Genomic DNA, 57,671 nt, shown 5'->3' on the forward strand with positions numbered 1-57,671 from the left:
CGTTTGCTTGCCGATCTGCGAAAAAATCTTGGCGCGTGTGTACTTCGTGATGTCGTGCGTGACGGTGAATGTGCCGAACGCGCCCGAGCCCTTGGCGTGCATGCGGCGCTCGGGAATCACTTCGCGATCGAAGTGGGCGAGCTTTTCCAGGAACCAGACGTCCTGCAACAGCATCGGACCGCGCGGACCCGCAGTTTGAACGTTCTGATTGTCGACGATCGGTGCGCCGAACGCGGTTGTCAATTTCGTCATGCCTATCCTCAATGGGTGGGGAGTGTCTTTGCCGTGCATCGACTTTCAGATGCGCCGTCAGTGCATTGAAGATATCAACGAATTGGATGTCGCGTGTTTGTGCTTTTTCACTGCCACAATAGGGATTCACTATCAGAAAGCACAGCAGGATAGCGCGGCTGCGGCAATGATACCGCGGTGGAGTACAGTTGCTTCTACGTCAGGCCGGTTTGTCAGCGAGAGATCTGCTTCGCGGCCATTACCACCCGTAGAAACGATCCCACACCGCAACATCGCCCGAAGCCAGCACGACGTGATACTCGGGGAATTGAGCGCTGGTAGCGCAGGCGTGATTGGGCAGGATCCTGAGTCGCGTTCCGATCGGCAGGCGAGTTTCGATATCGCTCGAAGCAGTGTTCTCTGATGGATCGAGCTTCACGGCGCAGAGGATGCCGTGCTCCTGATTCGCGCCTGTCATCCGATAGCCCGGCAGCGGTGTTCCGTCCAGCAGGCAGGGTAGGCCGTATCCAAAATCCATCGTCTGCGCGGATGTACCGCGGTCCCGGCTCATGGCCATCCAGCCCGCGTCGACAATGGCCCAGCCTTTTTCAGGCTGATGTCCGATGACTGTCGTCAGCACGCTGAGCGCGATATCGTCCAGCGTGCATACACCTACGTTGTACATCACGAGATCGAAGAACACATAGACACCCGCGCGTACTTCCGTGACGCCGTCGAGCTTGCGTGCGGACAGTGCGGTCGGCGTCGAGCCGACGCTTACCACGTCGCAGGGAATGCCTGCCCCACGCAGCCGTTCAGCCGCGCGAACACAGCCGGCCCGCTCCTGCTCGGCGCATGCGGCGAGGCTGTCCGGCGTATGGAGTTCATAGCTGGCACCTGCATGTGTCATGACCCCGCCGACCCGCACGCCGTTCTCGTGCAGAACGCGGCCGACTTCGAGCAGCGCGTCCTGTTCAGGCGCTAGGCCTGACCGGTGACCGTCGGTATCCACTTCGATGTACACCTCGAACGTCTCGCCGTGCTCCTGGCCGAACCGCGCCAGAGCTGCCGCCGTCGTCGTGTTGTCGACCAGCAGTTTCAGATCGCATCCCTTCTTGCGGAGCGCCAGGGCTCTCGGCAGTTTCGAGGGGGCGATGCCAACGGCATAGAGGATATCCCTCACGCCGGCATCGAAGAACGCTTCGGCCTCTTTCAGCGTGGAAACCGTGACGCCTTGTGCGCCGGCGGCAATCTGTGCCCTCACCACGTCGATGGACTTGGATGTCTTGACGTGCGGCCTGAACCTGACGCCCAGTGCATTCATGCGTTCCTGCATGAGCGCGATGTTGCGCTCCATGCGAGGGAGGTCGATCAGGGCTGCGGGGGTATCGAGCGTATCGAGTGTCATAGCTTGCGGTGCGACGTGGGTGTTGAAGAACGTGAAACGGCACGCGGACGACGTCGCTATCGCGCGGCATGCGATTTCCAAGGGATAGTACTCGCCGAGCTGGACGGATTGATCGTCCGCGACGAAAAACCGGCTGTGGATATAGCGGTGGTTCGCACGATTTCAGAGGGCAGTGCGCAAAGTCCAGGACGAATTGGACATGTATAATCGCCGACTCTCCGATTGGCGGTTGAAGGCCGGTCGGGGGCAGCAAGCGGGGCGGTTCGCGATGTGAATGTCTTGGTGCTTCGTGGCAAAAATTTCTTGCAGAAGCCGGCCATATCATGGATAGTGTACCCCGCCGCGCAGCCAGCGTTTTTTTGTAAGCGCTGAGAGCGTTGCCTGGCGCGGGTTTCCAGGGTTTTGAGGGCGCACCGGCAGAAGGTTCGAGCTCAAGACGCGTCGCTTTTCAGGGCCGGCGGTAGTGGGGCGCAAGCGAAGTGTTCGATCGCTCGCAAAGCCGCCACGAATAAGGCGCTGAAGAAAAAAAGCTTCCCAGGCAGATACGAGTCAGATATACTCCTCGCTTCTGTTGCTGCGGTGAAAGACGCAGCAAGACAGCAGAAAAAAGTAGTGAAAACGCGGTAAAACTTGATTTGATCAAGATTATGTCCCCTTCGTCTAGAGGCCTAGGACATCACCCTTTCACGGTGAGTACAGGGGTTCGAATCCCCTAGGGGACGCCAGATTCCGGGCGTCATCGTAGTAGTGGCGATGTGTGCCAGTTTCGCGAACGCTTTGGTGTGACGCGAAATGAAGTGAGCGTAGTTTGGAGTGGTAGTTCAGTTGGTTAGAATACCGGCCTGTCACGCCGGGGGTCGCGGGTTCGAGTCCCGTCCACTCCGCCAATCAAGAAAAGCCGCTCAGCGCACTGGGCGGCTTTTTTATTCAGTGTAGTCAGGTCCCCTTCGTCTAGAGGCCTAGGACATCACCCTTTCACGGTGAGTACAGGGGTTCGAATCCCCTAGGGGACGCCAGATTTCGGGCGTCATCGTAGTAGTAGCGATGTGTGCCAGTTTCGCGAACGCTTTGGTGTGACGCGAAATGAAGTGAGCGTAGTTTGGAGTGGTAGTTCAGTTGGTTAGAATACCGGCCTGTCACGCCGGGGGTCGCGGGTTCGAGTCCCGTCCACTCCGCCAGTCAAGGAAAGCCGCTCAGTGCACTGAGCGGCTTTTTTCTTGACAAGCCGTAAGCCCTTCGACACACTCGATCCCATGCAAGCACTCGCCTTCATCGCCATCGCGATTAAAAACCCAATGAACGTCCATACGGCGTCATTGGGGAGGTGCGTGCGTTAGACATCTGTGTCAGTGACGCAAGTACAAAGCCCCACCGGAATCGGCGGGGCTTTTTTATTGGCACCTCCGTCCACCGGTTCAACGACGGAGAAGATGATGGATCAAGCCAGCCAGCAGTCTGCCTGTTCCGGATTATCGAGCGACCAGACAAGTGAGTCTGCTCGAAGTCCGAGGATCACGATTCACTTTTCAGTGGCGCCGATGGAGACGGTCGAGTGGCGCGTGCGCGTCGCTTCGGAATTGCAGGTGAACGGTGCGCGCATCTGGCTCACGCGCGCCTCGTCGGAATACGACTACTGGCTGCAGCCGGGCGATTCGCTTCGCCTGAAGCGCGGCGAGCGTATCTGGCTGAGCGTCGACGGCGACATGAGCGCGGATGTTTCGCTGACCAGCCGCTATGCCTGGTTTCGCCCGAGCATGAGCCGCTGGTTCGGACTGCTCGCCTCACTGCGATGAGGATGCGCAAGCCCGGCGAATTGACGCTAGTGACGAGTGACCAACTCGCCGGGACTTCACAAACTCAGGTGCGCGGTCCGAACAGGCCGCCGAGTGCACCCATGATGCTGCCGGCGTTGAGCGTGCCGTCCTGCGGCACTTCGCCGTTCGGTGTTGCCTTGTCGACTAGATGAGGCAGGACCTGGCTCAGCACGGTCGAGATCTGATCGGGCGAAACACCCGCTTTCTGTGCGATCGAACCCATCGCACCGTCACCCAGTGCACTCTGAACCTGATCGGGCGAGATCGGCTGATTGGCACCCGTGCCGACCCACGAAGAGATGACGCCACCGAGGCCGTGTTGCTGGAATTGCTGGATCAAGCCGGAGATGCCGCCCGGTTGCTCGTTCACATATTCGAGCGCCGCGGCGAGTACGGATGTCTGCGTACCGCCGCCTTCTTTGCCTGCGCCCGAGGAACCCAACATCGATGTAACGGAATCGAGTAAGCCCATGATGCCTCCACAACGAGAGTGAGGCGGATCGGAACCCGATCCGCGATGTCTATTTTGTCTTGGATAAGGATGAGGCGGCCGCTGCCGCGCTGGCCGCGCTTGCTGCTGCCTTCTCTTTCTTGGAGGCTTTTGTCGACTTCTTGCCTTGCGCCGATGACGCCATATCGCCCGTATCCGCCGCGCTAGCCGTCGTGGTCGCGGGGGTGCTCTTCACGTTGGTACCGGGGGCTTTGGCGGGGGCCGCTGCCTTTGCGGTGCTGCCCGTTGGCGGGGCGGCCGAACCATTGATCGTGAGCCCTTGCGCTTCGAGATTGACGACCGTCTTGTCACCGACCCCTTTCACGCGCTTCGCGAAATCGTCGGCATTCTTGAACGGACCGTTCTTCGTACGTTCGTCGATGATCGCCTTGGACTTGACCGGACCGATGCCCTTGAGCGCATCGAGTTCGGCCTGCGAAGCCGAATTGAGTTCGAGCGCGGATACGCTTGCCGCGATCAACAACCATCCCAGGACCACCATAAGCAGCTTCTTAATCATTTGTTGGCTCCGTGTTCAGGTTGTTCGCGGACACTGAGAATCGAATGGCTGCCCGATAAGAATAGGATAAATTGGGCGATAGTCGAGCGCGCACGGCAGCGCACACTACTGTGAACGTGTCATTGTCATATGTGTTTGCGTGGCTCGTGATCGGCGAAGCGGATACGAGGTACCCTCAGGAGTACGTCAAGTTCCGCATTCGTGCGCGGGATCGATGATGTGAAAGGGCGGCTGAGGCGCTCCGTAGTCGGCGGCGGGTACCGATACAAACACGAACGGATCGTACGCTCGTGATTTGAAGCCAATCTCTGCAGGAGATGATTCCGCGAGATCGCGCAGCACCGCGATAGAACGGCTGTGACAGGCGAATTCAGTGGCCGATCACGCTCACAGAACCGGAACAATGTCCGGATCGCAAATCTATCATGCTCAACTCGCCGGCACTTGAAGGCTGCTTTGCGGGCGGCTGATCCGCAGCCAATAGATCAGCAAGGCACCGCCCGCGATCACGAGACTGGCCAGATTGGCGAGCCAGAAGCCGCGCGCGCCCGTGAACATGTCCGGCAGATTGCCCGGCACATTGAACCCCGCGATATAACCGCCGCCCAGGCCCACGCCCCAAAGTGCAACCGCGTAGATCACGGTTGGCACGACCGTGATCTTGTAGGCCCGCAGGACAAAGGCCGTCGAGCACTGGATCGCGTCGAACAAGTGATAGACCGCGACGATCGTCACGAGCGGCAGCGCAGCGGTGACGACCTGTGGGTTCGGCGTGTAGGCGGCGATGATCGGATGGCGCAGGCAGAGCACGAGCGTGGTCCAGACGACCGCCATGCAGCCGGCCAGCATGATGCCGTGCAGTGCGAGCGTGCGGGCTTCGGCGCGCTGCTGGGCGCCGAGTGCCTGGGACACGAGCGTCGAGGTCGCGATGCCGATCGATAGCGGCGTCATATAGAGCACTGCGCCGAGGTTGGCCGTGATCTGGTGGCCCGCGAGAATCGTCGTGCCGAAATGCGTGATGAAGATCGCCATGAAGGTATAGCTCGTGACCTCGATCAGGTACGAGAGCCCCATTGGCAAACCGAGCTTGAGCAGTGCGACCTGATGTTTCCACTGCGGCCAGCAGAACGTCGAGAACACGCCGAGCTGCCGATACGCCGGATGGCGTGCCATGAAGACCAGCCCGATCGCGGCCGAGCCGAAGTTGATCAGCGTGGTCGCGAGCGCGCTGCCGGGGCCGCCGTGCGCCGCCAGTCCGAAGCCGCCGAAGATGAACCAGGCATTCAGCGGCACCTTGAGCACGAGATCGAAGATCTGCAGGGCCATGACCATGCGGGGCCGCGAGATCGCCGTCGACAGGGAGTTGAACACGCGAAAGACCAGCCCGGCCGGTATGCCCACCGCGAGGATCTGCAGATAGGCCGTGGTCCGCGCCGCGAGTTCGGGCGGCGCGTCGGCGAGTGCCAGCAGCGGAGCGGGGAAGCCCAGCACGATGACGCCGATCACCGAGAGCCCCACTGAGAGCCAGAGCGCCTGGCGGACTTCGTTACCAATCTCGCCGATTCGCTTCGCTCCGTATAGATGACCCGCAATCGGCATCAAGGCGACCAGGATGCCGGTCAGTGTCACATAGACGGAAATGTAGATCGACGCGCCGAGCCCGAGCGAGGCGAGATCGAGCGCCGAGTACCGGCCGACCATCGCGGTATCGAGCACACCGAACGCAATGATCGCAAGTTGCCCGATCAGCACGGGCCAGGCGAGGGCGGCAATGCGTTTGACGTGTTTGAACATGGGCGGCAGGACGGCGCGCGGCAAGTGGCGCCGAATCAGAATGGGGAGCGATGCGTGGGATCAGTAAGAGGCATCGATGGCGAGACCAAGGAGCGTGATCCATCGCGCGCTCAGCGCGGCGGATTGCGCTTGATGGCCGGTGTCGGACGCTTCGGGCGCTCGACCCGCACATAAAGCCGGAAACGTTCGTCGCGGTCGGCCGCACGCCGGCCTTCCCAGACGAGCTTCCATGTATAGCTGCTCAGCGAGGCGGGCGGATTGTAGTCCTGCGTGTCCTGGCGCAGCAGGACGTCGCAGTCGGAGTCGTCGAACGCGAAGTGCATATTGCCGAAATAGGCGAACGACGCGAGCTGCGCGTCACCGAGGCGGACCGGAGAAATGCAGACGTAGTCGGACGGCAGATGCGTGGCGATCTGTGTTGCGACATCGCGGTAGGTCCGGCTGAAGTTGACGAGCGGCAGCCACAGCGTCATCAGCAAGACCCACATCAGCGTGGTGCCGGCGCTCGACAGCACGACGCTGCGCCACAGTACCTTCGGGTGGCGCGTCAGCCGCCAGCGTACGAGCGCAATCCAGCACGCCGTGACGACCAGTGCCAGGATCAGCGAGACGACGTTGAACTCCGGCCGGAAACCCGGCACGAGACGGCTCAGATTGCGCGCGATCGGCGCGGGCTGGCCCGTTTGCGAAGCGATCCAGACGACCCAGACAAAACCGCCGACGATCGTGAAGCTCAGCACCGCAAACCAGTCGAAGGCGTTGATCGCTTCGCGCTTGAGCGTCGGTAGCCCGAAGCTCGCCATGATGGCGAGGGCAGGCAGCAGCAGCAGGAACAGCAGATTGGTCTCGCGCTGCTGAAGCAGGATCAACAGCAGGACCGTCATCACGACCGACAGCGGAATCGCGATATGCGGCGCACGCCGCAGGTCGGGCCAACTGACCCAGGTCCAGATCGCGAGCGGCCAGGCGGGCCATGTGAACAAGGGCAGGTTCTTGGCCGCATAGAACAGGGCGCCCTTTGGAGAGCCGCGGAAGTTCGCGAAATTGTTCGCGACCCAGTCGTGCAGGAACGATGCGGCATCCGCGGGATAGCTCAGATACGCGGCGAGCGGCCAGCTCGCACCGATCACGAGGCCGAGCGGAATCGCGACGAGTAGCAGCTTGCGGCTGTCGATCTGCCGGACAACGAGTGTCACGGCGATCAGCGCGATAAACAAGGCGAGCAACAGCGGAGGATTCGCGCACAGCACGAAAAAGCCGAGCGCGGCGCCGGTCCAGCATGCGCCTTGCCAGGGTTTGTCGAGGGCGCGCACGAGGCCGTAGATGAACATCGCCGCGCATGCGAGCTGCGCGATCTGCGGCGTCGATTCGTGACCGCGCTCGGCGAGGCCGAACGAAGCGAGCAAGATCAGCAGCGCGCCGTCGGCTAGCGTGCGGCCATAGTCGCGCGGCGACGGTTCACCGCCGAAGGCGTATTTAAAGGGCTGCACTTCGGGGCGCCGGCCGAGCAGATACGTGCCATACCAGACGAACGCGCAGGTGCCGGAGAACATGAAGCCGGTCAGCGCGTGGGCCGCGTCGTTGGGCGCGAGATAGGGGCCGAGGGCGCGGATGAAGATCGCGCCGAGCCAGAACGGCAGTGGACCCGTCGCGGTGATCACCTTGCCGACGAGATTGGGCAGCAGCCAGTCGTGCCAGCCGCCGTTGGCCATCGTCCACATTACACCGAATGCGGCCGCATCCTCGTTCTTCCATGGGTCGCGGCCGAACAGGCCCGATACCGCATAAACGATGCAGATCGCGAACAGCAACCAGCGCGGCAGGGCGCTGGTTGCGGAGGCAGTGAGACGGACGGTGGTTCGCATGCGTGAGTCGGTTCGGGTGTGCGTGACGGCACCGAAAAGAATCCGGCATTTTAGCCGGGCTGGCGATATTTAACCTCCTGGTATCGCGATCGGACGACAGTGAATGTGCAGAAACATGAGTGAATGTAAAAGCTGTTTTGCGATCCAGTGCGATGCGATGTAGGCCTCGGGGATTGTGATTCGGGGTTGCCCTAGTAAGCCAGGAATCCCCACCGCTGGCGGTGATCCATTTGTTATAATTCTTTCAAATAAACGAAAGAATCTTAACTCAAGAGTCTTAAGTCCCAGCTCCCTTTACGGCGCTTCGTTACGGGCGCCTTCTTGACAGCGGAACCCATGATGCAGAAGTCAGACCGCGTGCGCGCGCTGGCGAAGGTGCTCGACGACCAGGGCGTGATCCATCTTCGCGAGGCCGTATCGCTGCTCGGCGTGTCGGAGATGACGGTGCGCCGCGACGTGGCCGCGAACCCAGACCTGTTTACCTACCTGGGTGGCCATATCGTCAATGCGGCGAAGCTGCCGGCGAGTGGCGGGAGCGCCTATGTCCTGGAGACCGAGGAAGAGCATTTTGCGCAGGCCAAGGCGCAGGCCTGCGCTATCGCGGCACGCCTGATCGCGGCGAACGACACGGTGTTCGTCGATTGCGGTACGACGCTTGCGACCATTGGGCGCTACATCCCGAGAGAGCTCAACGTGACGGTGATCTGCTACTCGCTGAACGTCGCGGAGGCCGTCAGGCGTATGGACAACATCCGGCTGATCCTGCTCGGGGGCGTTTATGTCCCGTCGTCCGATTCATTTACGGGCAACGAAAGCCTCGAGACCCTGCGCCATATCGGCATCAACAAGGCGCTGATTTCCGCAGGCGGAGTCGATGTCGCGCGTGGGGTGAGCTGCTGGAATTTCCATGAAGTGCCGATCAAGCAGGCGGCGATGGTCAGTGCGGTCGAGCGTCATCTGGTCGTCGACTCGAGCAAGTTCGGACTGGTCCGCGCCGTGCGCTTTGCGCAGATCGGCGACTTCGACTCGGTCATTTCGGAGCAGGGACAACAGCTGCGCGGCGCACACTAGTTACCCGGCGTACTGGATATCACGGCTCCAGCGGCTGGGATTTCCGCCGCCGGCACCGAAACGAGTATGACTCCGATGCCCGGCTACGCTCGCCAGTCCTCGCGCGTCTATCGCCGCCGCGCGAACGCGAACAGCGTACCCGCGACCAGGATGAAAACGCCGACGATCACCTTCTGCAAGGTGCTCGGCACGCCAATGAGGATCAGCACCTGGTTGATCAGGGTGACGAGCATCACCCCGAGCAGGGTGCCCCACACCGTGCCGGTTCCCCCCGTAATGCGCGCACCGCCAAGAATCACGGCCGCGATCACATCGAGTTCGGTGCCGACGAGATCGAACGGATTCGCGAGCCGGTTGTTCGAGACGTGAAGGATGCCGGCCACGCCCGCAAGCAGCCCCGCATAGCCGAACACGAACAGATGGATCGCGCGCACGTTGTAGCCGAGCCGCTCGGCAATCGCGAGGCTGCCGCCCATCGCATAGACGCCGCGGCCCATCATGGTCCGCTTGAGCAGCCACCACGTTAGCGCCGCGCCGATCACGAGCGCGATGACCGAGGCGGGCAATACCGCGCGCAGGCCGTCGAGCGTCTGATAGTGGAGCAGCGCGATCCGCCCGAAATGATCCATGCTGTGCGGGATGTTCATGAAGAACGACGTGCCGACGAAGGTCAGCAAGATCCCGCGATACAGATACTGCGTGCCGATCGTCACGATCAGCGAGGGCGCGCGCAGCCGGTGGACGACGGTGCCGTTGATCAGGCCGAGCAGCGTGCCGCCGATGGCGCCGAGCACGAGGATCAGCGCGAACGGCATATCGGGCCACCACGCGAACACGGCCTTCGTGATCGAATACATGACGAGCGCGGCGACGGCGGTGAACGACACATCGATGCCGCCCGAGGCGAGCACGACGAGTGCGCCGCATGCGAACAGGCCGGTGATCGTCGCGCTATGCAGGAGGTCGAAGAGCGTCGCGAGCTGGAAGAAGCGGGGGTTGATCAGCCCGACGCCGATGCAGGTCAGCACCAGCAGGGCGAGCGTGAACAATTCGGGGTGCCGCATCAGACGGTCCAGCACGCGCGGGGCGGGTCGCGCGGGCGTCAGTACGACGGCAGTCGTCGGGGTGGTCGCAGTCGGGTTCATGCTGCCTCGGACAGAAGTGCGTGGTACAGGACGGGCTCGGTGAGCTGCCGGGCATCGAATTGCTCGGCGAGCCGGCCCTTCTTCATCATCAGGATACGATCGCAGTTCTGCAGCAGTTCGGGCAGGTCGTCGCTGATCAGCAGGATGCCGATGCCCTGTTGGGACAGATGCTGCATGATCTTGTAGATGGTGTCCTTCGAGCCGACATCGACACCGACAGTCGGCCCATGCAGGATCAGGATCGCGGGATCGATCGTCAGCCAGCGGCCGATCAGCACGCGCTGCTGATTGCCGCCGGACAGCGACTGCACGGGCTTGTCGATATCGGGCGTCGCGATCTGGAGATCCCTGACGGTCTTATCGGCGAGCGCACGCACCTTAGCGCGATCGATCTGGCCCGCGCGGCCGCGCAGCCGGTCAATGACGGCGGTGATCACGTTGTCGCGAATCGGCTTGTCGAGAAACAGGCCCTCGTTCAGGCGGTCTTCCGGCACATAGCCGATCCGGTGCCGGATCGCGTCCGATGGCGTACGCAGGCGGATCGGTTTGCCGCGCAGTCGTATCTCGCCGGTGCTCGCATGCGCGACACCCGCGAGCGCGCGGGCGAGTTCGTTGCGACCCGAGTCGAGCAGGCCCGTGATGCCGAGAATCTCGCCGCCGCGCAGGCTGAAACTTACGTCCTGGAACTGTTCGCCGCGGCCGAGGTGTTGGACCTCGAAGATCGCCTCGCCAGTCGGCTCGGTATCGCGATAGCGTTCGCTCGACAACTGCCGTCCGGTCATCAGTTCGCTGATCCGCGCCTTGGTGTAGTGCTCGATGGGACCTTGCGACATCTTCTGGCCGTCGCGCATGATGATCACCTGGCCGCCGATCGCATAACATTCGTCGAGCTTGTGGCTGACGAAGAGGACGGTCACGCCTCGCGCGCGCAGGCCGTTCAGCACGCGAATCAGGTTGTCGACTTCCTTCTGGGTCAGCGATGCCGTCGGTTCGTCCATGATCACGAATTTGGCTTCGCTCGCGATACCCCGTGCAATCGCGACAAGCTGGCGTGTCGCGAGCGGCAACTGCTCGATCAGGGTTGCCTGGAAGTCGGCGTCCGAGGGCAGGCCGACTTCGTGGAGCGCGCGCGCGGCAGTCCGGGCTAGCGCCTTGCGATCGAACGTGCGGGTGAGCCGACCGTTATGCTCGGCGAGCTCGGGCGTCAGGCCGATGTTTTCCGCGACGTTCATGTTCGGCAGCAGCGACAGGTCCTGATAGACCGTTTCGATACCCGCCGAAAGCGCCTGCAGGGCGGTGAGCCCGTCGTAGCGCGTGCCGTCGACGACCAGATGACCTTCGTCCGGCGGCTGGGCGCCTGCGATGATCTTGATCAGCGTGCTCTTGCCGCAGCCGTTCTCGCCGAGCAGGTGATAGATTTGCCCGCGCTCGAACTGCAGGCTCACGCCGCGCAGGGCATGCACGCCGGTAAAGCGTTTGTGCACGCCAACGACTTCGAGGAACAGCTTCGCATCCGCATCTGCAACAGGTGTCATGGCTGGCTTCTTCAAATCGGTCGTCACTACGGGTTCACTGAGTAACCGGAGCGTCGCGCAATCCGCACGCGCGCCGGTTACTTTTCGGCCTTCGCAGGCCGAGGCCGTGATCAGAACGGGTATTGCTTGTAGTTCGACTTGTCCACGTCGACCCATCCCTGGCCGCGCACGATGATGCCCTTGCCCGGGCCCTTCGTGACGGTGACCTTCGTATAGCCCGGCAAGCCAAGATCCATACCATTGGTCACGGTCTTGCCGTCGATCAGCATCTTCGCGATCTTGTTCATCGCGAGGCCCGCGAGCTTCGGATCCCAGAACGCGATGCCGTTGATCGCGCCCGATTCGAGGAACTTGCCAGCTTCGGTCGGCAGGCCCGTGCCATAGACGCAGATCTTGCCCTGCATGCCCGCTTCCTCGATGGCACGGCCGATGCCGATCACGTCGAGCGACGACGAGCCCTGGAAGCCCTTGAGGTCCGGATGCTTGCGCAGCACCTCCTTCGCGACTTCATAGGCGCGTTCGGCGTCGTTGTTTGTCTCGAGTTTCGGCTCGACGAGGTTCATCTTCGGGTACTTCTTCTTGGCATTGTCGATCCCGCCGTCGGCCCACTGGACCTGCGAGCGGCTGCCGAGCGAACCGACCAGCGCGACCCATTTGCCGTCCTGGTGCATGCAGCCCGCCAAGCTCTCGTTGAGCGAGGCGCCGTAGGCCGAGTTGTCGAACGCCTCAATATCGATATCGGTGTTCTTCTCGTTGTCGGCCTCATGCGTGACGACCTTGATGCCGCGGTCCATCGCCTTCTTGAGCGCGGGCTCGAGCGTAGGCGGATCGAACGGGACGACGGCGAGCGCCGTGACCTTCTTCGCGATCAGGTCTTCGATGATCTTCAGCTGCTGCGCGGCATCCGCGCGGCCGGGTCCGGTCTGGTAGGCATTGATGCCGGGATTGTCCTTCGCGAACTCCTTCACGCCGTCGTCCATCCGGTTGAACCAGTTGATGCCGGTCACCTTGACGACGGTCACGATGGTCTGGTCGGTCGCCGCGTCGGCGAAAGCGATGGCGCCGAGGGCGAGTGCGGCGCCGGCGAGGACGACGGTCAGTCGGGTCAGTTTCATGTCATGTCTCCTGAGGTTTTTTTGATTTCCCCCTGGGTGGCACATGCGGACTCCCCGGGGGGGCTGGCTTCCGCGAACACATCGATGGACCGGCAGTTCTAGCTTGTCCTCGGCGGCGTGGGCGGCGGCGCAGGCGGCTTGGGTGTAGGGCTGCCGAGGCGCAGCGGCATGCGCACATTGCCCGCAAAGGCAAGCGAGGCGAGCAGCAGGAAGCCCCATGCGCAATCACCGAAGAACTGCGAAACACCGATCAGGTTGAAGAGGCTCGAGAGCAGCTGCAGCGCGGTGGCGGAGAACAGCACGCAAAGCACGCGGCCATAGCCGCCGGCCGGGTTCACACCCCCCATGACCGCGATCAGGATCGCGATCAGCAGATAGGAGTTGCCGTAGTCCCATTTCGCGCTCAAGGTATGCGAGGTCGAGATCAGGCCTGCGAGGGAGGCCATCAGTCCGCAGAGCACGTAGGTGCCGATCAGCATTTTCGCTTGTGGAATACCCGCGTAGACGGCGGCCTTCGGGTTGGTGCCCATCAGGTAGAGCTTCAGCCCGAAAGGACGGTGACGCAGGATCCAGCCGAGCAGCAGGAGGACGGCGACGAAGATCAGGAACGAGATCGGCACCTGGAAGAACGAACCGTTGCCAATGGCCGAGAGCGGATCCACATAGTCGACGTGAACTGAAGCGCCGTTGCTCATGACCACCGCGAGGCCTGTGAAAACGAGTTGCGTGCCGAGCGTGCACAGAATCGGCGTGAGCCGCAGGTAGGCGATGATGAGCCCGTTGAGCAGTCCGCCTAGCAGGCCCATCGCAAGCGTGATCGCGACGAATGCGGCGGTGTAGAGGCCCGGCGAGTCGTCACCGCTGATGTACTGCGGCACGGTAAGCGCGGCGACCATGCCCGAGAGGTTCGCCAGACCGACGCCCGAGAGGTCGATCCCGCCGTTGCCGGAGATCATCGACAGCATGATCCCGAGCGCGAGCAGTCCGACTTCCGGCAGCTGGCTCGCCATCGACTGTACATTGTCGATGCCGCCAAACGCACCGCGCGAGAGCACCATCGCGACGACGATGATCAGGATGTTCACGGCGACCAGGAAATTCAGTTGCCGGTCCTTGAACAGGCTCGAAGGGGCTTGCTGGGTTTTCATGATGCGGGCGAAACTCCCGGTCGTGAAGGGTAAAGCGTAGGGGATACGAGCCGCTGCGTGATCATGCGGCGACCTGCAGCACGGCGCTGATCTCGGCCAGCGTCGGCATCGAAGGGGCCGTGCCCGGGCGCGTGACGGATAGACTCGCGAGCGCGCATGCGAAGCGCACGGCCTGGAGCGGTTCGTCTCCGTTCGCCAATGCGGTGGCAAAACCGCCGGTGAAGCCGTCGCCGGCCCCGGCCGTCTCGACCACGGGACCGCAATGAAATGCGGGCACGAGCTCCGAGTGCCGCGCCGAATGAAACAGCGCACCCGCCTCGCCGAGCGTGATGATGGCGGTGCCGACACCCTTCGCAAGCAGGACGTCGGCGGCGCGGCGGGCATCGTCGACCGAACTGACCGTGATGCCGGTCAGCGCGGCGGCCTCGGTTTCGTTGGGCGTGATGTAGTCGCACAGCGGATACACATCGTCGTCGACCGGCTCGGCGGGGGCCGGATTGAACACCGTGATCACACGGTGTTTGCGGGCGAGTTCGAGGCCGCGACGAGCCACAGCAAGGGGCTGCTCGAGCTGGGTCACGAAGACGGCGGACGCCGCGATTTCGGCTTCGAGCGCTTCGATATCCGCGGCGACCATCGTGCCGGCCGCGCCGGCGGCGACGATGATTGCGTTGCGGCCATTCTTGTCGTCGACGAAGATATGCGCCGCACCGGTCGACTGGTCGTCAAGTACGGTCGCGCGTGCGTCGATGCCTTCGGTTTCCCAGGTTGCGCGAGCGATCCTGCCGAACGCATCGTTGCCGATCCGTGTGCAGAAGATGACCTTTGCGCCGGCACGCGCGGCGGCAACGGCCTGGTTCGATCCCTTGCCACCGGGGCCCATCTTGAAGGCCGAGCCTGCGATCGTTTCACCGAGCAGGGGCATGCGCGCCGCACGGAACGTGAGGTCTGTCACGTAGATGCCGAGAATGAAGACGCCCTTGTGGCTCATTGCGGGTCTCCGGAGCGGACCTCGTTGTCGGCTTTCATCAACACGCCCTTCTTGAGGATGAAGCAGCCGTAACCGCGCTGTTCGCCGCTTGCGATCACGCAATAGGCGCGCTTCGCGCGTTCGTAGAAGGCCATGCGTTCAAGCGGCGCGAAGCTTGCCTTTTCGCCGCTGGCCTCGAGTTCGCGTTGCGCGTCGCGTTGGGCGGCGGGAATGGTTTGCGGTTCACCGACGACTTCCATGCGCAACGCGGGTGCGTCGACGAAAGTGTCGAGCGGCAGCACCGACAAGACCGCCTTCAGCACGCGCGAAGCGGGCACCGCATCGATGCGTAGCAGCTTGCCGAGCACCGTCTCACGCGCGATCGAATCGGCCGGGAAGTGCGCATCGCAGATCACCAGTTCGTCGCCATGACCCATCGACTGCAGGGCATACAGCACGTCGGCGTTCAACAGCGGGTCGAGATTCTTGAGCACATCGTCTCCTTGTTGCTTTTGAGGTTTCAGCTTCTAGCGAGCTTTCATCCAATCCGTGTGACGTTTCGGCGGCGCGTCAATCGCCGTAGGGTATCCAGATGTTCTTGACCTGGCTGGCCTGCCGCAGGAACACGAGGCCCTCCGCGTCGGGTGTGGTCCAGTCGAGTTCGCGGCCATGGTCGACGAACGTGCGCTTCAGATTGCCGATCGATGCGCGTTCGACGTCGGCCGATTGCCCGGCGTCGCCGAAGCTCCAGACCGCATCGACGTCGTCGTGGGAGGCGAGGACGCCAACCAGCGTCCGCGGATCGCCCGTCACGATATTGACGACACCCGGCGGCACATCGGAAGTTTCGATAACCTGATAGAAGTCCGTTGCCATCAGCGGACACGCCCGGCTGGGCACGATCACGACGCGGTTGCCGAGTGCGATGGCCGGCGCGAGCAGCGAGATGAACGACAGCAGCGGCTGTTCGTCGGGGCAGCCGATACCGATCACCCCGAGCGGCTCGTTCATCGCAAGTGCGACGCCGCGTAACGGCGGCTGGTGAATCGCCCCTTCGAATTTGTCCGCCCATGCGGCATAGGTAAACAGGCGGTCGATCGAATGTTCGACTTCGGCGGTGGCATCCGTCTCTGACATGCCGGTGCGCTCAACGAGTTGGCGAGCGAACTCGGTTGCGCGGACCGCGAGATTCTCCGCGAGAAAGAACAGCACCTGCGAGCGATTGTGCGGTGTCGCATTCGCCCACTTTTGCGCACCGCGCGCAGCGGCGACCGCATCGCGGATGTCCTTGCGATTGCCGTCTCCGACTTCACCGAGGCGCTCACCGGCAGGAGACAACACGACGGTGGAGTTGCCGCCGTCAGGCCGTGTCTGCTTGCCGCCGATAAAGAGCTTCGCGGTGCGATCGATGAATAGCGGGGTGCCCACATTGCGCGTGGCGAGCGACAGATCGCCTTCGCCATCGCCCTGCGCCACATCGATTGCCACATGACCGGCCTGCGAAGTGCTGCTTGTTTCATCACCGCCGGCCGGCACCGAAACTTTTGCGCGCGTCTGCGTTCGGGGTTTGAACGCCGTCCAGGCGCGCGGCTTCAGGTATTCATAGGCACCTTCGCGGCCGCCTTCGCGGCCGAAGCCCGACTCGCGGTAGCCGCCGAAACCCACGCTCGCGTCAAAAAGATTGGTCGCATTGATCCAGACGACACCCGAGGCGAGCCGGGGGGCGATATCGAGCGCACGGCCTATCGTTTCAGTCCAGACGCTCGCCGCGAGTCCATAGCGGGTATGGTTGGCCAGCGCGACCGCCTCGTCGGGCGTGCGAAACGTCATCGTGACGAGTACCGGCCCGAAGATTTCTTCCTGTGCGAGCACCGAGGCCGGCGATACCCCGGTGATCAGGGTGGGCGGAAAATAGCTGCCGTCCTTCGGCAGCCTGAGCGTTGCCGGTTGCCAGACCGCGCAGCCTTCTTCGACGCCGCGCTCGACGAGCGTCGTGATCCGCTCAAGCTGGATCGGATCGATGATCGCGCCGATGTCGATGCCTTTGTCGAGCGAAGTGCCGACACGCAGGGTCTCCATGCGTCGCCGGAGCTTGTCGACAAAACGCTGCTCAATACCCTCGTGAACAAGCAGCCGCGAACCCGCGCAGCAGACCTGCCCCTGATTGAACCAGATCGCGTCGACGACACCTTCGGCCGCGCTGTCGAGGTCGGCATCATCGAAGACGATGAATGGCGACTTGCCGCCGAGTTCGAGCGTCAGCGACTTGCCGGTGCCGGCGGTGGTCTTGCGGATCAGCCTGCCGACTTCGGTCGAACCTGTGAACGCAATCTTGTCGACGCCCGCATGTTCGACGAGTGCGGCGCCTGTCGTACCGTCGCCGGTCACGACATTGAGCACGCCCTTGGGCAGCCCGGCACGATCGGCGAGTTCGGCGAACAGCAGGGCAGTCAGCGGTGTGAATTCAGCCGGCTTCAACACGACGCAGTTGCCGAGTGCGAGCGCCGGCGCGATTTTCCATGCGAGCATCAACAAAGGGAAGTTCCACGGCACGATCTGGCCGACCACGCCGAGCGGTGCCCAGTCGGGGAACTCGGATTCCTGGAGCTGAGCCCAGCCGGCGTAGTAGAGCAGATGGCGTGCGACGAGCGGGATATCGATATCGCGCGACTCCCGGATCGGCTTGCCGTTGTCGAGCGATTCGAGGACGGCGAACAGGCGGCTGTGCCGCTGCACCATGCGTGCGAGCGCATAGAGATGTTTTGCGCGCCCATGGCCGCCCAATCGATACCAGGCCGGTTGTGCGGCGCGGGCCGCGCTGACCGCGCGGTCGACATCGGCAGCGCTGCCTTGGGCGATACGGGCGAGCATCCGGCCATTCGCGGGTTCCTGTGTTTCGAAGCTGGCGGCGTCGGAGAAGGGCGACCAGGCGCCGCCGATGAAGTGACCGAAGCGCGCGTTGTGTTCGGCAAGCCACGCGCGCGCGGCCTTGTCGTCTTCCGGGGCGGGACCGTAATCCATCGAAGAAAAGTACTCGGCTATGCTCATGGGGCTTGTGCTCAGGGGCGCGCTACGCAAGGGGATGGCGGTGGAAGGCTGAATAACGGCCGCTTGCATGATGTTCGAGTTGGCGTTCGATATCCGCGAGCAGGCTCGACGCGCCGATCCGGAAAAGATCCGGCTCGAGCCAGCGGCGCCCGAGTTCCTCCTTCATGAGGATCAGGTAGTTCAGCACGCTCTTTGCGGTCGATACGCCGCCCGCCGGTTTGAAGCCCACTCGCCAGCCCGTGCGTTCGTGATAGTCACGGATGGCGCGGACCATGACGAGCGAGACGGCGAGCGTCGCGTTGACGCCTTCCTTGCCGGTCGAGGTCTTGATGAAATCGGCGCCGGCCATCATGCAGACCATCGAGGCGCGCGCGATGTTCGAGAGCGTCTGGATATCGCCGGTCGCCAGGATGGCCTTGAGATGCGCGTTCCCGCAGGCTTTGCGGAAATCGCGGACTTCGTCATAGAGCGCTTGCCAGTTACCCGTGAGCACGTGCTCGCGCGTCACGACGATATCGATCTCCTCGGCACCATCGGCAACTGACGCGGCGATTTCGTTCAGCTTGAATTCATGTGGAATGAGGCCGGCGGGGAAGCCTGTCGAGACCGCGGCAACGGGGATGCCGCTACCGGCGAGTGCATCGACGGCGGTTGCGACAAAGCGGTGATAGACGCAGACCGCACCGGTGTGCAGCGAGGGACTGGCTGACGGCGTACCGCTATCGATGCCCAATGCATCCAGCAGGTCGGCCCGCACGGGCTGGCGGGCTTTCGCACAGAGTCGCCGCACGCGGCCGGCCGTGTCGTCGCCGCTCAACGTGGTGAGGTCGATGCAGGTCACGGCCTTGAGCAGCCACGCGGCCTGCGCATCTTTCTTGACCGAACGGCGCGCACCGAGCGTCGCGACGCGCCGCTCGACTGCGCTCAAATTCACGCGTAGCGCATCGAACCAGGACGCGTCGAACGATACGCCCGGATTGCGGACGAGCGGCTGATCGGCCGCGGACCGCATCGGCAGGATGTTCGACGTTGTGCTGTCGAGAACAGATGAGTCAGTCATGGAATGGGCGGACTTCAGGTGAGGCAGGGTGTTGTGTATGTTACATAGATGTTGAGATTCTAACATCGGGGTTTGTTAGTACTCGACCAGGCATGAAAGTTAGAGATTCAGGGAGCTCCGCCGAGGTGAAAGCGCGTTCGAAGGCGCGATCTGACACATTTCCGGGACACATCTCGCCCGAGTCTTCGCAAAATAGACGTTTGCCTGAGTCCTGGGCGTGGCAGGCGGCGACGCATTGAGCGAGTTATACGAGGTAATGAGCAATGAGCGACAAGCTACTGAACGCATTGCATGAAACGGCGCAGGGTCTCTATCGAGCCGGCACGATGGATGCGGTGACGCTGAGGGAATTCGATGCACTATGTCTGCCGCCGATCAAAGACTACAGCGCGACCCAGATCAAGCGGCTGCGCCAGCGCATCAAAGCGAGCCAGGCAGTTTTTGCCGCGTGCCTGAACACGAGTGCCTCGACGGTGCAAAAGTGGGAACAGGGACAGAAGCGCCCGAACGGTCCCTCGTTGAAATTGCTGGATCTGGTGGACCGGAAGGGGCTGGAAGTGCTGTTGTAATGGCGAAAAAAAAGAGCAGCCTGAGCTGCTCCTTTTTTGTGACCGCCCTTGGAGGCGGTCGGCGCCGAAGCGGTATTACTTCGCAGCCTTGCCGGTTGCGCGGGTACCGAACTTCTGACGGAACTTCTCGACACGGCCGGCCGTGTCCATGATCTTTTGCGTACCCGTGTAGAACGGATGCGATTCCGACGAGACTTCGATCTTCGCGAGCGGATATTGCTTGCCTTCGAATTCGGCAGTTTCGCGGGTGTTGATCGTCGAGCGGGTCACGAACTTGAAGTCGTTCGACACGTCGTGGAACAGCACTTCGCGGTAGTTCGGGTGAATGCCTTCTTTCATGATGCGTCCTTGATTGCGAGCGGTAGCCAGCCCACCGTGAAGATCGCCGGCCGTTTTGCCGGTGCGGGAGCCACTTGCCAAAGTGGGAAAACCGCGATTATGCCAGAGAATCAGTCTGTTGCGAGCGATTTTGAAGAGGCCGGAAGAATTCGTACGGGTGTCCCGCGCCGAATCCGGAACTCCCGCTCCAGCCTTCTTTAAGCCGGCGGCGTGAACGGAGTCGCCAGCACGCGCGCCGGATCCTGCCGGTAGTACCGTGCAAGCAGGCGGTACAGCTCGGGATACTCGGATTCGAATTCGCGCGGCGTCACAAACAGCGCTTCACTGCAGACCGCAAAGAATTCCGATGGATGATCGGCCGCATAAGGGTCGATCAGCGACGTCTCGGCGAACTGCGTCCATCGCCGCTCCGGAATGCCATCCACACGACGGCAGAATCTGTCGTAGGCATTGTCGAAGATGTCCTCCCACTCGCGCGGACTCAGATCGGGATGCAAACGCCGGATCAGGGGCGGCCGGCCGTCCGCGTCGCCGGCAAGCATATCGATCTTGTGCGCGAATTCGTGAATGACGACGTTATAGGCGCCGTGGCCGTCGCTCAACTTTACGTCTTCCCACGAGAGCAGCACCGGGCCACCTTCCCACGCTTCGCCACTCGCATCCTGAACGACCTCGTGAACTACACCGTCCTCGTCCTCGACGGTCTTGCGGATCACGAATTCGCCGGGATAGACGATGACGCCAACCCAGCCGCGGTAGAATTCGAGCCCGAGGTTCAGCACAGGCAGCGCGGCCTGTGCCGCGATGGCTACGCAGATCTCGTCAGTCAGCACGAGTTCATGCGCCGTCGAAAACTGTTTCTGCGAAAGAAAGAGGCTGCTCAACTCGCGCAGGCGCGCACGCCCGGGGGCGTCGAGCCAGTCGAGAAACGGCAGGCCGGCGAGCGTCTGTTCCCAGAGTACGTCGCCGATCGCATGCTCGCGCAACGCGCGCTCGCGTTTGCGTGAACCAATCCAGCGGGAGAAAGAGGTCAGCACGTCGGCACCGCGGTGTGTCCCGATGCGCGGGCTTTAGCCGCCGCGACGCATCAAGTCGAAGAACTCAGAATTACTCTTGGTCTGCTTGACCTTGTCGAGCAGGAATTCCATCGCCTCGATTTCGTCCATGTCGTGGATGAACTTGCGCAGTACCCAGATTTTCTGAAGGATGTCCGGCTTGATCAGCAGTTCTTCGCGACGGGTGCCGGACTTGTTCAGATTGATCGACGGGTAGACGCGCTTCTCGGCAAGACGGCGCTCGAGGTGCACTTCCATGTTGCCGGTGCCCTTGAATTCTTCGTAGATCACGTCGTCCATGCGGCTGCCGGTTTCGATCAGCGCGGTACCGATGATCGTCAGCGAGCCACCTTCCTCGACGTTACGTGCCGCGCCGAAGAAACGCTTCGGACGTTGCAGCGCATTGGCGTCGACACCACCGGTCAGCACCTTGCCCGAGGCCGGCACGACCGTGTTGTAGGCACGCGCGAGGCGGGTGATCGAGTCAAGCAGGATGACGACGTCCTGCTTCATTTCGACGAGGCGCTTGGCTTTCTCGCTGACCATTTCGGCGACCTGGACGTGGCGCGCCGCCGGTTCGTCGAAGGTCGACGCGATGACTTCGCCCGCGACCGAACGCTGCATTTCCGTCACTTCCTCAGGACGCTCGTCGATCAGCAGCACGAACAGCGTGACATCCGGGTGATTGGTCTTGATCGCATGCGCGATGTGCTGGAGCATCACCGTCTTGCCGGACTTCGGCGAGGCGACGAGCAGGCCGCGCTGGCCCTTGCCGATCGGCGAGATCATGTCGATGATCCGGCTCGTCACGTTTTCCTCGCCGCGCATCTCGCGCTCGAGAATCAGCGGCTTGTTCGGATGCAGCGGCGTGAGGTTCTCGAACATGATCTTGTGTTTCGAGGCCTCGGGCGCTTCCCGGTTGACCTTGTCGACCTTCACGAGCGCGAAGTAGCGTTCGCCGTCTTTCGGCGTGCGCACTTCGCCTTCGATCGTGTCACCTGTGTGCAGGTTGAAACGTCGGATCTGCGAGGGACTGATATAGATATCGTCCGTGCTGGCGAGATACGAGGTTTCAGGCGAGCGCAGAAAGCCGAACCCGTCGGGCAGCACTTCAAGCGTGCCGTCGCCGAATATCGTTTCGCCAGTCTTCGCGCGCTTCTTGAGAATCGCAAACATCAACTCCTGCTTGCGCAGTCGGTTTGCGTTCTCGATCTCGAGACCATTGGCCAATTCGATCAACGCGGAAACGTGTTGAGACTTGAGTTCGGATAAATGCATGCGGGAATCCCGGAGGGGAGAGATGTGCTGCGAATTGGGAAGGGGCAGGCGGACGCTCGAAAAAGCGTTCGGAGACGTGTTTGAAAAGGATGGGGCGAATCTTAGCACAGCACGCGCGAGGTTCCGCTACGCCTGCGTGCTAGCCCATGTTGCCGTGTGGCAACATGGGCTCGATGATCACAGGTGGCTGTCGAGGAAAGCGGCCAGTTGCGACTTGGACAGCGCGCCGACTTTCTGCGCGGCGACTGCGCCATTCTTGAAGAGAATCAGCGTCGGAATGCCGCGCACGCCGAACTTCGCCGGGGTCGACTGGTTTTCGTCAACATTCAGCTTGGCGATCTGCAGGCGGTCCGTATATTCGCTCGCGACTTCATCGAGGATCGGCGCAATCATTTTGCACGGACCGCACCACTCCGCCCAGAAGTCCAACAGGACAGGTTTGTCTGCCTTGACGACGTCCTGTTCGAACGATGCGTCGCTGATATGCTTGATTTGTTCGCTCATTGTCTGATTACCTCGTCGCGCCGGTATCGGGCTGGGTTTCACGTGGACGCCACAATACACCAAAACGCTATAAAAATCCGTCGCCTCCGCGGCTGTCCAGGATGGACGGTCATCGAGACCAAACGTCGCCGGGACGGTGTTCGGCGCCGGGACGGTACCCCGTTGATTCATCTTAGCCCAATTCCTTACAGTCGTGGGAAGGCGGCTCGAGCCGTCGGACCACGTCGCGGGAACGGGCTTCGAGCGGCCTTGAATTTCCTCGGACGCTCGTTCGAGTCGTCCCGGCTGGCCTGAAAGCGGGCTCCGTCACCTCTGCTTCGCTCCGAAGATGAGGGCAGAGCGAGGCGAATCAAGAGCTTGCGCGGAAAATTGCCAGGCGCGGCGCGATATCCGTCATTGAGGCTTGTCGGGCACCGGGCCCCCGGTGTTAGAATGCGCCGTGACGGGCCTCCTCGCATGGCGGCGCGGTCAACCTGGTCAGGTCGGGAACGAAGCAGCCACAGCCGTTTTCCACCAGTGCCGAGGGTCAGGCTCGTCACCCCTCTTTCGATCCTCTGGATCACCCTGCGCCAAGCATCCGGCCGCCGCGCTGCCCGCAGGCAGATGGACGGCGGCACCGGTACGACAGACCGAACGATCTCGATGACTTACCAAGTTCTCGCGCGCAAGTGGCGCCCGAAGGATTTCGCGTCGCTCGTGGGCCAGGAGCATGTGGTCCGGGCGTTGACTCACGCGCTGGATGCCCAGAGGTTGCATCACGCCTATCTGTTCACCGGCACACGCGGGGTCGGCAAGACCACGCTGTCGCGGATCCTCGCGAAGGCGCTCAACTGCGAAAAGGGCATCACCTCGACCCCGTGCGGCGTCTGCAATGCCTGCCGCGCGATCGACGAGGGCCGGTTCGTTGACTATGTCGAGATGGATGCGGCCTCGAACCGCGGCGTCGAGGAGATGGCCTCGCTGCTCGAGCGGGCTGTCTACGCGCCGGTCGATGCGCGCTTCAAGGTCTATATGATCGACGAAGTGCACATGCTCACGAATCACGCGTTCAACGCGATGTTGAAGACGCTTGAAGAGCCGCCCGCGCACGTCAAGTTCATCCTCGCGACGACCGATCCGCAAAAGATTCCGGTGACCGTGTTGTCGCGCTGCCTTCAGTTCAATCTGAAGCAGATGCCGGCACCGCATATCGTCGGGCACCTCGAACATATCCTGACGGCCGAGCAGATCGGTTTCGAAGCGCAGGCGCTGCGCCTGCTCGCGCGCGCGGCCGATGGCAGCATGCGCGATGCCTTGTCCCTGACCGATCAGGCGATCGCGTATTCCGCGGGTTCGGTCGGTGAAGAAGCCGTGCGTGGCATGCTCGGTGCGCTCGATCAGAGTTATCTGGTTCGCTTGCTCGACGCGATTGCGATCGCCGACGGCGCGACGGTACTCGATATTGCCGACGAGATGGCGGGGCGCAGCCTGTCGTTTTCGACCGCGCTTGCCGATCTCGCGGGCCTGCTGCATCGCGTGGCATGGGCGCAGTTCGCGCCGGCCTCGGTGCTCGAAGAATGGCCTGAGGCGACCGATATCCGTCGTTTTGCGGCGCTGCTCCCGGCTGAACAAGTCCAATTGCTTTACCAGATCGCGACGATCGGCCGCGCCGAACTGGGTCTGGCGCCCGACGAGTACGCGGGGTTTTCGATGACGCTGTTGCGGATGCTGGCGTTCCGTCCGCTCAGCGACCGGCTCGGAGGTGCGCCGTCGCCGTCGGGCGGTTCGTCGTCGACGCCCCCCGGCGGTATCGCGCCGCGCTCGAGCGCGGGCGTCGGACGGTCGGCAGCGCCGGTGTCGGCGCTCGATTCGCTTGCCGACAAGCACGCAATGCAGGGGCTGCCATCCATCGAAAAGGCGGTCGGCGAACGCGTCGAAACGAAGCCGGCCAAGCCGTCCCCGCCCGATGTATCCGTTGCGGATACGGTTGGGGTGTCTGGCGCTGAACCGGCCCCCGTACTCGTCGCGAATACAGTTTCCGATCCGGCTGAACCTTCCGCGAAGCCGATGTCGCCCGCCCGTGCCGCGCTCGAAGCGCTGCGCTCGTCGGGGCTGCGCATACCGACCGACAAGAGCCGCGCAAGCGCGGCGCAGGTTCCGCGTCGCCCGCAACCTTCGACACCGTCGGCTCCCCTGGTCGTGCCCACGCCGCGCAGGCCCGCATCGCCGCCCGCCAGTGAGGCCACCGGTGGAGCTGCGCCAGCAGCCCGGGCTGCAACCGCGCCGAATCCGTCAAATTCGACGAACTCCGGCGCCGATACGCCGCCTTGGGAATCGATTCCCGATTCGGCCTACGAAGAGGGCGGCTATGACGGCGACGCGGGCATGTCCTCGACAGGATTCGATGGCGCGCCTTCCGATGCCGCGGACGAAATGCATTCTGCCGCGATGCTGGCCGGCACCGCCAGCCGTGCGGGCGGGCAGCCCTCCGCCGCCACGCCTTCGCGCGCCGTGGCAAGCCGCGGCACTGCGCCCGGCGGCTCCACTTCGAACGCGGCAACGGCCACACGTGTCACCGAGGTCGTGCCGAAAGAACCGCCGGTGCTGCTCACCGCTTTCGGCGCCGACGTCGACTGGCCCGCGTTCGTCACGCGCCTCTCGCTGCGTGGTCTCGCGCGCGAACTCGCGTTCCGCAGCGAACTCGTGAGCGTCGCGGATGCAACGCTCGAGTTGCGTGTCGCGGTTCCGCAGCTTGGCGACCGCTCCCACGTCGACAAGCTCAAGGCGGAACTCGATACCCATCTGGGCCGCTCCATCGAACTGAAGATCATCAACGGTGCGGTCCACTATACGGCCGCTGCCATTGATGATGCGCGCCGCGCCCGGCAACAGGTCGATGCGGAGCGTTCGATCGAGCACGATCCCTTCATCCAATCCTTGATCCGCGACTTCGGCGCGTCGATCGTACCGGGCTCGATCCGCCCGGTACAGGCCGCGCCGGGTTCGCCCACCGCCTGATTTCCGCTTATAAGAAGGAGCTGTCGCCATGATGAAGAATCAACTGGCCGGGCTGATGAAACAAGCCCAGCAGATGCAGGACAATATGAAGAAGATGCAGGATGAGCTCGCGCTGATCGAGGTCGAGGGCCAATCCGGCGCCGGCCTGGTCAAGGTGACGATGACCTGCAAGAACGAGGTGCGCCGTGTCGCCATCGATCCGAGCCTGCTCGCCGATGACAAGGACATGCTGGAAGACCTCGTCGCCGCCGCGGTCAACGATGCCGTGCGCAAGGCCGAGGCGACCACGCAGGAAAAGATGGGTTCGCTGACCAGTGGCATGCCGCTGCCGCCGGGCTTCAAGCTGCCGTTCTGACGGACCGGTTCGTCGCATGAAGCAGCCATCCGCCCTGGCGACGCTGATCGACGCGCTGCGCGCGTTACCCGGCGTCGGGCCGAAATCCGCCCAGCGGATCGCCTATCACCTGATGCAACACGATCGGCCCGGCGCGGACAAGCTCGGCAAAGCATTGCTCAATGCGACCTCGAACCTCAAGCATTGCCTTCGATGCAATACCTTTACCGAGGCGGAGATCTGCGAGACGTGCCTCGACGAGCAGCGCGACACGTCACTGCTTTGTGTCGTCGAAACGCCGGCTGACCAGGTGATGCTCGAGCAGACTCTGACCTACAAGGGTCTCTACTTCGTGCTGATGGGGCGGCTCAGTCCGCTCGACGGCATCGGTCCGAAAGAGATTCACTTCGATCGGCTCGTGAAGCGGGCGACCGATGGCGCGGTTCGTGAAGTGGTGCTCGCAACGAATTTCACGAATGAAGGTGAGGCGACCGCACATTACATCGCGCAGGCCCTCAAATCGCGCGGACTGACGGTGAGCCGGCTCGCGCGCGGCGTACCCGTCGGCGGCGAACTCGAGTATGTCGATGCGGGCACCATCGCGCGCGCGATGCTCGACCGGCGTTCGGTATAGAGAGGTGCGGGCGGCCGGTGCGGCGGGCACCATTGTCCGCGCGATGCTCGACCAGCGTTCGGTATAGAGAGGTCCGGGCGGCCGGCGCGGCACGCGCCATCGCTGTTCGAGCAAAATGCGCAAGCGTCGTAAGTGTGTCGAAAATCCTCGGTTACAATCGCCAGATGCGAATTCTGCTCAGCAACGACGATGGTTATCTGGCGCCCGGCCTGGCGGCGCTGCACCATGAATTGACCCGCCTCGGCGACGTTGCGGTCATTGCCCCTGAACAAAACTGCAGCGGCGCATCGAACTCGCTGACGCTGACCCGGCCACTCTCGGTTTTCGAGGCGCCGAGCGGTTTCCGGTACGTGAACGGCACGCCGACTGACTGCGTGCACATCGCGCTGACGGGCATGCTCGACTACCGGCCGGACGTTGTCGTGTCGGGCGTCAACAATGGTCAGAACATGGGTGAAGACACGTTGTATTCAGGCACGGTCGCCGCGGCCACCGAAGGTTTTCTATTCGGTGTGCCTTCGTTCGCGTTCTCGCTCGCGAACAAGGACTGGGAGCATATCGGCGACGCCGCGCGCGTCGCAGCCGATATCGTCGAGCACTATCTGGCGCACTCCCTGCCGGCCCCGTTCCTGCTCAACGTCAACATTCCGAATCGTCCCTACGAAGCGCTCAGGAACTGGCGGGCGACCCGGCTCGGCAAGCGGCATCCGTCGCAGCCCGTGATCCGCCAGGAAAATCCGCGCGGCGAGCCGATCTACTGGATCGGCGCGTCGGGCGACGCACGTGACGCGAGCGAGGGCACCGATTTTCATGCAGTGGCGAACGGCGATGTGTCGATCACGCCGCTGCAACTCGACCTGACCGACCCGGCTCAGCTCGAGAGCGTGCGCAACTGGACGGCGCGCCTGGAGCAGTGTCGATGACCGGCAGCGCGCCGAAGCGCTTTCCGCTCGGACTTGGCGATCTCGTCCGTGCACCGCGCGCGAAGGGCGACCGCGCGGGCGGTCAGTCTCAGGCGGGCGAGAAGGCCAATATCGGTGCGAAAACGGCGACCAAGGCCACGGTCGCGCATGCGGGGTTCAATTCAAAGCCTGCAAAAACCGCGAAATCGGGCAAGGTTGCAGCCGCGAAGAAGTCGGCTAGCGGCGACGCGGCCCCGAGGCAGTCAACGGCCGGGCAGGCGAGCACCGGGCAAACCAGGCCGGCCGCCACAGGGCACCCCGCCGCAGCGCAGACGGCAAAGCACGCGGCCGCCAAGGTGCCTCCCGAGTCGCGCCAACGCGCGGCAGTGCTCGCGACCGAGCACGCGAAACCGCATGAACGGGCGCGCGCCGAGCGCGAGATGCCAGGCTTTGTCGTTCGCTCTCCGATGCGTGTCGAACCGCCGGTAAAAATCGTGCGCTCCGTCGCGACATCGGTGAAGCAGGCGGTCGGCATGGTCGCGCGAGCGCGGCCGCCTGTCCCGGTGACGTCCTTTGTGACATCATCAGCCGCCCAGAAAGGAGGGGTTTCGAAAACGGTGGTGCCGTTTGGCACGGTGTCGAGAAACCAGCCGGTCCCCGCCGCCGGAAGCACTCCGTTTACCCTGACCTCTGAACGCGTTCGCGAACGGATGGTCGAACGCGTGCGTGCCAGTGGGGCCAGTGATCCGCGCGTGCTGGCCGCGATGGCCGCGGTGCCGCGCCATTTGTTCGTCGACCCGGGTCTTGCTACCCAGGCCTATGAAGACGCTGCGCTCCCGATCGGTCATCACCAGACGATTTCAAAGCCTTCGGTGGTCGCGCGGATGATCGAGCTCGTCGCAGTGGGCCGGGAGTTGGGTAGCGTACTCGAAATCGGCACGGGCTGCGGCTACCAGGCCGCTGTTCTGGCGGGCATCGCGCGCGACGTGTATTCGATTGAGCGGATTCGTCCGTTACATGAGCGAGCGAAGCAGAATCTGAGACCCTTGCGGATCAGGAACATCCGGCTCCATTACGGCGACGGAAGGCTGGGCATCCCAAGTGTCGCGCCCTTCGATGCGATCGTGATCGCGGCGGCCGGCCTCGATGTTCCGCAAGCGTTGCTCGAACAGTTGCAGATAGGCGGCAGACTGATTGCGCCGGTTGGTGGAGAGTCCCAGAGACTCACACTGATCGAGCGCGTCGCCGCGAATGAATGGCACGAATCGCAGCTTGATCGTGTTTTCTTTGTGCCCTTAAAATCTGGAGTGATTTGAAAGCGATGAGCAAGTTGCGGAGAGAGAATGTGGCCGCCCACACGTCAATGGCTCAATGGATGCTGATAGGCGGCGTTTTGTCGACGCTGGCGGCATGCTCGACGCGGCTCGACAATGCGCCGGTGATCGACCGGTCGCCTTCCGCCGGTATCAACTCGCCGACCACGCAGTTGCCGCCTGGCACGATCCAGACCGTCCCGGGATCCGGCGAGGCCGCCCCGCTCGGGCCCCCGCCGCCGGGCTACTATCGTGTGAAGCCGGGCGATACCTTGTACCGTATCGCACTGATCAACGGCCGCAACTATCGAGATATTGCTGCCTGGAACAATATCCAGAACGCGAATCAGATCGAGGTCGATCAGTTGTTGCGCGTGGCGCCACCGGGCACGACCCCGTCGATCGCAACGACCCCCGGCGTATCGACCGCGCCGCTTGGTGGTGGTCCGGCCGTCAACGCGGCGCCGCTCGGACCCGCGAACAACGGCGTGACGCCGCCGGTGCAGGTCGCGGCGAATCCGCCTTCGACCTCGGCCTTGAATCCGGCTCCGACGCCTTCGGCTCCGCCAGCCGGCTCGAGCACGCCCGCCGCGGGTGGCCCGATTTCGTTTGCATGGCCGCTGCACGGTCCGATCCTGCACAACTTCGACTCGCAAGACCGTGGGCTCGATATCGGCGGCACCGCGGGGGACACCGTGCGGGCCTCGGCCGAAGGGCGTGTTGTTTATGCGGGCAACGGTCTCCGCGGCTACGGCAACCTGATTATCATCAAGCATGACGCCACTTTCCTGACCGCGTATGCGCATAATCGTGCATTGCTCGTGAAGGAAGGCGACGCGGTAACGAAGGGTCAGAAAATTGCCGAGATGGGCAGTACCGATGCAGACAAGGTGATGTTGCATTTCGAAGTTCGCAAACAGGGTAAACCGGTCGATCCGCTACAGTACCTACCGCCTCAATAGGCTAGGGAGCACCATGCCGAAAGAGAAGCGACGCCAGCATGCCGGGACGTCTGACGACGTTCGCGATCGTGACGCCGCAGATTCGGATGACGAACGTACCGCGCCCGAGCCCGGGGACGACGACGCTGACGGCGTCGAACCCGAGTTCGGCGAGACCGGCGAACGCCAGGCGATCGTACCGGCGGTGGTGGAGCCCGACCCGGACGACTTCAAGGCGGTGCTCAAGGCGGAGCTGACCGCCGACACGATCCAGCATTACCTGAACCGGATCAGCGTCAAGCCCCTGCTGACGGTGACTGAGGAACAGCATTATTCGACGCTTGCCAAGGCGGGCGAATTCCCGGCGCGGCAGGTGATGATCGAGCGCAACCTGCGCCTGGTCGTCAGTATTGCCAAGGGGTATCTGAATCGTGGCGTGCCGCTGCTCGATCTGATCGAGGAGGGCAATCTCGGCCTCATGCATGCGATCGAGAAATTCGATCCGCAGCGCGGCTTCCGCTTTTCAACCTATGCGACGTGGTGGATCCGCCAGAGCATCGAGCGCGCGATCATGAATCAGGCGCGTACGGTACGGCTGCCGGTGCACGTGATTCGCGAACTCAACCAGGTGCTCCGCGCGAAGCGTCATCTCGAGAAGAGTTCGGCGAATTCGGAGGCGCCGAACGACCGCCGCGACGCAAGCGTCGAAGATATCGCGCACCTCACGGGCAAGACGCCCGAGGAAGTGACCGATATCCTCGCGCTTAATGAACACACGGCCTCGCTCGACGCGCCGCTCGAACTCGATCCCACGAGCAGCCTCCTCGATCTGCTCTCGGATGACCAGAGCGAGTCGCCCGATGCCGAGGTCCAGCATCGCGAACTCGAGCAGTTGACGCGCGCATGGTTGTCGCGCCTGTCCGACAAGCACCGGCATGTGATCGAACGCCGCTTCGGTCTGAACAACGTCGAGCCCGCGACGCTCGAAGAGTTGGCCGACGAAATGGGCCTGACGCGCGAACGCGTCCGCCAGATTCAACAGGAAGCGCTGGTGCGCTTGAAACGTTATTTCGCCTCGAACGGCGTGCGCAAGGATGCCGTGCTGTGATACCGGTTTTGGTTTTCGATATTGAAACGGTCCCCGACGTGGCCGGTCTTCGCAAGCTCGGCGACGTGGTGCCGGACTTGTCCGACGCCGAAGTCGCGGAGCTTGCGTTTGCCGCTCGGCGCGAGAAGACGGGATCGGATTTTCTGCCACATCATTTGCAGCGCATCGTCGCGATTTCGTGTGCGTTTCGCGATCGCGAAGGCTTTCGCGTGCGCTCGCTCGGCACCCCCGCCGATTCCGAAGCCGCGCTGATCCAGTCGTTCTTCAAGGTCATCGAACGCTATACACCGATTCTCGTCTCGTGGAACGGCGGTGGCTTCGACCTGCCCGTGCTCAATTACCGCGCACTCGTGCACGGCATCGCGGCTGCCAAGTACTGGGACATGGGCGAGGATGATCGCGACTTCAAGTGGAACAATTACATTGCGCGCTATCACATGCGCCACACGGATTTGATGGACGTGCTCGCGATGTACCAGCCGCGCGCGAGCGCGCCGCTCGATGCGCTCGCCAAGATGTGCGGTTTCCCCGGCAAGATGGGGATGGACGGCTCGCAGGTCTGGAATGCGTTTTGCGAAGGGCGGATCGAGGAAATTCGCAACTACTGCGAGACCGATGTCGTCAATACGTATCTGCTCTACGCACGTTTTCAACTCATGCGTGGTGCGTTTACATCAGACGACTACGCGACCGAGATCGACGTGGTCAAGCGCGCGCTCGCGGCTGAAACGGGACCTCAGTGGCAGGAATATCTGGCGGCGTTCGACGTCTAATCCAACGGGTGGCCCCTTGATCTACAATGCCGCCTTTCCGCCGTTCGACATCGAAAGTTTACCGTGCCGCAAAAGCCTCCATCCGCCCCCAAGCTTCAGCCCGCTGCCAGCTATCCAGTGATCGACATCCTGTCGCTCGACATGGAGGCGCGGGGTGTTGGACGTCTCGTCAACGAGGACGGCAGTCCGGGTAAGGTCGTTTTTGTCGAGGGTGCGCTCCCCGGTGAGCGGGTCCGCTACGCGAGCTTTCGACGCAAGTCGAAATTCGAGCAGGCGACGCTCGTCGAAGTGCTGCAATCGAGTTCGATGCGCGTGAAGCCTCCCTGCCCGGTGTTCGACATCTGCGGTGGCTGCTCGATGCAGCACCTCGACATGCGCGCGCAGATCGCGGTCAAGCAACGCGTGCTCGAGGACAATCTGTTCCATCTTGCCAAGTTGCGCCCCGAGATGATGTACCGGCCGATCCATGGTCCGTCGAGCGGCTACCGGTTCCGCGCGCGACTCTCGGTTCGCCATGTCGCCAGCAGGGGGGGCGTGCTGGTCGGATTCCATGAGCGCAAGAGCAGCTATGTGGTCGACATGACCTCGTGCGAGGTGTTGCCCGCGCATGTCTCCGTACTGCTGGGGCCGCTGCGCGAGATGATCGGCGCGATGTCGATTCGCGATCGTCTGCCGCAGATCGAACTGGCGATCGGACGGGCTGCGGATGGGGAGAGCGTGACGGCGCTGGTGCTTCGGATCCTCGCGCCGCTCGATGCGAACGACGAGACATTGTTGCGCACGTTTGCCGATCTTCATCAAGTGCAATTCTGGCTTCAGCCCAAGGGGCCGGATACGGCGTATCCGTTTTATCCGGACAACAATGAGCTGGCCTATGTCTTGCCGGAATACAACATCCGGATGCCGTTTCGGCCGACCGACTTCACCCAGGTCAATCACCAGATCAACCGCGTGCTGGTCCATCGGGCTCTGCGCCTGCTCGAGCCAAGCCGGAGCGACCGGGTGCTCGATCTGTTTTGTGGGATCGGCAATTTCACTTTGCCGCTCGCGCGCGTCTCGCGTGAGGTCGTGGGCATCGAGGGCAGCGAAACGCTGACGGGGCGCGCACTCGAAAATGCGCGCGCGAACGGTGTCGATGCCCATACGACGTTTGCGTCGCGCAACCTGTTCGAGCTGACGGCCGACGACCTGGTCGCACTCGGCCCGTTCGACAAGTATCTCGTCGATCCGCCGCGCGAGGGCGCGCTGGCTGTCGCGAAGGCGCTGGCCGCGCTTCATCAGCGCGGTGACGATGCGAGCTTGCCGAAGCGGATCGTCTATGTGTCGTGCAACCCGTCGACGCTCGCGCGCGATGCGGGACTGCTCGTTCACGAAGCCGGCTACCATTTGCGCGGCGCGGGCGTCGTCAATATGTTCCCGCATACCTCGCACGTCGAGTCGATTGCGCTGTTCGAGCGGGATTGATCGCAAAAACCCGGGAAGGAGAGTCGGAAAAGAAGGGGAGAAAGACAAATAAAAAGGCCGGCCCCGATGGGCCGGCCTTTTTATTCAAGTCCCGCTGAACAGCCGAGCTGCCCAGCCGGGATCAATCAGTTGCGATTACCGCCACCGCCGCCGAAGATCGACAGGATCACGAGCAGGTTCGTGAAGACGTTGTAGAGATCCAGGTAGATCCGCAGCGTCGCGCTGACATAGCTCGTCTCACCGCCGTTCACGACCCGCTGGAGGTCGAACAGGATGTAGGCCGAAAAGATCACGATCGCGATCACCGATACCGTGAGCATCAGCGCCGGCAGCTGCAGGAACATGTTCGCGATGCTCGCGACAATCAGCACGATCACGCCCATGAACAGCCACTGGCCGAGACCCGCGAAGCTGCGCTTGCTGACGGTGGCGACCGTCGCCATCACGCCGAAGATGACCGCGGTGCCACCGAACGCCATCATGATCAGGGTCGGCCCGTTGACCATGCCGAGCACGAAACTCAACAGCCTCGACAGCATGAGACCCATGAAGAACGTGAAGGCCAGTAGCAGGACCACGCCCACACCACTGTTGCGGAAACGCTCGATTGCGAAGATCAGGCCCATCGCGACCGCGAAGAACAGCAGCAGCGTCATCATCGGGCTTGCGGCCGCGAACATCGAGAAGCCGGTCGTAATACCGATCCATGCGCCAAACACCGTCGGGATCATCGACAGGGCGAGTAGCCAGTAGGTATTGCGCAGCACACGGTTGCGTACTTCTGCAGTCGTGACACTGCCGCGGCCAAGATCGTAAGTTCGAAAATCGCTCATAGGGACTCCTCGTTCTACAAAGTTCTACAACTCGTTGTTTTCTGCCAATTTGACCGGCGGCCCGGGCAGGCGTTCCGTGCTGGGTGGTCGCACGCAGTGCGGCGGCGAATTACTCCGGGTTACCGAGTGGCCCGCCGCTTGCGTCCTGGCACCGCACGCGCCTCCGTCCTCCCTGAGACGGTGGCCGCCTGGCGACTCTGAGCCGGCCGTTTTGGATAGGCTCTTCGAATTATCCATTAGACGGGCTTTTCAGGCCCGCTTCCGGGCGCCAAAATGCACGCTTGGTTCCTTACCGATCATACCTGCCTTGATGTTAGAATGCTAGGTTCGTTTAGGAACGTAACTTCTTATTTATTTGGAGCTTTTAATGGCGCTCGAACGCACCCTGTCGATTATCAAGCCTGATGCCGTCGCGAAGAATGTAGTCGGCCAGATTCTCAGCCGCTTCGAAGGCGCTGGGCTGAAGATCGTCGCGACCAAGCTGACGCAATTGTCGCGCGGGGAAGCCGAGAAGTTCTACGGCGTGCATGCAGCACGTCCGTTCTTCAAGGATCTGGTCGATTTCATGATCTCCGGTCCGGTCGTCGTCTCGGTGCTCGAAGGTGAAGGCGCGATTGCGAAGAACCGGGACCTGATGGGCGCAACCGATCCGAAGAAGGCAGAAAAGGGCACGATCCGTGCCGATTTCGCCGACAGCATCGACGCCAATGCGGTACACGGTTCGGATGCAGCGGAAACGGCTGCAGTCGAGATCGCGTTTTTCTTCCCGGAAGCGCATATCTATTCGCGCTAAATCAGGCGGATTGTTGACGTCAATGCGGGGATGGCAGTCGTGGCCGCCCCCGCATGGATAGTCTGGATGGGAACAGGAGCCGCTGTGCCTGCACGGGCTGGCGGCTCCGCGAAACAGGTGGTGATCGAAATGGCGAACGCTGAAACCGTGAATCTGCTGGATTTCGATGCGGCCGGGCTGGTCGCATACTGCGCGAGCCTCAACGAGAAGCCGTTTCGCGCGAAGCAACTCGAGCGCTGGATACATCAGTTCGGCGCAGCTGATTTTGACGGCATGACCGATCTCGCGAAGTCCCTGCGCGAGAAGCTGCATACCCGTGCCTCGATCGTCGCGCCCGCGATCGTCAGCGACCATATATCGTCTGACGGTACACGCAAATGGCTGGTCGACGTCGGCAACGGCAATGCGGTCGAAACGGTGTATATCCCGGAGGAAACGCGAGGCACGCTGTGTGTCTCGTCGCAAGCGGGCTGCGCGGTCAATTGCCGCTTCTGCTCGACGGGGAAACAGGGTTTCAACCGGAATTTGACGACGGCCGAGATCATCGGCCAGTTGTGGATGGCCGAACATACGTTGCGCCGTTCGATCGGTGCGGGTGGCGGCCGCGGCGAGGCCGATCAGCGCGTGATCACCAATGTCGTGATGATGGGCATGGGCGAACCGCTGCTGAATTTCGACGCGCTGATTCCCGCATTGCGACTCATGCTCGACGACAACGCCTATGGGCTGTCGCGCCGCCGCGTGACAGTCTCGACCTCGGGGGTGGTGCCGATGATGGACCGCCTCGGTGCGGAGGTGCCGGTCGCACTCGCCGTGTCGCTGCATGCCCCCAACGATGCGCTGCGCGACGAACTCGTGCCGTTAAACCGCAAATACCCGCTGCGCGAGTTGATGGCCGCCTGCCGCCGCTATCTCACGGTCGCACCGCGCGATTTCATTACCTTTGAATACTGCATGCTCGACGGCGTCAACGACACCGATGCGCATGCGCGTGAATTGATCGCCCTGACGCGCGACGTGCCATGCAAGCTGAACCTGATTCCGTTCAATCCGTTTCCGGAGTCGGGGCTGCTGCGCTCGAAGAACGAGCGGATCAAGGCGTTTGCACAGATCCTCATGGATGCCGGCCTGGTCACGACGATCCGCAAGACGCGCGGCGATGATATCGACGCCGCCTGCGGGCAACTGGCGGGCGAAGTGAAAGACCGCACCCGGCTCAGCCAGCGCACGCAACGGACGCAGCGCCAGATTCAGGGCGGCAAGATCATCGAGGTGCGTCCGGTATGATCGGTACGGGCCGGCGCTCGAGCCACGGGTGGTCGTCTGGCGCGAAGTGCGCGCATGGCGGCATGGTAGCGGCATTGCTGCTGGCGGGGTGCGCGGCGGTCGAGCCGCGCCTGAATGACGAGGCGCACGCGGCGGATCTCCCGCGCCGATACCGGGCCGCGCTGCGCACGGAGCTTGCGCAGGCCTATTTCGAGCAGGGTGTGCCGGCGATCGCCGCCGTGGAAGCGCAGGCGGCGCTGGCGCTGGATCCGGTCAACCGGCACGCCGCGCATCTGCTGGCCTTACTTGCTGTGCAGGGTGGGGATGTCGAGGCAGCCGAGGCCTGGTTCCGGCGTGCGCTGAGCGCGCCCGGCGCGGCCGACGACCCAGTGCTGCGCAAAAATTACAAGCGGTTTGACTGCGAGCGAATCGGTCGGCAGGCTTCGCGGGCCGATTGTCCGAGTGGTCCGGCGAGGGAGGACGACTTGAAATCGGACGTTTCCTGGCCTCACCTGTTGCGCGCGCAAAGCATTGCGATGGACAATTCGACTGCTTCCGGCGCAAATCGGCGGCATACGGAGTACGGCCGCACGGGGCAGTCGCGTCAAGCGGCTGGGGGCCTTGGACATCATCGCACCAGACAAGAATATTCGAGCGAGGGATCACGGGATGAGTAACAAGCAGGATTCGGCGTCGGAAGACGCCGTCGCCGACGAGCGACGACTGGCCGCCCATGACGCGCGGGATGTGCGCGAGGCGGCGTCGACGACGTCAGCGCTGCCCGCGAACCGCGCGGTTGCTGCCGAATCCGGCGCGGACGCCGCTTCCAAGGAGCTTTCGGCGAATTTTTCGATGGCTTCCGTGAGGAGTTTTTCAACCCATGCTTCGCCGTCCGGGTCGGGCGAGGTTGGCGGCACCGGTACCGGGGCGACCCTTGGAGTCCCGCAGGCCGCTGCCCCCGAGCCTGAATATCGGGCGAGCGCGCAGGATGATTTGCAGCTGGACGCCGCGCCGACTTCCGCCACCGGTGTGGGAGCGCGCCTGATGCGCCTGCGCGAGGCACACCGCTGGTCGATCGAAGACGTGTCGACCCGGCTCAAGGTGCCCACGACCAAGCTGCGTGCGATCGAGGCGGGCGACCTGTCGGCGCTGCCTGACTTGACCTTTACGCTCGGCGTGATCCGCGCCTATGCGAAGCTGCTGGGTGTCGACTCCGCGCCTCTCACGGCTGTATTGCGCCAGTCGAGTGGCCCGGTTGAACAGGATTTGTCGATGCCGGCTTCGCGTGGCGGTGGTTTGCCGCGTGGCGGCAAGATGTCGACTATGTCGTGGAACGGGCCGCCCAAACGGCGTCCCTGGCTGTGGGCGATCGGCGCCGTGGTGCTCGCTGTCGTCGTGCTGCTGCTTTACCGCAGCGGGACGGAGCCCGCCGCGTGGCTCGCTAAACTCAAACAGAACGCCGAGACGGCCAACCCGGCCTCGGCTGCCGCGAATGCATCCGCGGCCGAGGCGGCGGCGTCTTCCGAAGTGGCGGGCGATGCGCCGGCGACGGGCGCGGACGGCCAGACACCCGTCGAGGAGGGCGCGTCGGATGCCGCATCACTGAGTGCGGCAAGCACCGTGAGCGCGTCCACGTCGGCCGCGCAGACGCTGGCGGCGGTGAGCGCGGCGGGTCCGAACCCGGTCGTCACCGCGAGCGCCGCGAATTTGACTACCCCGACGGCCAGCACGCCGGCGAACGCGACGGCTGCGAGCGCACCGTCCGCGCCGCCCGTGCCGGCAGCGGGCCAGTCATCGATCCATATAAGCGTGACACAGGACAGTTGGGTTAGCGTGCGTCAGGCGGACGGCAAGGAAGTGATGTCCGGCCTGCTGCACGCGGGTGATCCGCGCGATGCGGTCGGCACACCGCCCTTGCAGTTCGTGATCGGCAATCGTACCGGCCTCGAGTCGCTCGAAGTGAACGGCTCGCCGGTCGATCCGTCAAAATACGCGAACGCGAAGGGGAACGTGGCGCGGTTCAGCCTGCCCTGACCGACCGGTTTTTGGGCCGCCGGCAGGCGGCTCGTGCCGCCGCTGCCGGAATGCGTTTCGGGGCGGCGACATTCGAATATGGAGAAGTTTGATCATGCAGTCCCAACAACCCGTTTTTGGTGGTCCGCTCGCACGCCGCAAATCGCATGGCGTCGAGATTCGCTGGGCTGACAACAGTGTTAAGGTCGGCGGCGGCGCACCGGTGCGCGTCCAGTCGATGACCAACACCGATACCGCGGACCCGATCGGGACCGCGATCCAGGTCAAAGAACTCGCGCAGGCCGGCTCCGAACTCGTGCGCATCACCGTGAACACGCCGGAGGCTGCCGCGGCCGTGCCGGCCGTGCGTGAACAGCTCGACCGCATGGGCGTGTCGGTGCCGCTCGTGGGCGACTTCCACTACAACGGCCATCTGCTGCTGCGCGACTATCCCGACTGCGCGCAGGCGCTCTCGAAATATCGGATCAATCCGGGCAATGTTGGGCAGGGCGCGAAGCGCGATACGCAGTTCGCGCAGATGATCGAGGCCGCGATCAAGTACGACAAGCCGGTGCGTATCGGCGTGAATTGGGGCAGCCTCGACCAGGACCTGCTCGCGCGCATGATGGACGAGAACGGCCAACGCGCGCAGCCGTGGGAAGCGTCGAGTGTGATGTACGAGGCGCTGATCCAGTCGGCCATCTCGTCAGCCGAACGTGCGATGGAAATCGGCCTCGGCGCAGACCGCATCATCCTGTCCTGCAAAGTCAGCGGCGTGCAGGACCTGATCGCCGTCTATCGTGAGCTCGGACGCCGCTGCGATTTCGCGCTGCATCTCGGTCTGACCGAGGCGGGCATGGGTTCGAAGGGCATCGTCGCATCGACCGCGGCGCTGTCGGTGCTGCTCCAGGAAGGCATCGGCGACACGATCCGGATCTCGCTGACGCCGGAACCCGGCGGTGCACGGACCGGCGAAGTCATCGTCGGCCAGGAAATCCTGCAGACCATGGGCCTGCGCGCGTTCACGCCGATGGTGATTGCGTGCCCCGGTTGCGGCCGCACGACGAGCACGGTATTCCAGGAACTCGCCTCGAGCATCCAGGACTATCTGCGTTCGCAGATGCCGGTGTGGCGCACACAATATCCGCGGGTGGCCGATATGAACGTGGCCGTGATGGGCTGCATCGTCAACGGTCCCGGCGAATCGAAGCAGGCCAATATCGGCATCAGCCTGCCGGGATCGGGCGAGAACCCGGCCGCGCCGGTATTCATCGACGGCGTCAAGGTCACGACCCTGCGCGGCGAGCATATTTCCGAGGACTTCCAGAAAATCGTCAGCGACTACGTGGTGCGCACCTATGGTGCGCCGGCGGCCGAGAAGCTGGTTGATCAGCCTGCCTGAAGAAACTGCCCGCACAGACCACCTGAGTATTGCTCGGGCCATTGCCCGAGCTTCGCCTGAACCCCATTTGAGTCCCATGTCAGATCAGAAGAAGAAACTATCGAAGCTCTCCGGCGTCAAGGGGATGAACGACATCCTCCCGTCGGAATCGGTGCTTTGGGAATTCCTCGAGAGCACCGTGCGCTCCATGCTGCGCGCTTACGGCTATCAGAACATCCGCACGCCGATCGTCGAGCACACGCAGCTTTTCACGCGCGGCATCGGCGAAGTGACCGATATCGTCGAGAAGGAGATGTACAGCTTCACCGATTCGCTCAACGGCGAAAACCTGACGCTGCGACCCGAGAACACCGCGGCTGTGGTCCGTGCGACGATCGAACACAATCTGCTTTACGACGGCCCGAAGCGGCTCTGGTACACGGGCCCCATGTTCCGGCACGAGAGGCCGCAACGCGGCCGCTACCGCCAGTTCCATCAGGTGGGTGTCGAGGCGCTCGGCTTTGCCGGCCCGGATGCCGATGCCGAAATCATCCTGATGTGCCAGCGCCTTTGGGACGACCTCGGCCTGAGCGGCGTGCGCCTCGAGATCAATTCGCTCGGCGAGGCGCCTGAGCGCGCCGCGCACCGCAAGGAACTGATCGCGTATCTCGAACAATTCCAGGACAAACTCGACGAGGACAGCAAGCGGCGTCTCTACACGAACCCGCTGCGCGTGCTCGATACGAAGAATCCGGAGCTCCAGGAAATTGCCGGTAATGCGCCGAAGCTCATCGATTTTCTGGGTGAAGCGTCGCTGGCTCACTTCAACGGCGTGCAGCAGCTGCTCAAGGCGAACAACATCCCGTTCACGATCAACCCGCGCCTCGTGCGCGGGCTCGACTACTACAACCTGACCGTGTTCGAATGGATTACCGATCGCCTTGGCGCGCAAGGTACGATCGCGGGCGGCGGGCGCTACGACCCGCTGGTCGAGCAGCTCGGCGGCAAACCCACGCCGGCCTGCGGCTGGGCGCTTGGCGTCGAGCGGATCATCGAACTGCTCAAGGAAAGCAAGCTGGGTCCCGAGCCTGAAGGCTGCGATGTCTATGTGGTCCACCAGGGTGACAAGGCGCGCGTGCAGGCGCTGATCTCGGCCGAACGGATGCGCGACGCCGGTCTCGATGTGGTATTTCATTGCAGCCCGGATGGGGCGACCGCAAGCTTCAAGTCACAGATGAAGCGCGCCGATGCCAGTGGGGCTGCCTATGCGGTTATCATTGGCGACCGCGAAGTGGAGGCCGGCGTGGTGGGTGTGAAGCCGCTGCGCGGGATGGCGGCCGAGGGGCAGGGCGGGGACCAGACTGAAAAACAGGCCGAGGTGCCGACCGAGCAGCTGACCGAATTTCTGATCGACGCGATGGTCGCCACCGTGGATGACGGTGAGTGACATCGCGCGGTACCAATAAGACCGACACGGGAAGTTGCGTATGAGTTATCACGAAGAGCAGGAAACACTGGACGAGCTGAAGGCGTGGTGGGCTCGCTGGGGCAATGGGATTACGTGGGTCGTGCTGATCGTGCTGGTGATCGCGGCGGGCTACAACGGCTGGAATTTCTGGCAGCGCAAGCAGACGGGCAAGGCAGCCGAACTTTACGAGACGGTGCAGCAAACGCTTACCGGCGGCGACAAGGACCGGATCGCCCAGGTCGCGAAACGCATGGAAGACGACTACGGCCGCTCGCCTTATGCGCAGATGACCGCGCTGCAGGCCGCCAAGGTCCTGTATCTGGCCTCTGACACGGCGGCCGCGAAGGCGCAGCTCCAGTGGACCATCGATCATGCGAAGGACGACGAATATCGCCAGATCGCGCGGCTTCGCCTCGCCGGTGTGCTGCTCGACGAGAAGTCATATGACGCGGGGCTGAAGCTGCTGGCCGACGATCCCCCGGCAGCGTTCAAGGGCCTGTTTGCGGATCGCCGCGGCGACCTGTTGGCGGCGCAGGGCAAGCACGACGATGCGCGTGCGGCATACAAGTTGGCACTGGCCTCGGCCGGCGACGCCGACTCGGGCCAGAAGCAATTGATCCAGTTCAAGCTCGACGCGCTCGGCGGTTGAAGCGGCGTACGGCATGCAGCTCACGGGCGCGCTCGCGCGCCCGATTCGTTTCCCGATAATTCAAGGGCTTCTTAAAAGAATGCGTTACCCAACGAAGGTTTCGATCGCGCGTGCCGCGCATTGGCTTGGCAATGCAGTGGCGATGGTATCGCTCGCCTCGGTGCTTGCCGCTTGCGGCGGAAAACCGGATCCACGCCGCCAGCCCACTCCGCTCACCGAATTCAAGCCCTCTCTTGAGCTCAAGCGCGTCTGGACATCGAGCGTTGGCAAGGGCGGACGATACCTGTTCCAGCCGATCGCAATCGGCACGAATGTCTACGCTGCCGGCGCGAATGGCAGCGTGATGAAGATCGACGCGACGAGCGGCAAGACCGTCTGGTCGATCAAGATCGACGACGACCTGTCCGCGGGTGTCGGCAGCGATGGCACGCTGACCGCCGTGGGCGCGCTCAACGGCACGGTCTATGTGCTTGGCGCGGACGGCAAGCAGCTCTGGAAGGCCAATGCGAGCGGCGAGATCGTCACGCCGCCGCTGGTCGGCAACGGTTTCGTACTGGTCCGGACGATCGACGGCCGGATCACCGCGTTCAACGCCGATACGGGCGAGCAGAAGTGGAGCTTCCGCAACCGCGCCGTGCCGCTGAACCTGCGCACGACGGTCGGCATGATCTTCGCGACAGCGGACGCGGTGCTTGCGGGCTTCCCGGGTGGCTCGATGGCCGCGATCAACTTGAAGACTGGCGATGCGTACTGGCAGACGCCGGTGTCGTATCCGTCGGGTGTCACGGAAGTCGAGCGGATCAACGACGTCGCGGGCGCGCCGACCCTGGTCGGCCGTGAAACCTGCGCGGTCACGTTCCAGGGCCGCATCGGCTGCTTTGAAGCTGAAACCGGCCGGCCGGTCTGGGAGCAGCCGTTCTCGAGCTACGGCGGCCTCGCGGCGGACGCGACGGCGGTGGTGTCGACCAACGACTGGTCCGAAGTGTCGCTCTATGATGCGGCAACTGGCCAGCGCGTCTGGCAGAACTCGGGGCTCAAGAGCCGCACCGTCACGACGCCGACGATCGTCGGCCACGCGATCGTGGTCGGCGATGGCGAAGGCTACCTGCATTTCCTCGCCCGCGACACCGGCGCATTCGTCGCCCGCGAGAAGACCAATAGCAGCGGGATCAGCGCACCGGCCGTCGTGGCCGGCGATACCGTCGTCGTGCAGGCGCACGATGGCGATATCTACGCGTATCGTCCCCAGTAACACCGCGGTCCGCGGCACTCCGGCCCTCGCCGGATCGGTTGCAGGCGGATGACGATGCGATGACGGCGACGCCCGGCTACGGGCTCAGCGCCTTGTCATCCTTACGGACCGCGCCATGAACCGCACCCATGCGGCCGGCTTCGAGGCCGGCCGCATGTGCTTTTCGACAGTGAAAATATGAAACCCGTAATCGCCCTTGTCGGGCGCCCGAATGTCGGCAAATCGACTCTGTTCAACCGTCTGACCCGCACGCGCGACGCCCTCGTCGCCGATCTGCCGGGCCTGACCCGCGACCGCCACTATGGTGAAGGCCGTGTCGGCCTGCGTCCCTATCTGGTGGTCGACACGGGCGGGTTCGAGCCCGTGGCGAAGGACGGCATTCTTCACGAGATGGCGCGCCAGACCCGCCAGGCTGTCGAGGAATCCGACGTCATCGTATTCATCGTCGACGGCCGCCATGGCCTCGCACCGCAGGACGCGGCGATCGCCGACTACCTGCGCAAGGCCGGTCGGCCGATCGTGCTGGTCGTCAACAAGGCCGAGGGCATGCGCTATAGCGCGGTCGCGGCCGACTTCTACGAGCTCGGCCTCGGCGATCCGCGCGCGATCTCGGCCGCGCACGGCGACGGCGTTGCCGAAACGATCGACGATGCCCTCGCGATCGCCTATGCGGGCCGTCCCGAAGAAGAGGACGAACTCGAAAACCTGCGCGGCACCAAGATCGCGATCGTCGGCCGGCCGAATGTCGGCAAGTCGACGCTCGTCAACACGCTGATCGGTGAAGAGCGTGTGATCGCGTTCGATATGCCCGGCACCACGCGCGATTCGATCCACGTCGAGTTCGAGCGCCAGGGCCGTCCGTACACCCTGATCGATACGGCCGGCCTGCGCCGCCGCGGCAAGGTGTTCGAGGCGGTCGAAAAGTTCTCGGTGGTCAAGACGCTGCAGTCGATCTCGGATGCGAACGTCGTGATCCTGCTGCTCGACGCGCGTCAGGACGTCAGCGAACAGGACGCGCATATCGCGGGCTTCGTCGTCGAGCAGGGCCGGGCGCTCGTGGTTGGTGTGAACAAATGGGACGGCCTCGATCCGCACGTGCGCGACCGGATCAAGCACGATCTCGAACGCAAGCTCAAGTTCCTCGATTTCGCGAAGTTCCATTTCATCTCGGCGACCGAGAACACCGGGATCGGCGCGTTGATGCGTTCGGTGGACGAGGCCTATGCGGCGGCCATGGCGAAGCTTCCTACTCCGAAACTCACGCGTGTACTCATCGAAGCGGTCGAATTCCAGCAGCCGCGGCGCAAGGGTCCGGTACGCCCCAAGCTCCGGTACGCGCACCAGGGCGGGCAAAATCCACCGATCATCGTGGTGCACGGCAACGCCCTCGACGCGATCACCGATTCGTACCGACGTTATCTTGAAGGGCGTTTCCGTGAAACTTTCGGGCTCACCGGCACTCCATTGCGCATAGAGTTCCGATCGAGCAAGAACCCCTACGCGGACAAGGACTGAACGACTCCGCACTGGCCCCTGAAAGGCAGCGCAAGGCCGCCCCCTGACGGGTGTCCGACGCTGCCGTGACCGGCCGGCCATGGCGTAGGGGGACTGGGAAAATCGGCTATAGTGTCAGTTGGGCCGGATTTCTTTTTCTTCGTCCCGTGTTTATTTCAACCCGCAAAAAACAAAACGGAGCCTGCTATGAGCAACAAAGGGCAACTACTACAAGACCCGTTCCTGAACGCACTGCGCAAAGAACATGTGCCCGTGTCGATTTACCTTGTGAATGGCATCAAGCTGCAAGGCAACATCGAATCGTTCGACCAGTACGTCGTTCTGCTCCGCAATACCGTGACCCAGATGGTTTACAAGCATGCGATCTCGACGGTAGTGCCGGCTCGTCCGGTCAATTTCCATCCGGACGCCGAAACGACCTGAGGCACGCGGCTCCCCCTGCCGCGCGTCGGGCTGCGATGCGACACTGTTCGTGGCAAGACGCCGGCTTTTGACAACAGACACCGAACCTTTGACCACACACGCAGCACTCGTCAGTATCGACTTCGGCAAGCTCGATTTCGAGGCAAGTCTCGAAGAACTCAGCTTGCTCGCAAAGAGCGCGGGAGCGGACGTCGCCTTCACGCTGACTGGTCGCCGTGCCAGTCCCGACCCGAAGATGTACATCGGCAGCGGCAAGGCTGAGGAACTCCGGCTTGCCGTCGAAGCCAACGAGGTCGAACTCGTCATCTTCAATCATTCTTTGACCCCGGGCCAGCAGCGCAATCTCGAAGGCGCGCTCAAGTGCCGCGTGATCGACCGCACGAGCCTGATCCTCGACATCTTCGCGCAGCGCGCGCGTAGCCATGAAGGCAAGCTGCAGGTCGAGCTCGCTCAGTTGACCTATCTGTCGACGCGCCTCGTGCGCGCATGGACTCACCTTGAGCGCCAGAAGGGGGGTATCGGTTTGCGCGGGCCGGGTGAAACCCAGCTCGAAACCGACCGCCGGTTGATCGGGGACAAGATCAAGCAACTCAAGATCCGGCTCGACCGGTTGCGTCGCCAGCACGGCACGCAGCGCCGCCAGCGCGAACGCAACAAGACGTTTTCCGTCTCGCTCGTCGGCTATACGAACGCGGGCAAGTCGACGTTGTTCAATGCGCTGACCAAGGCCAATGTGTACGCGGCGGACCAGCTGTTCGCCACGCTCGATACCACGGCGCGGCGCGTCTACGTCGGCGAGGAAGCGGGCCATATGATCCTGTCCGATACGGTCGGCTTCATTCGCGAGCTGCCTCACCAGCTGGTCGCGGCGTTTCGCGCGACACTCGAGGAAACGGTTCATGCGGACCTGCTCGTGCATGTCGTCGACGCATCGAGCCCCGTGAAGCTCGACCAGATCGAACAGGTCGACGTCGTGCTCAAGGAGATCGGCGCCCTCGATGTCCCGCAGATTTTCGTGTGGAACAAGATCGATGCGGTGCCAGAACTGGCGGGGCGCGGCGGGGAAATCGAGCGGGATGAGTATGGTAAGATCGTGCGCGTTTTTTTGAGCGCTCGCGATGGTGTCGGACTCGACGCACTGCGAGCCGCGATCACGGAACTGATCAAGGCACCGCAAGGTACGCACGATCTCGACGGCTTGCCGGCGATCGACGCGGACCGTTATGAGCCGATCCAGGAGCACGGCGCCTGAGGGTGCCGAGGGTTCAATGTGCTCGATATGCCCGATGGACGAGGGCACCCCTTTCGATGCGGGAAAACCGGCAGCTAATGTTGAAGAACGACCAACGCAAGAGGTGGCTGCGAGTGCCTGATGATTCGTTGAATGCGACGCTGAGTTTAGCCGTGCCTTCAGCGGTGCCGGCTGCAAAGCCGGCCATGAGACTGGTGGCCTGGGCCATGGCCATGCTCGCCATGAACGACCCGCGCGGCGGTGGCGGTGGCGGCGGCCCGGGTGGACCGGGCTCGCGTGGGCCGCAGGGCGGCCCGCCCGATCTCGACGAGTTGTGGCGCGACTTCAACCGGCGCCTCTCGAGGCTTTTCAGCGGCAAGGGTAACGGCAGCGGCGCTCCGCAGCGGCCGAGTCATGCGCGGCGCAATTTGTCGCTGATCGTGGTCGGAGTGCTGATCGCGGTATGGATCGGCAACGGTGTGTTCGTCGTGCCCGATGGCCAGGCCGGTGTCGTGCTGCGTTTCGGCCAGTATCAGAATACGGTGCCCGCGGGTGTCCAGTGGCATCTGCCGTTTCCGATCGAATCGGATGAGATCGTGAATGTCACCGAGGTGCGTTCGGTCGATATCGGCCGCCTCAACGTGGTGCCCGGCACGAATATGAAAGACGCGTCGATGCTGACCCGCGACGGTGATATCGTCGATGTCCGCTTCACGGTCCAGTTCCGTGTCTCGGATGCGAAGGACTTCCTGTTCAACAATGTCGATCCCGAAAGCGCGGTCACGCAGGCCGCGCAGGTTGCCGCGCGCGAACTTGTCGGCAAGCGTCCGCTGACCGATGTGCTCGGCGCGAACCGCGCTGAACTTGCCACGCAGCTCAATGCCGCGATCCAGGCGAGTCTCGATCGCTACAAGACCGGCATCGCGCTGGTCGGCGTGACCGTCCAGAGTACCCAGCCGCCCGAACAGGTGCAGGCTGCGTTCGCCGATGCGGCAAAGGCCGCGCAGGACAGCGACAAGGTCCAGGCCGATGCACGTGTGTATGCCAACTCGATCCTGCCGGGCGCGCTCGGCGATGCAGCCAAGACGATCGAACAGGCGGAAGGCTACAAGCAACGCGTCGTGACCGAGGCACAGGGCAATGCCGATCGCTTCACGCGGGTGCTGGCCGAATATCAGAAGGCGCCCGCTGTCACGCGCGAACGGATGTATATCGAGACGATGCAGCAGATCTATACGAATGCAACGAAGGTGCTGATCGACAGCAAGGGCGGCAACACGGTTTATCTGCCGCTCGACAAGCTACTCGCGCAGAACGGTGTCGGCCCGAAGGCGGACGCGGCACCAGGTGCAGCCGCACCAGCCGCGGTTGCGCCCCCAGCGGTGACACCGGGAGCCGGCGCGAGCGCGCCGGCGAGCAACGTCCCCGCCGGTGCCAGCACCGGTGCCAATGCGGGCGCAAGCGACGCTGGCAATGCAGCGAATTCCGCGGCAAGCCCGGCGATATCCTCTTCGGGCGACCCGGCCGTCACCGTGGTGCCGGACGCCGCGTCGGCGGCCGCACCGGCCAGCAACGCGTCGTCGGGTGATGACCGTGCGCAACTGTTTCGCAGCCGCGAAGACAGTAAAGATATCCGCTAGGGGCCTGCGATGAACCGTATCGTCGCATTGATCGTGGCGCTGATCGTGCTGTTGCTGGTGGGATCGTCGACGTTGTTCACGGTCGACCAGCGCAAGTTTGCCGTCATCGTCTCCGGGGGGCAGGTCGCGCAGGTGATCGACCAGCCTGGCCTGCATGTGAAGGCGCCGCCGCCGTTCCAGTCGGTCGTGCTGCTCGACCGCCGGGTACAGACGGTCGATAACCCCGATGGCGATCGTTTCACGACAGCCGACAAGAAGACCCTGCTGGCCGACGTGATCGTCAAATGGCGCATCGTCGAACCGAGGCTGTTCATGACCGCATTCGGCACGGACCTGTCGGTCGGTCCCGAGCGGATCGCGGAGAAGGTTCGTGCTGCACTCGCGGCCGGCATCGGGCAGCAGCCGATGTCCGGTCTCGTCGATGCGCAGCGCAACCCGACCCTCGACAACGCGCGAGTGAGTGCCGCCGCGGTGCTCGCTGCGTCGGGCGTCGAACTCGTCGATGTCCGTTTCGAGCGGCTCGACCTGCTCGCCGAGGAAAGCGACGCGACGTACCACCGCATGGAGACTGCGAGTCACCAGCTGGCGCAGCAGATCCGCGGAGGGGGGCTGGCCGCGGCCGAGCAGGTGCATGCCGATGCCGACCGCCAGCGCGATAATATCGTGTCCGACGCGTTCCGCCAGGCGCAGACGCTCAGGGGCGAAGGCGACGCGCAGGCGGCCTCGATCTATGCCGAAGCGTATGGCCGCGATCCCCAGTTCTATTCGTTCTACCGCAGCCTAGAGGCCTACCGTGCAAGCTTCGCGAACCCGCGCGACGTGATCGTGGTCGATCCGTCGAACGCGTTCTTCCGCTTCATGCGCGATCCCGCCGGCGCGCTTGCGGCACCAGCCGACGCCGAGCCGCGCGGCAAACAACATTGAGCGACTTCCATCGTGAGCATGCTCGAATCCCTGGGGGCCGCGTTTGCTTTGATGTTAGTTCTCGAAGGTATTCTGCCGTTCGTCGCACCTGACGCGTGGCGCAATACCTTCCGCAAGATTGCGGAAATGCCGCCGCACCGGATCCGGATCGGCGGCCTGATTTCGATGGTACTGGGGCTTATCCTGCTCCTCGTGATCCTGGGTTAGCACGGCCCGTCGCCGCGAGCGGCCGGCCTTCGATGACCGCTCATGGACCGTCGCGTCGCCGCTGCAACCCTATGACCGCCGCTGCACGACGTCCTGTGCATTGGCCCTGTACCGGCTACGTACCGTAGACCACCTTTCGCCAAGATTAAGATGACTGCCCAGATGTCCACCTGGCTCCTGCCCGAAAACATCGCCGACGTGTTGCCGTCCGAGGCGCGCAAGCTCGAGGAACTGCGCCGCCGCGTCCTCGACCGCTTCCGCTCGTACGGCTATGAACTCGTGATGCCGCCGCTGCTCGAGTACCTCGAATCCCTGCTGACCGGCTCGGGCTCGGACCTCGACCTGCGCACCTTCAAGCTCGTCGACCAACTGTCGGGTCGCTCGATGGGCCTGCGCGCCGACATCACACCGCAGGTTTCGCGCATCGACGCGCATCTGCTGAATCGCGAGGGTGTCACGCGGCTCTGCTATGCGGGCAGTGTGCTGCAAACCCGTCCGCGCGGCATGCACGCCACACGTGAGCCCTATCAGATCGGTGCGGAGATCTATGGTCATGCGGGTCTCGAGGCGGACGTCGAAATCCAGCAACTGATGGTCGATACGCTTGCGCTCATCGGCCTGAGCGAGGTGCGTCTCGATCTGTGCCACGCGGGCGTGCTTGCCGCGCTGCTATCCGACCTGCCGGATGCCGAAGAACGTGAATATCCCTTGTTCGCCGCACTCGCGGGCAAGGACGTCGCGCTCGTGCGCGAGCTCGCCGCCGATCTGCCGGCCGCGACGCGCGCAGCGCTGGTCGCGCTGCCGACGCTGTATGGCGACGTCTCGGTGATCGAGCGCGCACGCGCGCTGCTGCCCGCTACGCCGGCCATCGGTCGCGCACTCGACGAACTCGCGTTTCTCGCCGCGCAGGTCGGCGGCGTCGACGTGGCGATCGATCTGGCCGACCTGCGCGGCTACCAGTATCACAGCGGCGTGATGTTCGCGGCCTATGTCGAGGGTGTGCCGAACGCGATCGCGCGTGGCGGACGCTACGACCATATCGGCGAACTCTATGGCCGGGCACGCGCGGCGACGGGCTTTTCGCTGGACCTGCGCGAAGTCGTGCGGATCTCGCCGCTCGAGGCGCGCAGCAGTGCGATCCTCGCGCCGTGGACGCACGACGCCGCCTTGCGCGAGCAGGTCGCGGCGCTGCGCAACGCCGGCGAGGTCGTGATTCAAGCATTGCCGGGCCACGAGCATACGGTTGACGAATTCGATTTCGATCGTGTGCTCGTCGAGCGCAATGGTATCTGGCAGGTCGAGGCACGCTAGCCACGTCCGAGTCGATTTGGCAAGACTGAGGACCCGCATTTCTCGGAGCATCTGAAAGGACTTCGGAAATGTCGGGAGTATGTTTCAACACAGGTAAAATGCGTTTTTAACCCGTTTAATGAACAACATGTCTGGCAACGCAGTGAAAGAGGGGCGCAACGTTGTTGTCGTCGGTACCCAGTGGGGTGACGAAGGCAAGGGCAAGATCGTCGACTGGCTGACCGATCACGCACAAGGCGTGGTCCGTTTCCAGGGTGGCCACAATGCCGGTCACACACTGATCATCGGCGGCAAGAAGACGATTCTCCGGCTGATCCCCTCGGGCATCATGCGCGAAGGCGTGAAGTGCTATATCGGCAATGGCGTCGTGCTGTCGCCCGAGGCACTGTTCAAGGAAATCGGCGAACTCGAGACGGCGGGCGTCGACGTACGCAGCCGCTTGCTGATCTCCGAGGCGACATCGCTGATCCTGCCGTATCACGTTGCGATCGACCAGGCGCGCGAGCGACGCCGCGGCGCCGACAAGATCGGCACGACCGGGCGCGGCATCGGTCCCGCGTATGAAGACAAGATCGGCCGCCGCGGTCTGCGCGTGCAGGATCTGTTCGATCCGAAGTGCTTCGCCGACCGCCTGCGCGAGACCCTCGATTTCCACAATTTCGTGTTGACCGGCTATCTCGGCGCCGAAGCGCTCGACTTCCAGCAGACGCTCGACGCGATGCTCGGCTATGCGGAGCAGCTCGCTCCGATGGTCGGCGACGTATCGGCGACGCTCTACGCGGAAAACCGCGCAGGCAAGAACCTGTTGTTCGAAGGTGCGCAGGGCACTCTGCTCGATATCGATCACGGTACCTATCCGTTCGTCACGAGCAGCAATTGCGTGGCCGGTGCGGCCACCGCGGGCGCGGGCGTCGGTCCGCAGCAGCTCCACTACATTCTGGGCATCACGAAGGCCTACTGCACGCGTGTCGGCGCGGGCCCGTTCCCGAGCGAACTCTACGACGCCGACAATCCGCAGCGCCAGGACCCGGTCGGCCTGAATCTCGCGACGGTCGGCAAGGAATTCGGTTCGGTGACCGGCCGGCCGCGCCGCACGGGCTGGCTCGATGCGGCCGCGCTCAAGCGTTCGCTGCAGATCAATGGGATCTCGGGCCTTTGCATCACCAAGCTCGACGTGCTCGACGGACTCGCCGAGGTCAAGCTCTGCGTCGGCTACAAGGTCGGGGGCAAGGACGTCGACATCCTGCCGTCGGGCGCGGTGTCGGTCGCGCGCTGCGAGCCGGTCTACGAAACGTTTGAAGGATGGAAGGAAAGCACGGTCGGCGTCAGCGAGTGGGACAAGCTGCCGGCGAATGCGCGTGCGTACCTGGAGCGCGTCGAGGAAGTCGCGGGTGTGCCGGTCGACATGGTTTCGACGGGCCCCGACCGCGACGAGACGATCCTGCGCCAGCATCCGTTCAAGTCCTGACCCGTTTCGTGAGAATTCAGACCATGTCCTTGCCGAAGAACGACGATCAGAATCTCTGGGTTAGCTGGGAAGACTATCATCGGCTCGTCGAACAGCTTGCGCTGACCGTTCACGAGTCAAAGTGGAAATTCGACAAGATCCTGTGCCTCGCGCGTGGCGGCCTGCGCGTGGGCGACCAGCTCTCGCGGATCTTCGACCTGCCGCTCGCGATCCTCGCGACAAGTTCGTATCGCGAGGCGGCCGGCACGGAGCGCGGCGAGCTCGATATCGCGCAGTACATCACGATCACGCGAGGCGAACTCCATGGCAATGTGCTGCTCGTCGACGATCTCGTCGATTCGGGCGTCACGCTCGCGCGCGTCCAACAGCATCTGGGCGAGCGTTACCCGGCGATTACGGCCGTGCGCTCGGCCGTGCTCTGGTACAAGGCCTGCTCATCGGTCACGCCCGACTATTACGTCGAGCACCTGCCGACCAATCCCTGGATTCATCAGCCGTTCGAGGAATGGGATACCTTGCGCCCGCATAATCTGTCTGCTTGGCTCAAGCGCGGCAGTTCGAACCCAGTCGCCGGCGCGTCTGCGGTGTCGGGAATTTCTGGTGTTGTTTCGGGCGAAGCCTGAGCCTGAGCCCGGGCCGCGTATGCGGCCGCAGTGCGGGCAGTACAATAGTGCGCACCGTGAGCCCGCACGCCACGGCCTGCGAGTTTCCGTGCCTACCCCGATCTAAATGGCCGACCCAGCGTTTTCATGAGCCACACTATCGACGTGCACTACCCGGTGCGCAAACAGGCCCTGGCACCGCTGATGGCGGCCGCCATCGGCGTTGTTTTCGGCGATATCGGTACGAGCCCGCTGTACGCGCTCAAGGAAGCCTTCAGCCCCGCGCACGGCGTGCCGCTCGGTCCCAATTCGATCCTCGGGGTGATCTCGCTATTGTTCTGGGCGATCGTCGTGGTGGTGTCGCTCAAATATGTCATGTTCGTGATGCGCGCGGACAACAACGGCGAGGGCGGGGTGCTCGCGCTGATGGCGATGGCGATCCGGCCCTTCGACCGGACCTCGACCCTCGCTCACGTGCTGATCGGGCTCGGCGTGTTCGGCGCGTGCATGTTCTACGGCGACGCGGTGATCACGCCGGCGATCTCGGTGATGTCGGCCGTCGAGGGGCTCGAGATCGCGGCACCGCGTCTCACCCCGTACGTCGTGCCGATCACGATCGTGATCCTGATCTGCTTGTTCTACATCCAGCGCCGCGGCACCGATTCGGTCGGCCGCCTGTTCGGGCCGATCATGGTGCTCTGGTTTCTCGTGCTCGCGGTGATGGGGGCCTCCCACATCGTTCAGGAACCGCGCATCATCGCCGCGCTCAATCCGTACTACGCCTATGAGTTCATGGCGATGCACGTGCTTCAGGCCTACGTGGTGATGGGCTCGGTGTTTCTCGTGCTGACGGGGGCCGAAGCGCTCTACGCCGACATGGGCCACTTCGGCGCGAAGCCGATCCGCTGGGCCTGGTACGGCCTCGTCATGCCCTCGCTGGTGCTCAACTACTTTGGGCAGGGCGCGCTGCTGCTCAATAACCCGCACGCGATCGAGAATCCGTTCTACCTGATGGCGCCCAATTGGGCGCTGTTGCCGCTCGTTATTCTCGCGACGGTCGCCACCGTGATCGCCTCGCAGGCCGTGATCTCGGGCGCGTTCTCGCTGACGGCCCAGGCAATCCAGCTCGGCTATGTGCCGCGCATGAAGATCACGCATACCTCGGCAGCGGCGATCGGGCAGATTTATATTCCGGTGGTCAACTGGATGCTGCTGTTCATCATCCTGTGCGTCGTGATGGGTTTCCGGTCGTCGGACAATCTGGCCGCGGCCTACGGGATCGCCGTCACGACGACGATGATCATCACGACCGTGCTCGTCGCCTATGTGATGAGCGGTGTCTGGAAATGGCGCAGGGCGGTCGTGATGCCGATCATCCTTGCCTTCCTGACGGTCGATCTGGCGTTCTTCGGCGCGAACCTGCTCAAGGTGGCCGAGGGCGGCTGGCTGCCGCTGACGATCGGGGCGGTCCTGTTTTTCCTGTTGATGACCTGGTCCAAGGGCCGGCATATCGTGCGCGACCGTACGGCGGCCGATGGTATTCCGCTCGAGCCGTTTCTCGAAAGCCTGCTTGCGCATCCGCCGCACCGTGTCACCGGCACCGCGATCTACCTGACCGGCAGCGACACGCTCGTCCCCGTGAGCCTGCTGCACAACCTCAAGCACAACAAGGTGCTGCACGAGGTGACGATCTTCATGAACTTCCAGACGCTCGACGTCCCGTATGTCGAAGGGCCAAGCCGTCTCGAGACCCGCGACCTGACTGGCGGCGTCTATGCGGTGAAAGCGACGTTCGGCTTCAACGAGACACCGGATGTGCAGACAGTCCTGAGGATGATCGAGGATCGCCACGACATCTCGTTCGAGTTGATGGATACCTCGTTCTTCCTCGCGCGTGAAACCGTGGTGCCGACCAAGCTGCCGGGCATGTCGGTCTGGCGCGAGCGGATCTTCGCTTGGATGCACCAGAACGCCGCGAAGCCGACGGACTTTTTCAGCATTCCAGCCAACCGGGTCGTCGAACTCGGCACGAAGATCGAGATTTAAGATTTAGCGAGGAGACAGCATGTCCATGTCGACACCGGCGGCGATGCCCGCGCGCGTCGATGGCACGAGCCGGGGCCGCATCATCTTTGCGAGCTTCATCGGCACGGCGATCGAGTTCTACGATTTCTATGTTTATGCGACAGCCGCCGCGCTCGTGATCGGTCCGGTGTTCTTCCCGCACAGTTCGCCAGCCGCGCAGGCCTTGTCCGCTTTTGTCACGTTCGGCATCGCGTTTATCGCCCGGCCGATCGGCGCTTTCCTGTTCGGCCATTTCGGCGACCGTATCGGCCGCAAGGCGACCCTCGTCGCTTCGCTGCTGATGATGGGCGTCTCGACAACCCTGATCGGTGTGTTGCCCGGTTACGCTTCGATCGGCGGTCTTGCCCCGGTATTGCTGTGCGTGCTGCGCTTCGGCCAGGGGATCGGTCTTGGCGGCGAGTGGGGCGGGGCCGCGCTGCTCGCGACCGAGAACGCACCCGAGGGCCGGCGCGGCTGGTTCGGCATGTTCCCGCAGCTCGGGCCGTCAGTCGGCTTCCTGTTGTCCAATGGACTGTTCTTCGGACTTGCGCTCGGCTTGTCGGATGCGGACTTCAGGAGTTGGGGCTGGCGCGTACCTTTCATCGTCAGTGCGGTACTCGTGGTGCTCGGGCTTTATGTCCGCCTGAAGATTTCCGAGACGCCCGCGTTTCGAGCGGCCATCGAGCGCCATGAGCGGGTTCGCATGCCGGTTGCCGTGCTGCTGCGCCAGCATTGGATGCCGGTCCTGCAAGGTTCGCTTGCGATGGTGGTCTGCTACACGCTGTTCTATATTTCGACCGTCTTCTCGCTGTCGTATGGAGTCGCAACGCTTCATTTCAGCCGGCAAAGCTTTCTCGGGCTGCTGTGCATCGCGGTGGTCTTCATGGCGATCGCGACGCCGATCGCGGCACTTGCGAGCGACCGGTTCGGACGAAAGCCGGTGCTCGTGGCGAGCAGTCTCGCGGCGATTCTGTCCGGCTTCACGATGTTGCCTTTGCTCGGCAGCGGCCGGATCGAACTGGTCGCGCTGTTCCTGATCATCGAACTGTTCCTGATGGGGGCGACCTTCGCGCCGATGGGCGCGTTGCTGCCGGAGCTGTTTCCGACCAATGTCCGCTACTCGGGCGCTGGGGTTGCCTATAACCTCGGCGGAATCCTCGGCGCCTCGATTGCCCCGTATATCGCGCAGCTGCTTGCGAACCGCGGCGGGCTTAGCTGGGTCGGCGGGTATGTCTCGGTGGCCGCCGTCATCAGCCTGCTCGGTGTCTTGTCGATGCGCGAGACGCGTGACGCGAGCCTGATGACGCAAGCAGGGAAGTAGGTCCGGAAGCTAGCCGGAACCGGCCGGAAAACAGGCTAAAAAACAAGCCGAAATAAAAACCCCGCGCTTTCTGAACTACCCCACGCTCAGGACAGGTGTCCAGCCGTTGGGGGGCGGTTCATCGAAACGCGGGGTTTTTTGTTGCGGATCCGGAGCGGCCCTCGCGCTCCGGGTATTTCGTGTTTGCCTGCGATTGCCGGCCTGATCGATTGCCTGAGTGCCCGCCTACCGCTTGAGCTTGGCAAACGCCGCAGCCATGGCGCTCTGCGTATCCACTTCGCGCTGTCGGGGTGCGTTTCCGCCCCGCGAGGCGCCGCCGCGCGAGTTGCCGCCAGCTCCATTGCCGGCGCCACCAGCGGCGTCGCGGCTGCCGCGCGGACCCGAAGCGGGCGCACCGGGCTCGTCGCCCAGACGCATCGTCAGTGCGATTCGCTGGCGCTTGACATCGACTTCGAGCACCTTGACCTGCACGACCTGTCCGGCCTTGACGACCTCGTGCGGATCCTTGATGAACTTGGTCGACATCGCCGACACGTGGACCAGGCCGTCCTGATGGACGCCTATATCGATAAACGCGCCGAATGCCGCAACATTGGTGACGACGCCTTCGAGCAGCATACCCGGCGACAGGTCGGACAGTTTTTCGACCCCGTCGCGGAAGGTTGCCGTCTTGAATTCCGGACGCGGATCGCGGCCCGGCTTCTCGAGTTCGGCCAGGATGTCGCGTACCGTGGGCAAGCCGAAGCGCTCGTCGACGAAATCGGAGGGCGTGAGCCCTTTCAACGTTTCACGATTGCCGATCAGCATACCCACATCCTTCTTGACGCGCGCGACGATCCGTTCGACGACCGGATAGGCTTCGGGGTGGACCGCCGAGCGGTCGAGCGGATTGTCCCCGCCGTTCACGCGCAGGAAGCCCGCCGCCTGCTCGAACGTCTTGTCGCCGAGGCGCGGCACCTTCTTGAGTTGTTCGCGGTTCGGGAATGCACCGTTCGCGTCGCGAAACTCGACGATGTTGCGCGCGAGCGTCGCGTTGAGCCCCGACACGCGTGCGAGCAACGCAACCGATGCCGTGTTCACATCGACGCCGACCGCGTTCACGCAATCCTCGACGACCGCATCGAGTGAGCGCGCGAGCTCACGCTGGTTAACATCGTGTTGATACTGGCCGACACCGATGGCCTTGGGCTCGATCTTCACGAGTTCGGCGAGCGGGTCCTGGAGCCGGCGCGCGATCGACACCGCACCACGCAGCGTCACGTCGAGATCCGGGAATTCCTTTGCCGCGAGTTCCGAAGCCGAATACACGGATGCGCCGGCTTCCGACACCACGATCTTCTGGAGCTTCAGATCTGGATGCTTCTGGATCAGCTCGCTCGCGAGCTTGTCGGTCTCGCGCGAGGCCGTGCCGTTGCCGATGCTGATGAGTTCGGCCTTCGTCGCCTGGGCGAGGCGCGCGAGCTTCGCGAGCGAGCCGTCCCAGTCGCGGCGCGGCTCGTGCGGGAAGATTGCATCGGTCGCGAGGACCTTGCCGGTCCGGTCGACGACCGCCACCTTGACGCCCGTGCGCAGGCCTGGATCGAGGCCGATCACGGCCTTCGGGCCGGCCGGAGCGGCCAGCAGCAGGTCCTTGAGATTGCGTGCGAAGACATGGATCGCATCCGATTCGGCCGTTTCGCGAAGCTGCGTGAGCAGATCGTTTTCGAGATGCGGCAGCACCTTGACGCGCCAGCACCAGCGGCACACGTCGCCGAGCCATTTGTCAGCGGCGCGGCCCTGCTGGCGGATGCCGAAATGCCCGGCGATGCGCAGTTCGCCCGGATGCGGGACCTGGGCGTCGAGCTCCTCGCCGAGGCCGAGCTTGACCACCATGATGCCCGCATTG

At 63.3% G+C, this 57,671-nt stretch carries 51 protein-coding genes, 4 tRNA genes and 1 other RNA gene (1 of these 56 running past the window's edge); 36 read left to right on the forward strand and 20 right to left on the reverse strand.

Features of this window, described 5'->3' with window-relative positions; genetic code table 11:
* Together HV670_RS21890 and HV670_RS21895 are read right to left on the reverse strand one after the other, a co-directional pair.
* Positions 1–252 (reverse strand): catalase (locus HV670_RS21890; protein ID WP_175107032.1); only part of this gene is annotated, 252 nt, incomplete at its 3' end.
* Positions 253–490: 238 nt separating this feature from the next.
* Positions 491–1,639 carry a DSD1 family PLP-dependent enzyme gene (locus tag HV670_RS21895; RefSeq protein ID WP_175107118.1) on the reverse strand — a complete coding sequence of 383 codons (1,149 nt, stop codon included), beginning with the start codon at positions 1,637–1,639 and terminating at the stop codon, positions 491–493.
* 649 nt (positions 1,640–2,288) lie between these two features.
* Here HV670_RS21895 and HV670_RS21900 point away from each other — a divergent pair.
* The 5 genes from HV670_RS21900 to HV670_RS21920 all read left to right on the forward strand — a co-directional run bounded on the left by HV670_RS21900 (position 2,289) and on the right by HV670_RS21920 (position 3,432).
* Positions 2,289–2,364 (forward strand) — tRNA-Glu (locus HV670_RS21900).
* 85 nt (positions 2,365–2,449) lie between these two features.
* Positions 2,450–2,526: transfer RNA gene (locus HV670_RS21905), tRNA-Asp, on the forward strand.
* Positions 2,527–2,579: 53 nt separating this feature from the next.
* Positions 2,580–2,655: transfer RNA gene (locus HV670_RS21910), tRNA-Glu, on the forward strand.
* A gap of 85 nt (positions 2,656–2,740) precedes the next feature.
* Positions 2,741–2,817, forward strand: a tRNA-Asp gene (locus tag HV670_RS21915).
* A 171-nt stretch (positions 2,818–2,988) separates the two neighbouring features.
* Complete coding sequence (locus tag HV670_RS21920; RefSeq protein ID WP_246257806.1) at positions 2,989–3,432, forward strand: DUF2917 domain-containing protein; 444 nt, start codon at positions 2,989–2,991, stop codon at positions 3,430–3,432.
* Between the two features lie 64 nt (positions 3,433–3,496).
* Here the strand turns inward: HV670_RS21920 and HV670_RS21925 are convergent, their stop codons facing one another.
* The 4 genes from HV670_RS21925 to HV670_RS21940 form a co-directional block, all read right to left on the reverse strand.
* Positions 3,497–4,090 (reverse strand): YidB family protein, encoded by a 594-nt coding sequence (locus HV670_RS21925; RefSeq protein WP_281362441.1) that lies wholly within the window; start codon positions 4,088–4,090, stop codon positions 3,497–3,499.
* Complete coding sequence (locus HV670_RS21930) at positions 3,975–4,463, reverse strand: ComEA family DNA-binding protein (protein ID WP_175107036.1); 489 nt, start codon at positions 4,461–4,463, stop codon at positions 3,975–3,977. The genes HV670_RS21925 and HV670_RS21930 overlap by 116 nt, the downstream gene beginning before the upstream one ends.
* A 429-nt stretch (positions 4,464–4,892) precedes the next feature.
* Complete coding sequence (locus HV670_RS21935; RefSeq protein ID WP_175107038.1) at positions 4,893–6,257, reverse strand: MATE family efflux transporter; 1,365 nt, start codon at positions 6,255–6,257, stop codon at positions 4,893–4,895.
* 110 nt (positions 6,258–6,367) lie between these two features.
* A complete protein-coding gene (locus HV670_RS21940; protein ID WP_175107040.1) occupies positions 6,368–8,122 on the reverse strand; it encodes an ArnT family glycosyltransferase in 1,755 nt (584 codons plus the stop codon).
* Positions 8,123–8,461: 339 nt separating this feature from the next.
* On the opposite strand from HV670_RS21940, the gene HV670_RS21945 reads away from it, so the two are divergent.
* The gene (locus HV670_RS21945; RefSeq protein ID WP_175107122.1) at positions 8,462–9,193 is read left to right on the forward strand and encodes a DeoR family transcriptional regulator; all 732 of its coding nucleotides are present in this window, start codon (positions 8,462–8,464) and stop codon (positions 9,191–9,193) included.
* A 107-nt stretch (positions 9,194–9,300) separates the two neighbouring features.
* Here the strand turns inward: HV670_RS21945 and HV670_RS21950 are convergent, their stop codons facing one another.
* The 8 genes from HV670_RS21950 to deoC form a co-directional block, all read right to left on the reverse strand.
* Positions 9,301–10,338, reverse strand: coding sequence for an ABC transporter permease (locus tag HV670_RS21950; RefSeq protein WP_175107042.1), 1,038 nt, complete (start codon positions 10,336–10,338; stop codon positions 9,301–9,303).
* Complete coding sequence (locus HV670_RS21955; protein ID WP_246257808.1) at positions 10,335–11,873, reverse strand: sugar ABC transporter ATP-binding protein; 1,539 nt, start codon at positions 11,871–11,873, stop codon at positions 10,335–10,337. The genes HV670_RS21950 and HV670_RS21955 overlap by 4 nt, the downstream gene beginning before the upstream one ends.
* Positions 11,874–11,983: 110 nt before the next feature.
* Positions 11,984–12,988: an autoinducer 2 ABC transporter substrate-binding protein gene (locus HV670_RS21960; protein WP_175107046.1), complete on the reverse strand. Its 1,005-nt coding sequence runs from the start codon at positions 12,986–12,988 to the stop codon at positions 11,984–11,986.
* A 98-nt stretch (positions 12,989–13,086) separates the two neighbouring features.
* The gene (locus tag HV670_RS21965; protein WP_175107048.1) at positions 13,087–14,136 is read right to left on the reverse strand and encodes an ABC transporter permease; all 1,050 of its coding nucleotides are present in this window, start codon (positions 14,134–14,136) and stop codon (positions 13,087–13,089) included.
* 61 nt (positions 14,137–14,197) lie between these two features.
* Positions 14,198–15,127 (reverse strand): ribokinase, encoded by a 930-nt coding sequence (gene rbsK, locus HV670_RS21970; protein WP_175107049.1) that lies wholly within the window; start codon positions 15,125–15,127, stop codon positions 14,198–14,200.
* A complete protein-coding gene (locus HV670_RS21975; protein ID WP_175107051.1) occupies positions 15,124–15,600 on the reverse strand; it encodes an RbsD/FucU family protein in 477 nt (158 codons plus the stop codon). The genes rbsK and HV670_RS21975 overlap by 4 nt, the downstream gene beginning before the upstream one ends.
* Positions 15,601–15,676: 76 nt before the next feature.
* The gene (locus HV670_RS21980; RefSeq protein ID WP_175107053.1) at positions 15,677–18,154 is read right to left on the reverse strand and encodes an aldehyde dehydrogenase family protein; all 2,478 of its coding nucleotides are present in this window, start codon (positions 18,152–18,154) and stop codon (positions 15,677–15,679) included.
* A 22-nt stretch (positions 18,155–18,176) separates the two neighbouring features.
* Positions 18,177–19,166: a deoxyribose-phosphate aldolase gene (gene deoC, locus HV670_RS21985; protein ID WP_425511451.1), complete on the reverse strand. Its 990-nt coding sequence runs from the start codon at positions 19,164–19,166 to the stop codon at positions 18,177–18,179.
* Positions 19,167–19,477: 311 nt separating this feature from the next.
* On the opposite strand from deoC, the gene HV670_RS21990 reads away from it, so the two are divergent.
* Complete coding sequence (locus HV670_RS21990; protein ID WP_175107057.1) at positions 19,478–19,783, forward strand: helix-turn-helix domain-containing protein; 306 nt, start codon at positions 19,478–19,480, stop codon at positions 19,781–19,783.
* A gap of 75 nt (positions 19,784–19,858) precedes the next feature.
* On the opposite strand, the gene HV670_RS21995 is transcribed toward HV670_RS21990, so the two are convergent.
* The 4 genes from HV670_RS21995 to trxA all read right to left on the reverse strand — a co-directional run bounded on the left by HV670_RS21995 (position 19,859) and on the right by trxA (position 22,959).
* Entirely contained in the window at positions 19,859–20,122 is a 264-nt protein-coding gene (locus HV670_RS21995) for a type B 50S ribosomal protein L31 (protein WP_175107059.1), read from the reverse strand.
* A 197-nt stretch (positions 20,123–20,319) separates the two neighbouring features.
* Positions 20,320–21,159 carry a M90 family metallopeptidase gene (locus HV670_RS22000; RefSeq protein ID WP_175107060.1) on the reverse strand — a complete coding sequence of 280 codons (840 nt, stop codon included), beginning with the start codon at positions 21,157–21,159 and terminating at the stop codon, positions 20,320–20,322.
* 33 nt (positions 21,160–21,192) lie between these two features.
* Complete coding sequence (gene rho / locus HV670_RS22005; RefSeq protein WP_175107061.1) at positions 21,193–22,455, reverse strand: transcription termination factor Rho; 1,263 nt, start codon at positions 22,453–22,455, stop codon at positions 21,193–21,195.
* 177 nt (positions 22,456–22,632) lie between these two features.
* Complete coding sequence (gene trxA, locus HV670_RS22010) at positions 22,633–22,959, reverse strand: thioredoxin TrxA (RefSeq protein WP_175107062.1); 327 nt, start codon at positions 22,957–22,959, stop codon at positions 22,633–22,635.
* A 441-nt stretch (positions 22,960–23,400) separates the two neighbouring features.
* Here trxA and ffs point away from each other — a divergent pair.
* The 10 genes from ffs to rlmD all read left to right on the forward strand — a co-directional run bounded on the left by ffs (position 23,401) and on the right by rlmD (position 33,425).
* Positions 23,401–23,499: signal recognition particle sRNA small type (gene ffs / locus HV670_RS22015), an RNA gene on the forward strand.
* Positions 23,500–23,601: 102 nt separating this feature from the next.
* The gene (locus HV670_RS22020) at positions 23,602–25,956 is read left to right on the forward strand and encodes a DNA polymerase III subunit gamma/tau (protein WP_175107063.1); all 2,355 of its coding nucleotides are present in this window, start codon (positions 23,602–23,604) and stop codon (positions 25,954–25,956) included.
* A 28-nt stretch (positions 25,957–25,984) separates the two neighbouring features.
* Entirely contained in the window at positions 25,985–26,311 is a 327-nt protein-coding gene (locus HV670_RS22025) for a YbaB/EbfC family nucleoid-associated protein (protein WP_175107065.1), read from the forward strand.
* A gap of 16 nt (positions 26,312–26,327) precedes the next feature.
* Positions 26,328–26,924, forward strand: a complete 597-nt coding sequence (gene recR / locus HV670_RS22030) for a recombination mediator RecR (RefSeq protein WP_175107067.1) — start codon at positions 26,328–26,330, stop codon at positions 26,922–26,924.
* 164 nt (positions 26,925–27,088) lie between these two features.
* Positions 27,089–27,847 (forward strand): 5'/3'-nucleotidase SurE, encoded by a 759-nt coding sequence (gene surE / locus HV670_RS22035; protein ID WP_175107069.1) that lies wholly within the window; start codon positions 27,089–27,091, stop codon positions 27,845–27,847.
* Complete coding sequence (locus HV670_RS22040; RefSeq protein ID WP_175107070.1) at positions 27,844–29,142, forward strand: protein-L-isoaspartate(D-aspartate) O-methyltransferase; 1,299 nt, start codon at positions 27,844–27,846, stop codon at positions 29,140–29,142. The genes surE and HV670_RS22040 overlap by 4 nt, the downstream gene beginning before the upstream one ends.
* Positions 29,143–29,147: 5 nt before the next feature.
* A complete protein-coding gene (locus HV670_RS22045; protein ID WP_175107073.1) occupies positions 29,148–30,101 on the forward strand; it encodes a peptidoglycan DD-metalloendopeptidase family protein in 954 nt (317 codons plus the stop codon).
* Positions 30,102–30,114: 13 nt separating this feature from the next.
* Positions 30,115–31,188, forward strand: a complete 1,074-nt coding sequence (rpoS, locus tag HV670_RS22050; protein ID WP_175107075.1) for an RNA polymerase sigma factor RpoS — start codon at positions 30,115–30,117, stop codon at positions 31,186–31,188.
* Positions 31,185–31,961, forward strand: a complete 777-nt coding sequence (locus HV670_RS22055; RefSeq protein ID WP_175107076.1) for a 3'-5' exonuclease — start codon at positions 31,185–31,187, stop codon at positions 31,959–31,961. The genes rpoS and HV670_RS22055 overlap by 4 nt, the downstream gene beginning before the upstream one ends.
* 63 nt (positions 31,962–32,024) lie before the next feature.
* Positions 32,025–33,425 carry a 23S rRNA (uracil(1939)-C(5))-methyltransferase RlmD gene (rlmD, locus tag HV670_RS22060; protein ID WP_246257809.1) on the forward strand — a complete coding sequence of 467 codons (1,401 nt, stop codon included), beginning with the start codon at positions 32,025–32,027 and terminating at the stop codon, positions 33,423–33,425.
* A gap of 125 nt (positions 33,426–33,550) precedes the next feature.
* Here the strand turns inward: rlmD and HV670_RS22065 are convergent, their stop codons facing one another.
* Positions 33,551–34,258 (reverse strand): Bax inhibitor-1/YccA family protein, encoded by a 708-nt coding sequence (locus tag HV670_RS22065; RefSeq protein WP_175107078.1) that lies wholly within the window; start codon positions 34,256–34,258, stop codon positions 33,551–33,553.
* A 367-nt stretch (positions 34,259–34,625) separates the two neighbouring features.
* On the opposite strand from HV670_RS22065, the gene ndk reads away from it, so the two are divergent.
* From ndk to HV670_RS22160, 19 genes are all read left to right on the forward strand, one after another.
* Positions 34,626–35,051 (forward strand): nucleoside-diphosphate kinase, encoded by a 426-nt coding sequence (gene ndk, locus HV670_RS22070; RefSeq protein WP_175107080.1) that lies wholly within the window; start codon positions 34,626–34,628, stop codon positions 35,049–35,051.
* Between the two features lie 129 nt (positions 35,052–35,180).
* Complete coding sequence (gene rlmN, locus HV670_RS22075; protein ID WP_175107126.1) at positions 35,181–36,338, forward strand: dual-specificity RNA methyltransferase RlmN; 1,158 nt, start codon at positions 35,181–35,183, stop codon at positions 36,336–36,338.
* Positions 36,335–36,994: a hypothetical protein gene (locus tag HV670_RS22080; protein ID WP_175107082.1), complete on the forward strand. Its 660-nt coding sequence runs from the start codon at positions 36,335–36,337 to the stop codon at positions 36,992–36,994. The genes rlmN and HV670_RS22080 overlap by 4 nt, the downstream gene beginning before the upstream one ends.
* The gene (locus tag HV670_RS22085; RefSeq protein ID WP_175107083.1) at positions 36,987–38,351 is read left to right on the forward strand and encodes a helix-turn-helix domain-containing protein; all 1,365 of its coding nucleotides are present in this window, start codon (positions 36,987–36,989) and stop codon (positions 38,349–38,351) included. The genes HV670_RS22080 and HV670_RS22085 overlap by 8 nt, the downstream gene beginning before the upstream one ends.
* Positions 38,352–38,445: 94 nt before the next feature.
* Positions 38,446–39,732 carry a flavodoxin-dependent (E)-4-hydroxy-3-methylbut-2-enyl-diphosphate synthase gene (gene ispG / locus HV670_RS22090; RefSeq protein WP_175107085.1) on the forward strand — a complete coding sequence of 429 codons (1,287 nt, stop codon included), beginning with the start codon at positions 38,446–38,448 and terminating at the stop codon, positions 39,730–39,732.
* Positions 39,733–39,808: 76 nt separating this feature from the next.
* Positions 39,809–41,158 (forward strand): histidine--tRNA ligase, encoded by a 1,350-nt coding sequence (hisS, locus tag HV670_RS22095; RefSeq protein ID WP_175107087.1) that lies wholly within the window; start codon positions 39,809–39,811, stop codon positions 41,156–41,158.
* A gap of 40 nt (positions 41,159–41,198) precedes the next feature.
* A complete protein-coding gene (locus tag HV670_RS22100) occupies positions 41,199–41,828 on the forward strand; it encodes a YfgM family protein (protein WP_175107089.1) in 630 nt (209 codons plus the stop codon).
* A gap of 142 nt (positions 41,829–41,970) precedes the next feature.
* Positions 41,971–43,080, forward strand: coding sequence for an outer membrane protein assembly factor BamB (bamB, locus tag HV670_RS22105; protein WP_175107128.1), 1,110 nt, complete (start codon positions 41,971–41,973; stop codon positions 43,078–43,080).
* Positions 43,081–43,257: 177 nt separating this feature from the next.
* Complete coding sequence (der, locus tag HV670_RS22110; RefSeq protein ID WP_175107091.1) at positions 43,258–44,595, forward strand: ribosome biogenesis GTPase Der; 1,338 nt, start codon at positions 43,258–43,260, stop codon at positions 44,593–44,595.
* Between the two features lie 186 nt (positions 44,596–44,781).
* Positions 44,782–45,018 carry an RNA chaperone Hfq gene (hfq, locus tag HV670_RS22115; RefSeq protein WP_020566297.1) on the forward strand — a complete coding sequence of 79 codons (237 nt, stop codon included), beginning with the start codon at positions 44,782–44,784 and terminating at the stop codon, positions 45,016–45,018.
* Between the two features lie 88 nt (positions 45,019–45,106).
* On the forward strand, positions 45,107–46,270 hold the full coding sequence (gene hflX, locus HV670_RS22120; protein WP_175107093.1) for a GTPase HflX: 1,164 nt from the start codon (positions 45,107–45,109) through the stop codon (positions 46,268–46,270).
* Between the two features lie 185 nt (positions 46,271–46,455).
* Complete coding sequence (gene hflK, locus HV670_RS22125; RefSeq protein WP_175107095.1) at positions 46,456–47,889, forward strand: FtsH protease activity modulator HflK; 1,434 nt, start codon at positions 46,456–46,458, stop codon at positions 47,887–47,889.
* Positions 47,890–47,898: 9 nt separating this feature from the next.
* Positions 47,899–48,813 (forward strand): protease modulator HflC, encoded by a 915-nt coding sequence (gene hflC / locus HV670_RS22130; protein ID WP_175107097.1) that lies wholly within the window; start codon positions 47,899–47,901, stop codon positions 48,811–48,813.
* A gap of 18 nt (positions 48,814–48,831) precedes the next feature.
* On the forward strand, positions 48,832–49,020 hold the full coding sequence (locus HV670_RS22135; protein ID WP_425511452.1) for a DUF2065 domain-containing protein: 189 nt from the start codon (positions 48,832–48,834) through the stop codon (positions 49,018–49,020).
* A 162-nt stretch (positions 49,021–49,182) separates the two neighbouring features.
* Positions 49,183–50,331 (forward strand): ATP phosphoribosyltransferase regulatory subunit, encoded by a 1,149-nt coding sequence (locus HV670_RS22140; RefSeq protein ID WP_175107101.1) that lies wholly within the window; start codon positions 49,183–49,185, stop codon positions 50,329–50,331.
* Positions 50,332–50,458: 127 nt separating this feature from the next.
* Positions 50,459–51,799, forward strand: a complete 1,341-nt coding sequence (locus HV670_RS22145) for an adenylosuccinate synthase (protein WP_175107103.1) — start codon at positions 50,459–50,461, stop codon at positions 51,797–51,799.
* Positions 51,800–51,822: 23 nt separating this feature from the next.
* Entirely contained in the window at positions 51,823–52,422 is a 600-nt protein-coding gene (locus HV670_RS22150; protein ID WP_175107105.1) for a phosphoribosyltransferase, read from the forward strand.
* 126 nt (positions 52,423–52,548) lie between these two features.
* Positions 52,549–54,447, forward strand: coding sequence for a potassium transporter Kup (locus HV670_RS22155; protein WP_175107108.1), 1,899 nt, complete (start codon positions 52,549–52,551; stop codon positions 54,445–54,447).
* A gap of 19 nt (positions 54,448–54,466) precedes the next feature.
* Positions 54,467–55,786: an MFS transporter gene (locus HV670_RS22160; RefSeq protein ID WP_175107110.1), complete on the forward strand. Its 1,320-nt coding sequence runs from the start codon at positions 54,467–54,469 to the stop codon at positions 55,784–55,786.
* Between the two features lie 225 nt (positions 55,787–56,011).
* Here HV670_RS22160 and HV670_RS22165 read toward each other — a convergent pair whose 3' ends face one another.
* A protein-coding gene (locus HV670_RS22165) for a Tex family protein (RefSeq protein ID WP_175107112.1) crosses the window boundary here: on the reverse strand, positions 56,012–57,671 show its 3' portion. Its footprint extends 701 nt past the window's final position; 1,660 of the gene's 2,361 nt are visible here — the last part of the coding sequence; its start codon lies beyond the right edge, outside the window; its stop codon occupies positions 56,012–56,014.

It is taken from the genome of Pararobbsia alpina, from assembly GCF_902859895.1.
GTDB lineage: Bacteria > Pseudomonadota > Gammaproteobacteria > Burkholderiales > Burkholderiaceae > Pararobbsia > Pararobbsia alpina.

Bases quoted from the DNA above. Each gene is read 5' to 3' on its own strand.
- HV670_RS21895 (WP_175107118.1), bottom strand. From the start codon at position 1,639: ATGACACTCGATACGCTCGATACCCCCGCAGCCCTGATCGACCTCCCT.
- HV670_RS21930 (WP_175107036.1), bottom strand. From the start codon at position 4,463: ATGATTAAGAAGCTGCTTATGGTGGTCCTGGGATGGTTGTTGATCGCG.
- HV670_RS21935 (WP_175107038.1), bottom strand. From the start codon at position 6,257: ATGTTCAAACACGTCAAACGCATTGCCGCCCTCGCCTGGCCCGTGCTG.
- HV670_RS21940 (WP_175107040.1), bottom strand. From the start codon at position 8,122: ATGCGAACCACCGTCCGTCTCACTGCCTCCGCAACCAGCGCCCTGCCG.
- HV670_RS21945 (WP_175107122.1), top strand. From the start codon at position 8,462: ATGCAGAAGTCAGACCGCGTGCGCGCGCTGGCGAAGGTGCTCGACGAC.
- HV670_RS21950 (WP_175107042.1), bottom strand. From the start codon at position 10,338: ATGAACCCGACTGCGACCACCCCGACGACTGCCGTCGTACTGACGCCC.
- HV670_RS21955 (WP_246257808.1), bottom strand. From the start codon at position 11,873: ATGACACCTGTTGCAGATGCGGATGCGAAGCTGTTCCTCGAAGTCGTT.
- HV670_RS21960 (WP_175107046.1), bottom strand. From the start codon at position 12,988: ATGAAACTGACCCGACTGACCGTCGTCCTCGCCGGCGCCGCACTCGCC.
- HV670_RS21965 (WP_175107048.1), bottom strand. From the start codon at position 14,136: ATGAAAACCCAGCAAGCCCCTTCGAGCCTGTTCAAGGACCGGCAACTG.
- rbsK (WP_175107049.1), bottom strand. From the start codon at position 15,127: ATGAGCCACAAGGGCGTCTTCATTCTCGGCATCTACGTGACAGACCTC.
- HV670_RS21980 (WP_175107053.1), bottom strand. From the start codon at position 18,154: ATGAGCATAGCCGAGTACTTTTCTTCGATGGATTACGGTCCCGCCCCG.
- deoC (WP_425511451.1), bottom strand. From the start codon at position 19,166: ATGCGGTCCGCGGCCGATCAGCCGCTCGTCCGCAATCCGGGCGTATCG.
- HV670_RS21990 (WP_175107057.1), top strand. From the start codon at position 19,478: ATGAGCGACAAGCTACTGAACGCATTGCATGAAACGGCGCAGGGTCTC.
- HV670_RS21995 (WP_175107059.1), bottom strand. From the start codon at position 20,122: ATGAAAGAAGGCATTCACCCGAACTACCGCGAAGTGCTGTTCCACGAC.
- rho (WP_175107061.1), bottom strand. From the start codon at position 22,455: ATGCATTTATCCGAACTCAAGTCTCAACACGTTTCCGCGTTGATCGAA.
- trxA (WP_175107062.1), bottom strand. From the start codon at position 22,959: ATGAGCGAACAAATCAAGCATATCAGCGACGCATCGTTCGAACAGGAC.
- HV670_RS22020 (WP_175107063.1), top strand. From the start codon at position 23,602: ATGACTTACCAAGTTCTCGCGCGCAAGTGGCGCCCGAAGGATTTCGCG.
- HV670_RS22025 (WP_175107065.1), top strand. From the start codon at position 25,985: ATGATGAAGAATCAACTGGCCGGGCTGATGAAACAAGCCCAGCAGATG.
- recR (WP_175107067.1), top strand. From the start codon at position 26,328: ATGAAGCAGCCATCCGCCCTGGCGACGCTGATCGACGCGCTGCGCGCG.
- surE (WP_175107069.1), top strand. From the start codon at position 27,089: ATGCGAATTCTGCTCAGCAACGACGATGGTTATCTGGCGCCCGGCCTG.
- HV670_RS22040 (WP_175107070.1), top strand. From the start codon at position 27,844: ATGACCGGCAGCGCGCCGAAGCGCTTTCCGCTCGGACTTGGCGATCTC.
- HV670_RS22045 (WP_175107073.1), top strand. From the start codon at position 29,148: ATGAGCAAGTTGCGGAGAGAGAATGTGGCCGCCCACACGTCAATGGCT.
- rpoS (WP_175107075.1), top strand. From the start codon at position 30,115: ATGCCGAAAGAGAAGCGACGCCAGCATGCCGGGACGTCTGACGACGTT.
- HV670_RS22065 (WP_175107078.1), bottom strand. From the start codon at position 34,258: ATGAGCGATTTTCGAACTTACGATCTTGGCCGCGGCAGTGTCACGACT.
- ndk (WP_175107080.1), top strand. From the start codon at position 34,626: ATGGCGCTCGAACGCACCCTGTCGATTATCAAGCCTGATGCCGTCGCG.
- rlmN (WP_175107126.1), top strand. From the start codon at position 35,181: ATGGCGAACGCTGAAACCGTGAATCTGCTGGATTTCGATGCGGCCGGG.
- HV670_RS22080 (WP_175107082.1), top strand. From the start codon at position 36,335: ATGATCGGTACGGGCCGGCGCTCGAGCCACGGGTGGTCGTCTGGCGCG.
- HV670_RS22085 (WP_175107083.1), top strand. From the start codon at position 36,987: ATGAGTAACAAGCAGGATTCGGCGTCGGAAGACGCCGTCGCCGACGAG.
- ispG (WP_175107085.1), top strand. From the start codon at position 38,446: ATGCAGTCCCAACAACCCGTTTTTGGTGGTCCGCTCGCACGCCGCAAA.
- hisS (WP_175107087.1), top strand. From the start codon at position 39,809: ATGTCAGATCAGAAGAAGAAACTATCGAAGCTCTCCGGCGTCAAGGGG.
- HV670_RS22100 (WP_175107089.1), top strand. From the start codon at position 41,199: ATGAGTTATCACGAAGAGCAGGAAACACTGGACGAGCTGAAGGCGTGG.
- bamB (WP_175107128.1), top strand. From the start codon at position 41,971: ATGGTATCGCTCGCCTCGGTGCTTGCCGCTTGCGGCGGAAAACCGGAT.
- der (WP_175107091.1), top strand. From the start codon at position 43,258: ATGAAACCCGTAATCGCCCTTGTCGGGCGCCCGAATGTCGGCAAATCG.
- hfq (WP_020566297.1), top strand. From the start codon at position 44,782: ATGAGCAACAAAGGGCAACTACTACAAGACCCGTTCCTGAACGCACTG.
- hflK (WP_175107095.1), top strand. From the start codon at position 46,456: ATGAGACTGGTGGCCTGGGCCATGGCCATGCTCGCCATGAACGACCCG.
- hflC (WP_175107097.1), top strand. From the start codon at position 47,899: ATGAACCGTATCGTCGCATTGATCGTGGCGCTGATCGTGCTGTTGCTG.
- HV670_RS22135 (WP_425511452.1), top strand. From the start codon at position 48,832: ATGCTCGAATCCCTGGGGGCCGCGTTTGCTTTGATGTTAGTTCTCGAA.
- HV670_RS22140 (WP_175107101.1), top strand. From the start codon at position 49,183: ATGTCCACCTGGCTCCTGCCCGAAAACATCGCCGACGTGTTGCCGTCC.
- HV670_RS22145 (WP_175107103.1), top strand. From the start codon at position 50,459: ATGTCTGGCAACGCAGTGAAAGAGGGGCGCAACGTTGTTGTCGTCGGT.
- HV670_RS22150 (WP_175107105.1), top strand. From the start codon at position 51,823: ATGTCCTTGCCGAAGAACGACGATCAGAATCTCTGGGTTAGCTGGGAA.
- HV670_RS22155 (WP_175107108.1), top strand. From the start codon at position 52,549: ATGAGCCACACTATCGACGTGCACTACCCGGTGCGCAAACAGGCCCTG.
- HV670_RS22160 (WP_175107110.1), top strand. From the start codon at position 54,467: ATGTCCATGTCGACACCGGCGGCGATGCCCGCGCGCGTCGATGGCACG.